45 protein-coding genes and 3 tRNA genes (1 of these 48 running past the window's edge) are annotated in these 57,671 nt (G+C 67.3%); 29 read left to right on the top strand and 19 right to left on the bottom strand.

Going from position 1 to position 57,671, the window contains the following annotated elements; genetic code table 11:
• Window positions 1-394, top strand: the 3' portion of a protein-coding gene (locus tag AC1DIP_RS18085; RefSeq protein WP_477734578.1) for a RecQ family ATP-dependent DNA helicase. It extends 1,811 nt beyond the left edge of the window; only the last 394 of its 2,205 coding nucleotides appear in the window; the start codon falls outside the window, past its left edge; it ends in the stop codon at window positions 392-394.
• Here AC1DIP_RS18085 and AC1DIP_RS18080 read toward each other — a convergent pair.
• The 4 genes from AC1DIP_RS18080 to AC1DIP_RS18065 all read right to left on the bottom strand — a co-directional run bounded on the left by AC1DIP_RS18080 (window position 318) and on the right by AC1DIP_RS18065 (window position 4,900).
• Window positions 318-1,799, bottom strand: a complete 1,482-nt coding sequence (locus AC1DIP_RS18080; RefSeq protein WP_477734577.1) for an MFS transporter — start codon at window positions 1,797-1,799, stop codon at window positions 318-320. The two genes, AC1DIP_RS18085 and AC1DIP_RS18080, sit on opposite strands and share 77 nt — an antisense overlap.
• Window positions 1,800-1,916: 117 nt before the next feature.
• A tRNA-Ser gene (locus AC1DIP_RS18075) sits at window positions 1,917-2,005 on the bottom strand.
• Window positions 2,006-2,111: 106 nt separating this feature from the next.
• Window positions 2,112-2,636: an N-acetyltransferase family protein gene (locus AC1DIP_RS18070; protein ID WP_477734576.1), complete on the bottom strand. Its 525-nt coding sequence runs from the start codon at window positions 2,634-2,636 to the stop codon at window positions 2,112-2,114.
• A gap of 5 nt (window positions 2,637-2,641) precedes the next feature.
• The gene (locus AC1DIP_RS18065; protein ID WP_477734575.1) at window positions 2,642-4,900 is read right to left on the bottom strand and encodes a prolyl oligopeptidase family serine peptidase; all 2,259 of its coding nucleotides are present in this window, start codon (window positions 4,898-4,900) and stop codon (window positions 2,642-2,644) included.
• 84 nt (window positions 4,901-4,984) lie between these two features.
• Here AC1DIP_RS18065 and AC1DIP_RS18060 point away from each other — a divergent pair, with 84 nt between their 5' ends.
• A complete protein-coding gene (locus tag AC1DIP_RS18060; protein WP_477734574.1) occupies window positions 4,985-6,919 on the top strand; it encodes an FAD/NAD(P)-binding protein in 1,935 nt (644 codons plus the stop codon).
• Between the two features lie 86 nt (window positions 6,920-7,005).
• On the opposite strand, the gene AC1DIP_RS18055 is transcribed toward AC1DIP_RS18060, so the two are convergent.
• Both AC1DIP_RS18055 and AC1DIP_RS18050 read right to left on the bottom strand, forming a co-directional pair.
• Window positions 7,006-11,526, bottom strand: coding sequence for an ExeM/NucH family extracellular endonuclease (locus AC1DIP_RS18055; protein WP_477734573.1), 4,521 nt, complete (start codon window positions 11,524-11,526; stop codon window positions 7,006-7,008).
• Window positions 11,527-11,946: 420 nt separating this feature from the next.
• Window positions 11,947-12,034, bottom strand: a tRNA-Ser gene (locus tag AC1DIP_RS18050).
• A gap of 108 nt (window positions 12,035-12,142) precedes the next feature.
• Here AC1DIP_RS18050 and AC1DIP_RS18045 point away from each other — a divergent pair.
• The 9 genes from AC1DIP_RS18045 (at window position 12,143) to AC1DIP_RS18005 (ending at window position 22,209) form a co-directional block, all read left to right on the top strand.
• Window positions 12,143-13,126 (top strand): NAD(P)H-quinone oxidoreductase, encoded by a 984-nt coding sequence (locus tag AC1DIP_RS18045; RefSeq protein WP_477734572.1) that lies wholly within the window; start codon window positions 12,143-12,145, stop codon window positions 13,124-13,126.
• 116 nt (window positions 13,127-13,242) lie between these two features.
• Window positions 13,243-13,848, top strand: coding sequence for a PadR family transcriptional regulator (locus AC1DIP_RS18040; protein WP_477734571.1), 606 nt, complete (start codon window positions 13,243-13,245; stop codon window positions 13,846-13,848).
• Complete coding sequence (locus AC1DIP_RS18035) at window positions 13,845-14,582, top strand: ABC transporter ATP-binding protein (protein ID WP_477734570.1); 738 nt, start codon at window positions 13,845-13,847, stop codon at window positions 14,580-14,582. The genes AC1DIP_RS18040 and AC1DIP_RS18035 overlap by 4 nt, the downstream gene beginning before the upstream one ends.
• Window positions 14,582-17,437: an FtsX-like permease family protein gene (locus AC1DIP_RS18030; protein WP_477734569.1), complete on the top strand. Its 2,856-nt coding sequence runs from the start codon at window positions 14,582-14,584 to the stop codon at window positions 17,435-17,437. The genes AC1DIP_RS18035 and AC1DIP_RS18030 overlap by 1 nt, the downstream gene beginning before the upstream one ends.
• A 145-nt stretch (window positions 17,438-17,582) precedes the next feature.
• Window positions 17,583-19,880: a carbon starvation CstA family protein gene (locus AC1DIP_RS18025; RefSeq protein WP_477734568.1), complete on the top strand. Its 2,298-nt coding sequence runs from the start codon at window positions 17,583-17,585 to the stop codon at window positions 19,878-19,880.
• On the top strand, window positions 19,880-20,083 hold the full coding sequence (locus AC1DIP_RS18020; RefSeq protein ID WP_477734567.1) for a YbdD/YjiX family protein: 204 nt from the start codon (window positions 19,880-19,882) through the stop codon (window positions 20,081-20,083). Before AC1DIP_RS18025 ends, AC1DIP_RS18020 begins: the two co-directional genes overlap by 1 nt.
• A 78-nt stretch (window positions 20,084-20,161) precedes the next feature.
• Window positions 20,162-20,797, top strand: a complete 636-nt coding sequence (locus AC1DIP_RS18015; protein WP_477734566.1) for a bacterial proteasome activator family protein — start codon at window positions 20,162-20,164, stop codon at window positions 20,795-20,797.
• Window positions 20,798-20,804: 7 nt separating this feature from the next.
• Entirely contained in the window at window positions 20,805-21,248 is a 444-nt protein-coding gene (locus tag AC1DIP_RS18010; RefSeq protein ID WP_477734565.1) for a hypothetical protein, read from the top strand.
• A 115-nt stretch (window positions 21,249-21,363) separates the two neighbouring features.
• Window positions 21,364-22,209 (top strand): aldo/keto reductase, encoded by an 846-nt coding sequence (locus AC1DIP_RS18005; RefSeq protein ID WP_477734564.1) that lies wholly within the window; start codon window positions 21,364-21,366, stop codon window positions 22,207-22,209.
• 143 nt (window positions 22,210-22,352) lie between these two features.
• On the opposite strand, the gene AC1DIP_RS18000 is transcribed toward AC1DIP_RS18005, so the two are convergent.
• From AC1DIP_RS18000 to AC1DIP_RS17990, 3 genes are all read right to left on the bottom strand, one after another.
• Window positions 22,353-22,538 (bottom strand): hypothetical protein, encoded by a 186-nt coding sequence (locus AC1DIP_RS18000; RefSeq protein ID WP_476209297.1) that lies wholly within the window; start codon window positions 22,536-22,538, stop codon window positions 22,353-22,355.
• Window positions 22,539-22,631: 93 nt separating this feature from the next.
• On the bottom strand, window positions 22,632-23,582 hold the full coding sequence (locus AC1DIP_RS17995; protein ID WP_477734593.1) for an NmrA family NAD(P)-binding protein: 951 nt from the start codon (window positions 23,580-23,582) through the stop codon (window positions 22,632-22,634).
• 194 nt (window positions 23,583-23,776) lie between these two features.
• Window positions 23,777-24,790 carry a hypothetical protein gene (locus tag AC1DIP_RS17990; RefSeq protein ID WP_477734563.1) on the bottom strand — a complete coding sequence of 338 codons (1,014 nt, stop codon included), beginning with the start codon at window positions 24,788-24,790 and terminating at the stop codon, window positions 23,777-23,779.
• Window positions 24,791-24,907: 117 nt separating this feature from the next.
• On the opposite strand from AC1DIP_RS17990, the gene AC1DIP_RS17985 reads away from it, so the two are divergent.
• Window positions 24,908-26,149 carry an NAD(P)/FAD-dependent oxidoreductase gene (locus AC1DIP_RS17985; protein WP_477734562.1) on the top strand — a complete coding sequence of 414 codons (1,242 nt, stop codon included), beginning with the start codon at window positions 24,908-24,910 and terminating at the stop codon, window positions 26,147-26,149.
• Between the two features lie 15 nt (window positions 26,150-26,164).
• On the opposite strand, the gene AC1DIP_RS17980 is transcribed toward AC1DIP_RS17985, so the two are convergent.
• Complete coding sequence (locus AC1DIP_RS17980) at window positions 26,165-26,806, bottom strand: hypothetical protein (RefSeq protein WP_477734561.1); 642 nt, start codon at window positions 26,804-26,806, stop codon at window positions 26,165-26,167.
• A gap of 140 nt (window positions 26,807-26,946) precedes the next feature.
• Complete coding sequence (locus AC1DIP_RS17975) at window positions 26,947-27,879, bottom strand: polysaccharide deacetylase family protein (protein ID WP_477734560.1); 933 nt, start codon at window positions 27,877-27,879, stop codon at window positions 26,947-26,949.
• Window positions 27,880-28,234: 355 nt separating this feature from the next.
• On the opposite strand from AC1DIP_RS17975, the gene AC1DIP_RS17970 reads away from it, so the two are divergent.
• Window positions 28,235-28,450 carry a hypothetical protein gene (locus AC1DIP_RS17970; RefSeq protein WP_477734559.1) on the top strand — a complete coding sequence of 72 codons (216 nt, stop codon included), beginning with the start codon at window positions 28,235-28,237 and terminating at the stop codon, window positions 28,448-28,450.
• A 75-nt stretch (window positions 28,451-28,525) separates the two neighbouring features.
• Here AC1DIP_RS17970 and AC1DIP_RS17965 read toward each other — a convergent pair.
• From AC1DIP_RS17965 to tmk, 4 genes are all read right to left on the bottom strand, one after another.
• Window positions 28,526-28,598: transfer RNA gene (locus tag AC1DIP_RS17965), tRNA-Thr, on the bottom strand.
• A 106-nt stretch (window positions 28,599-28,704) separates the two neighbouring features.
• A complete protein-coding gene (locus tag AC1DIP_RS17960; RefSeq protein WP_477734558.1) occupies window positions 28,705-30,273 on the bottom strand; it encodes an alpha/beta hydrolase in 1,569 nt (522 codons plus the stop codon).
• Window positions 30,270-31,433, bottom strand: a complete 1,164-nt coding sequence (locus AC1DIP_RS17955; protein WP_477734557.1) for a DNA polymerase III subunit delta' — start codon at window positions 31,431-31,433, stop codon at window positions 30,270-30,272. Before AC1DIP_RS17955 ends, AC1DIP_RS17960 begins: the two co-directional genes overlap by 4 nt.
• Window positions 31,430-32,140, bottom strand: a complete 711-nt coding sequence (gene tmk, locus AC1DIP_RS17950) for a dTMP kinase (protein ID WP_477734556.1) — start codon at window positions 32,138-32,140, stop codon at window positions 31,430-31,432. The genes AC1DIP_RS17955 and tmk overlap by 4 nt, the downstream gene beginning before the upstream one ends.
• Before the next feature lie 133 nt (window positions 32,141-32,273).
• On the opposite strand from tmk, the gene AC1DIP_RS17945 reads away from it, so the two are divergent.
• Together AC1DIP_RS17945 and AC1DIP_RS17940 are read left to right on the top strand one after the other, a co-directional pair.
• Complete coding sequence (locus AC1DIP_RS17945) at window positions 32,274-33,464, top strand: trans-sulfuration enzyme family protein (protein ID WP_477734555.1); 1,191 nt, start codon at window positions 32,274-32,276, stop codon at window positions 33,462-33,464.
• A 9-nt stretch (window positions 33,465-33,473) separates the two neighbouring features.
• Window positions 33,474-33,827, top strand: coding sequence for a DUF2516 family protein (locus tag AC1DIP_RS17940; RefSeq protein ID WP_476209315.1), 354 nt, complete (start codon window positions 33,474-33,476; stop codon window positions 33,825-33,827).
• On the opposite strand, the gene AC1DIP_RS17935 is transcribed toward AC1DIP_RS17940, so the two are convergent.
• Complete coding sequence (locus AC1DIP_RS17935; protein WP_477734554.1) at window positions 33,812-34,666, bottom strand: class I SAM-dependent methyltransferase; 855 nt, start codon at window positions 34,664-34,666, stop codon at window positions 33,812-33,814. The two genes, AC1DIP_RS17940 and AC1DIP_RS17935, sit on opposite strands and share 16 nt — an antisense overlap.
• A 103-nt stretch (window positions 34,667-34,769) precedes the next feature.
• On the opposite strand from AC1DIP_RS17935, the gene AC1DIP_RS17930 reads away from it, so the two are divergent.
• On the top strand, window positions 34,770-35,516 hold the full coding sequence (locus AC1DIP_RS17930) for a phosphoglyceromutase (protein WP_476209319.1): 747 nt from the start codon (window positions 34,770-34,772) through the stop codon (window positions 35,514-35,516).
• A gap of 141 nt (window positions 35,517-35,657) precedes the next feature.
• Here the strand turns inward: AC1DIP_RS17930 and phoU are convergent, their stop codons facing one another.
• Window positions 35,658-36,320: a phosphate signaling complex protein PhoU gene (gene phoU / locus AC1DIP_RS17925; RefSeq protein WP_476209320.1), complete on the bottom strand. Its 663-nt coding sequence runs from the start codon at window positions 36,318-36,320 to the stop codon at window positions 35,658-35,660.
• 205 nt (window positions 36,321-36,525) lie between these two features.
• On the opposite strand from phoU, the gene AC1DIP_RS17920 reads away from it, so the two are divergent.
• A complete protein-coding gene (locus tag AC1DIP_RS17920; protein ID WP_476211837.1) occupies window positions 36,526-37,773 on the top strand; it encodes an ATP-binding protein in 1,248 nt (415 codons plus the stop codon).
• Window positions 37,770-38,450 carry a response regulator transcription factor gene (locus AC1DIP_RS17915; RefSeq protein ID WP_141180782.1) on the top strand — a complete coding sequence of 227 codons (681 nt, stop codon included), beginning with the start codon at window positions 37,770-37,772 and terminating at the stop codon, window positions 38,448-38,450. Before AC1DIP_RS17920 ends, AC1DIP_RS17915 begins: the two co-directional genes overlap by 4 nt.
• A 74-nt stretch (window positions 38,451-38,524) precedes the next feature.
• On the opposite strand, the gene AC1DIP_RS17910 is transcribed toward AC1DIP_RS17915, so the two are convergent.
• Window positions 38,525-39,112 carry a hypothetical protein gene (locus tag AC1DIP_RS17910; RefSeq protein ID WP_476211838.1) on the bottom strand — a complete coding sequence of 196 codons (588 nt, stop codon included), beginning with the start codon at window positions 39,110-39,112 and terminating at the stop codon, window positions 38,525-38,527.
• 271 nt (window positions 39,113-39,383) lie between these two features.
• Here AC1DIP_RS17910 and AC1DIP_RS17905 point away from each other — a divergent pair, with 271 nt between their 5' ends.
• From AC1DIP_RS17905 to AC1DIP_RS17870, 8 genes are all read left to right on the top strand, one after another.
• On the top strand, window positions 39,384-39,866 hold the full coding sequence (locus AC1DIP_RS17905; RefSeq protein ID WP_011690592.1) for a CarD family transcriptional regulator: 483 nt from the start codon (window positions 39,384-39,386) through the stop codon (window positions 39,864-39,866).
• Between the two features lie 107 nt (window positions 39,867-39,973).
• Window positions 39,974-40,756, top strand: a complete 783-nt coding sequence (ispD, locus tag AC1DIP_RS17900; RefSeq protein WP_477734553.1) for a 2-C-methyl-D-erythritol 4-phosphate cytidylyltransferase — start codon at window positions 39,974-39,976, stop codon at window positions 40,754-40,756.
• Window positions 40,753-41,265, top strand: coding sequence for a 2-C-methyl-D-erythritol 2,4-cyclodiphosphate synthase (ispF, locus tag AC1DIP_RS17895; protein WP_477734552.1), 513 nt, complete (start codon window positions 40,753-40,755; stop codon window positions 41,263-41,265). Before ispD ends, ispF begins: the two co-directional genes overlap by 4 nt.
• A 9-nt stretch (window positions 41,266-41,274) precedes the next feature.
• Entirely contained in the window at window positions 41,275-42,741 is a 1,467-nt protein-coding gene (cysS, locus tag AC1DIP_RS17890; protein ID WP_477734551.1) for a cysteine--tRNA ligase, read from the top strand.
• Between the two features lie 79 nt (window positions 42,742-42,820).
• On the top strand, window positions 42,821-43,810 hold the full coding sequence (rlmB, locus tag AC1DIP_RS17885; RefSeq protein WP_477734550.1) for a 23S rRNA (guanosine(2251)-2'-O)-methyltransferase RlmB: 990 nt from the start codon (window positions 42,821-42,823) through the stop codon (window positions 43,808-43,810).
• Window positions 43,811-43,898: 88 nt separating this feature from the next.
• Window positions 43,899-45,998: a glycogen debranching protein GlgX gene (gene glgX, locus AC1DIP_RS17880; protein ID WP_477734549.1), complete on the top strand. Its 2,100-nt coding sequence runs from the start codon at window positions 43,899-43,901 to the stop codon at window positions 45,996-45,998.
• Between the two features lie 30 nt (window positions 45,999-46,028).
• Window positions 46,029-46,517, top strand: a complete 489-nt coding sequence (locus AC1DIP_RS17875; protein WP_477734548.1) for a guanyl-specific ribonuclease — start codon at window positions 46,029-46,031, stop codon at window positions 46,515-46,517.
• Between the two features lie 7 nt (window positions 46,518-46,524).
• A complete protein-coding gene (locus AC1DIP_RS17870) occupies window positions 46,525-46,881 on the top strand; it encodes a barstar family protein (RefSeq protein WP_141158085.1) in 357 nt (118 codons plus the stop codon).
• 75 nt (window positions 46,882-46,956) lie between these two features.
• Here the strand turns inward: AC1DIP_RS17870 and glgP are convergent, their stop codons facing one another.
• Entirely contained in the window at window positions 46,957-49,575 is a 2,619-nt protein-coding gene (gene glgP, locus AC1DIP_RS17865) for an alpha-glucan family phosphorylase (RefSeq protein WP_476209329.1), read from the bottom strand.
• Between the two features lie 191 nt (window positions 49,576-49,766).
• Between glgP and AC1DIP_RS17860 the strand changes: the two genes are divergently transcribed.
• Genes AC1DIP_RS17860 through AC1DIP_RS17850 form a run of 3 tightly spaced genes read left to right on the top strand, consistent with a single transcriptional unit; the run spans window position 49,767 to window position 57,299 of the window.
• Entirely contained in the window at window positions 49,767-51,809 is a 2,043-nt protein-coding gene (locus AC1DIP_RS17860; protein ID WP_477734547.1) for an alpha-1,4-glucan--maltose-1-phosphate maltosyltransferase, read from the top strand.
• Window positions 51,806-53,599 carry a maltose alpha-D-glucosyltransferase gene (gene treS, locus AC1DIP_RS17855; RefSeq protein ID WP_476209332.1) on the top strand — a complete coding sequence of 598 codons (1,794 nt, stop codon included), beginning with the start codon at window positions 51,806-51,808 and terminating at the stop codon, window positions 53,597-53,599. The genes AC1DIP_RS17860 and treS overlap by 4 nt, the downstream gene beginning before the upstream one ends.
• A gap of 1 nt (window position 53,600) precedes the next feature.
• Window positions 53,601-57,299 carry a 1,4-alpha-glucan branching enzyme gene (locus AC1DIP_RS17850; protein ID WP_477734546.1) on the top strand — a complete coding sequence of 1,233 codons (3,699 nt, stop codon included), beginning with the start codon at window positions 53,601-53,603 and terminating at the stop codon, window positions 57,297-57,299.
• Window positions 57,300-57,671: the final 372 nt, after the last annotated feature.

The following is a 57,671-nucleotide window of genomic DNA, read 5'->3' as shown; positions in this document are numbered from 1 at the left end:
GACCGGCGATGGCCGGAACCCGGGGTGGAGCGGGGTGGGCAGGCCGGCCGCGATCGTGGGCGTGCCGTCCCGCGGCAAGCCCCAGCTCGTGGGCTCGCTGGCCCGGGGAATCTCGGAAATCGGGCGCATCCCCTACCTTGGTGAGCTGCAGCTGGCCCACGGCGGGCCCACTGGCGGCCGCGGCGGCAACAGCGCCTACCGGCTGGCGGGGGTATGGGACCGGCTGGTGGTGGGCCCCGAGCTCGAAGCTGCCCTGCAGGCCGTCCAAGGCCAGCCGGTGATGCTGATCGACGACCTCACGGACAGCCGGTGGACCCTCACCGTCGCGGGGCGCGCCCTTCGGCTGGCCGGGGCGGGAGCGGTGCTGCCCCTGGTCCTGGCCCAGGCCGGCTGACTGCTGCCCCGGCGTGCCGGGGGAGCAGGATGCTGTCCACGGTGCTTGCCAGCATCAGGACTGCCATCGCCAGGAACGCGCCGCGGAAAGGGCCGGCCGGATCCTGGGCCGCGGCGCCCAGTCCGTCAAAGGTCCGGATCAGCAGGGCTGCGATCGCAATGCCGGAACCTGTGCCAAGCTGCACCAGCGTGGCGGAAACGGTGTTGGCGGAGGTCAGCTGGGCCGGGGGAATGTCCGCGTACTGGACCGAGGCGTAGGCCGAAAACCCGATGGAGCGGAAGGCGCCGCTGCACACCAGCAGGGGGGCCATCAGAGCCACGGGCGTCTCTGGCGTCATCAGGGCGCAGAGGGCGAAGCTCACGGCTGAGGCCAAGGAGGCGAACACCAGCATCGCCTTGAAGCCGAACTTCCGGATCAACGGAGTGGTGGCCGGCTTGATCCCGATATTCCCGACGAAGACCGCTGCGACGAGGGCGCCGGCGTGCAGCGGCGACCAGCCGAAGCCGGCCTGGAACATCAGCGGCAACAGGAACGGCACCGAACTGATGGTGACCCGGTAGACGAAGCCTCCCGTGGCCATCGCCCGGAACGTCCGGGTGCGGAAGACCTGCAGGTTGAAGAGCGGATGGGGAGCCCTGCGCATCCACAGGACGGCCCCAATCAGTGCCGCGGCTCCAGCCGCGGCACTGATTCCGGCCCAGGGAAGTCCCGGGTGGCTGCTGGCGAGCTCCAGGCCGGTCACCAGGGCACCGACGCCAACCGTTGTCAGGAGCATTCCCGGCCAGTCCAGCCGCCGGCCGGGATCGCCCGGTACCGTCGGAACCAGCCGAAGCGATGCCGCGAAGGCGGCCACGCCAAGCGGCAGGTTCACCAGGAAAATCCAGTGCCACGACAGGTAGGTGGTGAGCGCGCCGCCCACCAGCGGCGCGAGGACCGGAGCCAGGAGCCCGGGCCAAACCAGGAAAGCGGTGGCGCGCAGCAGCTCCGACTTCGGTGTGCCACGCAGCACCACCAGCGTTCCAACCGGGACCATCATGGCGCCCCCGGCACCCTGGGCAATGCGGCTCAGGGTCAGTGTGGCCAGGTCCTGGCTGAGTGCACAGGCCAGGGACGAGAGCGTGAACACCGCGATGGCTGTACAGAAGATCCGCCGGGCCCCAAAGCGTTCCGCGAGCCAGCCGCTGAGGGGAATGCCGATGGCCACCGTCAGCAGGTAGGCGGTCATGGTGATGTTGACGTCGGCGGCGGGGACGGCAAAGTCAGCTGAAATACTGGGAATGGCAGTGGTGAGCACCGTGCCGTCCAGGAATTCCATGAAGAACGCTGCCGCTACCAGGAGGGCGAGGCGCGGATTCCATCCCGTCCGGGCGCCGTCCTGGTGGTCTGGGTTGCTGGGTGCCGCCATGGGCCAATCCTCCCACCGCGGCGGCGCTGGGCGCCTGCGGTGTCCGTTGGCCGGACAGCGCGTTCCAGAAGCCACCGGCAACGCAAAAGGCCCCGGTCCAAGGACCGGGGCCAAACGCGGAGACGGGGGGATTTGAACCCCCGGTCGAGTTTAACCCCGACCCTTCATTAGCAGTGAAGTCCATTCGGCCGCTCTGGCACGTCTCCAGTTGCTATTACTAGCCCACCAAGGATACGCAGATCCGGCCATGCAGTGCAAAACGGTGCCGCGACGGGCTCCAGCCCGGGGAAGAGGGAAGGGGCGGGGCGGCGGTCAGTGCTGTGACGGGCGGACCATCCGGATCTCGGGCAGGTCCTCCCAGTCCGTCAGGACGTCCCTGGCACCGTCGGGTTCGAAGCCGAAATGGCGGTAGAACCCGATGGCCCGGCTGTTGCCGGCCGCGACCCAGAGGCTCGCCGCCCGGGAACCGATGGCCGCCTCCAGCAAAAGGGCGCCCAGCCCGCGGCCCTGGTGCGAGGCCAGCAGGTACAGCCCCCACAGCTCCAGGTCTCCGGAGGCCGGCGGCGGGTGCCCTTCCGGGGAACCGGGGGCAGGCAGCCGGCGGGAACCGGCAAACCCCACCACCGTGCCTCCGTCGCACGCCACCCACGCCTCGGCCGGGTCCGGGCGGTCCAGCAAATGCTGCCAGAGCCGCTGCCGGCCGGCCGGGTCCACGGCAGCGATGAAGGCATCGGACAGCATGCCCCGGTAGGTCTCCTGCCAGCAGCGGACGTGCACCCGGGCCAGTTGCTCGATGTCCGCGGCAGTGGCCCGCCGCACGGCCAACCCGGGTGCCATGGCGGTCAGCCCGCCAGCGCTTTCCACAGGAAGTGCTGGCTGCGCGCCTGCAGTGCAGCGGCCTGCCGGTTGTCGGAGGCGCCGGTGTGGCCACCTTCCAGGGCTTCGTGGAACCACACGTTGGGGATGCCCATGGCCAGCATCCGGGCTGCCATCTTCCTCGCCTGGACGGGGCCGACCCGGTCATCCGAGGTTGCCGTCCAGATGAACGTCTCCGGATACTCCACCGCGTCCCTGAGCAGGTGGTAGGGCGAGAAGGTCCTGATGTACTCCCACTGTTCGGGAACGTCCGGGTCCCCGTACTCGGCAATCCACGAGTGCCCGGCGGAGAGCTTGGTGTAGCGGCGCATGTCCAGCAGGGGCACCCCGCAGGAGACGGCCCGGAACAGTTCCGGGTACCGGGTGAGCATGTTCCCCACCAGGAGGCCGCCGTTGGAGCCGCCCACGCAGCCCAGCCGCCGCGGCGAGGTGACCCCGCGCGAGATCAGGTCGCGGGCCACGGCTGCGAAGTCCTGGTAGGCGCGGTGCCGGTTTTCCTTCAGCGCGGCCCGGTGCCAGGCCGGGCCGTACTCGCCGCCGCCGCGGATGTTCGCCACCACGTACACTCCGCCCCGCGAGTGGGGGGCCTTCCCGTCGCCTCCGTCCGAGAGCGTGGTGCGCCGCTCCAGCCATGCCCTGCCCACGGTGCCGCTGTATGCGGGCGTCCGCGAAACCTCAAACCCGCCGTAGCCGGACAACTGGGTGGGGTTCTGCCCGTCCAAAGCCAGGCCACGCGGAGCTACCTGGAAGTACGGAACGCGGGTGCCGTCGTCGGACACGGCGAAATGCTGCTCCACCTCATAGTCACCGTCGGCAAAGAACGACGGCGAGGTCTTGACCACAGCGTGCCGGCTCACCACGCCGGACGTCCCGGCGCTCCCGGATTCCGCGTTGCCGCGCTCCAGGGTGCCGCGCATCAGGGTGGTGGGAGTGGTGAAGCCGGTAGCGATGAGCCAGAAGTCATCACCGGCCCCGCCGTCGGCTGGTGCCTCGTCCTCGTCGTCCACGGCGTAGGCGTTAACGTCATGCAGCGGCGGGCAGGCGTCCAGGAGGGTGGCCGCCCACCCGCCGTCCCGGTTCCCGGAGGGCCTGGACGGGTCCAGCACCCGGATTTCGGAGGAGACGTCCTTGAGCAGGTTGAGCAGGAGGAAGTTCCCGGTCCAGCTCCAGGACTGCAGGGAGGTGTGGGCATCGGGGGTGAACAGGACGGTGAGGTCCCGGCGGCCGGCGAGGTAGTCCTCGAAGTTGGCGGCGAGCAGCGCGCCGGAAGGGTAGGTGGTGCCGTCCATGGCCCAGTCCTGCTGCGGGCGGAAGAGCAGCCAGTCCCGGTGGGCGCTGACGTTAACGTCGGTGGGCACGTCGATCTGCACCCAGCTTCCGTCCCGCTGCACGAAGTTGGTGCGGTTGAAGAAGTCGATGTAGTCCACGGCGAAGGTCCGTTCGAAGCCGGGCGTGGAGTCATGGGCGGCCATGGCCATCATGTGGTCTTCGGGCACCTCGAAGAGGCGTGGGGCCGCTGCCAGGGACTCCCCGCGCTTGAGCGTCACTGCCGTCCGGGCGTAGGAGGATGCTGTCTTGGGCAGCCCGTCAGCGGTGGAGGCAACCAGCAGGGTGCCGCCGTCGAGCCAGGACACGTTGCCTTTCGCCGTCGGGAGGTCAAATCCGCCACGGGCGGGGTCCACGAAGCCCCGCGCCTCGACGTCGAACTCGCGGTACCGGTTGGCGTCGCCACCGTCGGGGGAGAGGGCAAGCAGCGCCAGGCGGTAGGGCTCCCCGGCCGCGGGCCGCAGGAACGTGGCGCCGTGGAACACCCACTCTTCGCCTTCGGCACGGGACAGCTCGTCAACATCCAGCAGGACATCCCACTCCGGGGAGTCGGTGCAGTAGCTCTCCCAGGTGGTCCGCCGCCACAGGCCTTTGGGGTTCTCCTGGTCGCGCCAGAAGTTGTAGTACCAGTCTCCGCGCTTGCCCACCATGGCGATACGGTCCGTGGAATCCAGGACCTCCAGGATGCCGGCCTCCAGTTCCGGGTAGCCGTCGCCCTCCAGCAGGTCCTCGGTTCGGGAGTTTTGCTCCTTGACCCAGGCCAGCTGCTCCTCGCCGTAGATGTCCTCCAGCCACACATTCTCGTCGACGGGTTCCGGCGCGGTTTCGCGGGAGTTGGTGCCGGTGGTGTCCCGGCCGGGGCCGGGAACGGACGCTTGATCAGCTGCTGTGGTGGTCATGCGCCCCATCCAAACAACATCCCCCATGGCTGGCAAGTCAAGCGTCCGGCGCACGCTCCGCTTCCAGCCCGTACGCTGGATGGCGTGGAAATATCGCAGAGCAACCGGGCCGTCATCATCGGTGGCGGCCCCCGCGGCACCAGCGTGCTGGAGCGGCTGCTCGCCCACACCGCCACCGCAGGCAACCCGAAAGCGCCCCTGCACATCGACGTCGTGGATCCCTATCCGGCAGGCCCGGGACATGTGTGGCAGCCCGGTCAATCGCGGCTGTTCCTCATGAATACCCAGTCGTTCTATCCCACCCTGGTCCCCGAGGATCCGGCCCTTCCCGCCCCTGTTGCCGGCACCACCTTCGACCAGTGGCGGGCCATCCAGCAGCGGGACCCCCTGCCGTCCCTCACCGCGGAGGAACGGGCGGAGCTGGCAGTGCTGGGATCGAATGATTTCCCCAGCCGTGCCATCTACGGCCGCTACCTCCGCTGCACCGTGGAAGAGCTGCTCGGCAAGGCATCCGACGGCGTCACGGTGGAATTCCACGAAACGGCGGCAACATCGGTGCGTCCCGCGGGGGACGGAACGTTCGACGTCGGCCTGGCCAACGGTGCCGCCATCCGCGCCAATTCCGTGGTGCTGGCACTGGGGCACATCCCCTCCCGGCTGAACCCGGAACAGCGCGAGCTCCAGGCCGCCGCCGGGCAACTGGGCCTGCAGTACTTTCCTCCGGCCGTTCCCGCGGACGTGGACTGGTCCCGGATCCCTGCCGGGGAACCGGTCCTGGTCCGCGGCATGGGCCTGAACTTCTTCGACACCATGGGCCAGCTCACCGAGGGACGCGGCGGCAAGTTCGTGCCCAACGGCACCGGCCTGGTGTATGAACCGTCCGGCCAGGAACCCCGGATCATTGCGGCCTCGCGGCGCGGAACCCCGTACCGTGCCAAGGCGGCGCTGGACGGCTACTACGCCTCCTCCATCACGCTCCGGTACCTCACCGAGGCCGCCATCGGGCGGCTGGAGAAGGCCGGGATCCGCCCGTCGTTCGACCATGACCTGTGGCCGCTCCTGCACCGGGACGCCCTGTGGGCCTACTACTCAACGCTGGTGCGCTCGCAGCCCGGCGCGGTGCCCGATCCGCCCGCCTTCCTCGCGGCCCTGGAGGAAGCGCTGCAGCCGCACGCGCACAGCGCCGCGAACTGGGAGGACAGTGTTGAGAGCGTCCTGGCGGTCCACGTCGGTCCCCGCCACCGCCTCGACCTGCCGGGGCTCGCGGCTCCGCTGGCAGGGCGTTCCTTCGAGTCCCGCAGCGCGCATGACGCCGCCGTCGTGGAGTTCCTGCTTGACGATGCGCGCCGGTCCGCCCTGGGCGAGGACGATCCGGTCAAGATGGCCATCGGCGCGCTGCACCACGGGCGCGCCGTCCTCAAGACGGCGGTGGCCGACGGCGGCATCACCGATGCGTCGTGGGTCGCCGGCCTGCGGGGTTGGTTTGAATCGTTTGTGGAGGGCCTGGCGAGCGGACCGCCCGCACTGCGGTCCGAGCAGCTCGCGGCCCTGGCACGGTCCGGGGTGGTCAGCTTCGTGGGGCCGGACCCGAAATTCGGCGTGGACCGGAAATCGGCGCTATTCACCGCTTCTTCGCCGTGGGTGGCGGGGGCGCCGGCCACGGCCCGGACCATGGTGGAAGCGCTGGCCCCCGGCAACCGGGTCTCGGCCAACGATTCACCGCTCCTGGCCCAACTGCTGGCCGACGGGCTGGTGCGGCCCAAGCTCATGATGACTGCCGAGGGTGCCCCCATCGAGTCCACCGGCCTGGACGTGGAGCCGCATCCGTACCGCCCGGTGGCGGCCAACGGGTCGGTCACCGACGGCCTCTTCGTGCTGGGGCTGCAGTTGTCCTCGGCCCAGTGGGGCACCGCCATCGCCGCAGAGGCTGTCCAGCCCGGCGGGCCAGCGTACCGCAGCGGCCAGCGCACGCTCCGCGACGCGGACGAGATTGCCGCCGCCATCCTCCGCAGGGCGTAACCCCAGGCCTTAAATGGCGATGCGCCATCACTTATGGTCGCTGAACCGGCGGAACAGGGACCACAGGTGATGGCGCATCCGGGGTTTTAGCCCCGCAGGCAGGCCCGGTACGCTGCCATGGCCTGGCCGTAGTTCGCCTGGCCCCTGACGTCAGCGGGACGGCTGGGCTTGACCGGCGGAACACAGGCCGGCTGTGCCGGCGTATCGGCTCCCACCAGGACGGCCACCTTCACCACGGTGCCGGACTCGACGGCGGTGAGCACCAGTGTTGCCGCGCCCTCGGCCGCACCGGCCGGGACGGCCAGGTCCACAGAGGCCGTCCCGGCGGCCACCGGTACGGTGCCCAGTGTGGTGACCGTGCCGGCGGCGTCGGTGAACGAAGCTGCCATGGCCGTGTTCACCGGGCTGCCCAGGGAGGTCAGGTCAAGTTTGGAGACCGTCAAAGTGATGGACTCTCCCGGCTTGACTCCGTCGGCGGTGGTGTTGGCGACTGCCACGGAGCGGCGGGCAAAGTCGGGCGACACCGGACTGCTCTTCTGCAGGTACCCAATCCACGCGTCCCGGTCCACCAGCCCGGAATCCCGGGTATTGGTGCCCTCGGTGAAGACCCGGAAGTTGTCCCCGCCGGTGGCCAGGAAGCTGAACGTGCCCACCCGGTAGGACTTGGCCGGGTCCAGCAGTTCACCGTTGACCCGCACCGCGGTGATCCGGTCGCCCGCGGCACGGGCGGCGTCGTAGGTGTAGTTCACGTTCTTGGACAGGCCCAGCTGCAGGTAGGCACGGCTGGGAACAGTGCCGTCCGGGTTGGTCTGCCACTGCTGCTCCAGCAGGGTCTTGACCTGCGCCCCCGTCAGGGACGTGGTCCACAGGTTGTTCACGAACGGCAGCACCGCATTCGCCTCGGCGTAGGTGATGGTGCCGTCCGGGGCGTAGTACAGCTCGTTGCGCAGGCCGCCAGCGTTGACGACGCCGATCTCCGCACCGCCGAGGTCGGCGGACTTCAGCGAATCAAGAAGGGAATCGGCCACCAGGTTGCCAAGGGTGGATTCGCTGCCGCGGTCATCCCGCTTGGCGCCGCCGGTGGCATCCGTGGTGAACGCAGTGGTGATGTCCTTGGTTACCGAACCGACGGGCTGGTTCCCCACCTCGGCGGCGTCCGCCAGGGCTTTCTTGACGATGGCGTCGACGGCGGCCACGCGCGGGTAGGCGGCCACCAGGCCGGCGGCGGCGTCAGTGGTGCGCTTGACGTTCCCGGCCTTGTAAGCGGTCACCTGCCTGGTGGTGGTGTCCACGGTCAGCTGGATCTGGCCCACGTTCTCACCGTAGTTGCCGGTCTGCACGATGGGCCGGGTCTTGCCTGCCACGCCGGGAACGGGTGCGTCCCAGGCGTATTCCTTGTGGGTGTGGCCGGTGAAGATGGCATCGACGTCGGCGGACGTCTCGGTGACCAACCTGGCGAAAGGCCCGCCGGCTGCCACTTCCTGCTCCAGCGTGGCACCTTCCACCACGCCCGAGCCGGAGCCGTCGTGGTCTTCCACGATGATGACGTCGGCGGCCTTGTCCGCGGTGATCTTCGCGGCCACCCGGTTAATGGCGTCCACCGGGTCCCCGAAGTCGAGGTCGGCGATGCCTGCCGGTGTCACCAGGGACGGGACCTCCTGGGTGACGGTGCCGATCACTGCCACCTTGATGCCGTTCAGGTCCAGCACCGTGTATTCCGGAAGTGCGGGTTCAGTGGTGCCCTTCCTGTAGACGTTGGCGCCCAGGTAGGGGAACTTCGCATTGGTGCCGCCGGCGATGACGCGGTCGCGCAGGTCAGCCCAGCCGCCGTCGAACTCGTGGTTGCCCACCGCGGCTGCCTTCAGTTCCAGCGCGTTGAGCACGTCGATGGTCGGCTGGTCCTTGGCAACGGCCGAGGCGAACAGCGAGGCGCCGATGTTGTCACCCGCGGACAGGAATGCCGTGGCCCCCGGGGCGGCTGCGGCGCGCAGCTTCTCGATGGTGCCGGCCACCTGGACGGTGTTGGTATCAATCCTGCCGTGGAAATCGTTGATGTTCAGGAGGTTGAGGTCGACGCTGGCTGGTGCCGCCGGGAGGTCCAGGCCCACCACCACCGGGTCGTGGTCGCTGGCGCGGAACTGGTTGGGGGCGTAGTAGTCGGTGACGTTGTTGTTATAGCGGCTGTATTCCAGCGCCACGGATTCGACGGAGTTGATGTTCCAGATGTCCGCGCCCGTGACCACGCCGTTGGCGGCGGGGGAGGCCAGGATGTGGTCAAGGGAGCCCACCAGGCCGCCAAAGAGGTAGGAGTGCTTCGCGGAGCCATCGGCGTTCTTCGCCTTGTCGTCCTGGTTGACATACCCCGCGCCGGTGAGGACGTTGATGGGGTCTTCCTTGCCGTAGGAGTTGAAGTCGCCGATGAGGAAGACCTTGTCGGTGCCCTTGTCCTGCTGCAGGGAGGTGGCGAAGTCCAGGAGGGACTTTGCCTGCGCGGTGCGGGCGAGGTTGGAGTTGCCCTGGCCCTTGTCGGTATCGTCCGGCGTTGCGGCCGAGCCCTTGGATTTGAAGTGGTTGGCAATGGCGATGAACTTCTTGTCATCGGAGCCGCCCACGGGCTTGAACACCTGCGCCAGCGGTTTACGGGCGTTGGCGAAGGCGACGGTGTCGTTGTGGATGATGGATTCGCCCACCGGTTCTGCGGCGGCCTTCTTGTAGATGAAGGCTGTGCGGATCATGTCCTCGTCGGCCAGCGGGGGTGCGTTCGCGGGGGTGCGGACGTAGTCCCAGGCGCCGGGTGTGGGGATGTTCAGTGCCTCGACCAGCCTGGCCAGGGCGTCGTCGCGGTTCTTGCCGAACTGGGCGGAGTTCTCGATTTCCATGAGGGTCACGACGTCGGCGCCGGTCTTGGTGATGGCGGAGACGATCTTGTCCTGCTGGCGCTTGAAGTTCTCGGCGTTGGCGGCGCCGCGGGCATCGCACCCGCCGCGGACCGTGATCGGGTTGCCGTCCCGGTCCTCGTAGAACGTGCATCCGGAGAGGGTGTCGCCGGTGGTGGGGAAGTAGTTCAGGACGTTGAACGAGGCGATCTTGACGTTGCCGCCCACGGCTGCCGGAGCCTCCGTGCGGGTGGCGCCAAACCCGGCAGGCTGGACCGTGGCCTTGTTGGCCCCGGTCAGGTGGGTCAGTGGCTGGAGCTTCCAGGAGTTGTTGGCGTAGCCCAGCACCACGTTGGTGTTGAAGGTGACCGGGGATCCCACGCGGACGGGGTCCGTGGTGGTCAGGTACGGCAGGACCTCGGCCTTGGTGGCGGCGTCTTTCAGGAAGTTGGTGCTGGACCCGTCGTCGAGCTTGATGCCGCGGGCTGCGTTGTCAGCCACGACGGCGGAGTACTCGGCGGAGCCGTAGGGCGCGACGGCGGTGGGCTGGACCAGCGGAGTGGTGCCGCCGGCGAGGCCGATCTCACCGTACTGGTTCAGGCTGTAGTTGTCGCTCACCGTCAGGGGGCCCTGGGGTGCCAGCAGCATTCCTTCCAGCGCTTCGCGGAACGTTTCCGTGGCGGGGAGGGTGAAGGTGGTGGGTTTGACCTCGGGGGCGGCCTCGGTGAGCTTGGTGAGGCCGTCCGCCGCGGTGACGTTGAGTTGGGTCATGCCGTAGTACTCGGCCACGGCGCCGGTGACCTGCACGTAGTCGCCGGCCTGCACCGACCCGACAGTGGCCGGGGAGTAGACGAAGATGCCGTCGGATGCGGCGTGGTTGGTGGCCGTCAGGTCACCGCCCGTGCCGGGGGTCTGGAGGTAGTACCCGTTGAGGCCGCCGGTGGGGAAGGCTGCGGTGACTTTGCCCTTGGTGGTGACGGTGGCCCCGGCCAGCGGGCTTGCCGTCCCGGTGCCCTGGATCTCAGCGATGGTCCGGGCGACGGGATCCGGCGATGGTGTGGGGTCGGGAGCCGGAGCTGCGCCGCCCGACGCTGTTGGCGTGACGGTGCCAAGGAGTGTGAAGTCTGCGGCGTTGTTGTTGCTGTCCGCCCCGGCGGCCCGGTTGAGGCTCTTCACATCGGTGTTCCCGGCGGGTGCCGCGGCAGCCTGGGTTTCAAAGGTGTTGGACGTGCCGTATCCCAGGAGGTCCGCCACGCCGGCGGTTTCCACTGCAGAACCGGTGGGAAGTGCGACGGCGGTGGGCTGCTTGGCGAGCACGATGGTTCCCGTTGTGCCGCTCGGGTTCAGGGTGGTGGCAAGGTCAGGCGCGGGGAGGTCGGCGCCATTGGTTCCGTTGCTGCTGCCCTGCACCAGGTAGTAGCCCTTGGCCGGGATGGAACCGGACAGCGGCGCCAAGCCGGAGGGTGCACCCGTGCCGGTGGCCGAGCGGTACTGGATGGACCAGCCGTCCAGGGATACGGGGGTGTCGGAGGTGTTGTAGAGCTCCACGAATTTGTTCTTGAAGGCGGCCCCGCTGCTGCCGCCGCTCAGGTAGGCCTCGTTGATCACAACGGGGGAGGTGCCGGCCGCGGCTGAGACCTCCGCGGCCGCCGGGACAGCTGCCAGCGGGGCTGCGATGAGCCCCGCGGACAACGCTGTGCCCAGCGTTAACTTCCATGTATTCAGATGCATCCGCTCTTACTTTCATTGAGGTGTCCCGGGTGGGTGGCCCGGTGGAGTGCGCCAGGGGCAGGATCCGGGCGTGGGTCCGGATCCTGCTCCTGGTCAAGTGGTGTCAGGCATATGACAACAGCACTGAATGAACGCAAAGTGGCTGCAGCGTGCATTCGGCGGGACGTTCCCCAGCGGAGCGGCCCACACTGGCGGCGCCGGGCTTTCCCTGCCCGGGCCGAGGTGCTGTCGACGGGAGTGATGCTGCCGGAACACGGACGTGTGCCGGCAATCACAGACGATACCGGCCGGTAGCTTTCGAATCCGGGTCCGGCAGGGGTTTAATCCAGAGAATTTACGTGCATGCAACACGGCGGGCGGCGGCTGTTTAAACAAAAAACCCCTGGCGGCCGGTGGTGCCGGCTGCCAGGGGTTCCCTTGCGGAAGGTAAGAGATTCGAACTCTTGGTACGGGGTTACCGCACACTGGTTTTCAAGACCAGCTCCTTCGGCCGCTCGGACAACCTTCCTCAGCTAGTAGTGTTTCATAGGCACTTGCCTGCAACAAAACAGGCCCGGGGAAGCCCCCGGTGCACACTGGATGCAGCCAGGATTGAAGTCACGAACGGGAGAGGTCCATGAAAGCCGTCTATATATCTGAACCGGGCGGCCCGGAAGTGCTGGAAGTGCGGGACGTGGATGCCCCGGTTCCCGGCCAGGGCGAAGTGCTGATCGACGTGGTGGCTGCGGGCCTGAACCGGGCCGATGTCCAGCAGCGCCGGGGGTTCTACCCGCCGCCGCCCGGCGCCTCCGAGGTTCCGGGACTGGAAGTGTCAGGCCGGATTGCCGGCTTCGGGCCGGGTGTCAGCAGGCCGTTTTCGCTGGGGGACAAGGTAGTGGCCCTGCTGGCGGGCGGTGGCTACGCGCAGCAGGTGGCAGTACCGGCCGAGCAGGTGCTGCGCGTCCCCGAAAGCGTGGACCTGGTCACCGCCGCGTCGCTGCCGGAAGTGGCGGCAACGGTCTACTCCAACCTCATCATGACGGCGCAGCTGCAGCCGGGCGAGACGGTCCTGATCCACGGGGCCACGGGCGGGATCGGCACCATGGCCATCCAGCTGGCCAAGGCGTTCGGTGCCAGGGTGGCCACCACGGCCGGAAGCGATGAGAAGGTCAGCACCGCCAAAGCCTTCCTCGGTGCGGACATTGCCATCAACTACAAAGAGGAAGACTTTCCGGAGAGCCTTCGGCGGCAGAACGGCGGCAAGGGGGCGGACGTCATCCTTGACGTGGTGGGGGCCAAATACCTCCCGCAGAACGTGGATGCCCTGGCCGACTATGGGCGCCTGGTGGTGATCGGCCTCCAGGGTGGCACCAAGGGCGAGTTGGACCTGGGCCTGCTGTTGAAGAAGCGGGCGGCCGTGGTGGCCACCGCGCTTCGACCCAGGCCAGTGGCGGAAAAGGGCGCCATCATGACCGCCGTCCGCGACGCCGTGTGGCCGCTGGTGGCCGACGGCAGGATCCGCCCGCTGGTTGCCAAGACGTTCCCCCTGGACCAGGTGGCTGCCGCCCACCGCTACTTCGACAGCGGTGACCACGTGGGCAAGGTCCTCCTGGTCCTCTAGGGCATACATACCCGGTATTGCGTGCAGGGGTAATCCGGCTTAGGGTTGGTATACGCGGTATGCACGGGTCTTGGGGGCCTGTGCATACCGGCAATGACTAAGCCCGGGGGAGCACCATGTCGATACGCCACAGCCTCCTCGCCCTGCTGCAGGACCAGCCGCGTTACGGCTACCAGCTGCGGGTCGAGTTCGAGAACCGCACCGGAGCCACGTGGCCCCTGAACATCGGGCAGGTGTACACCACCCTGGACCGGCTGGAACGCGATGCCCTGGTGGCCAAGGAGGGCGACGACGGCGAGGGCCACGTTGTGTACAGCATCACCGCCGCCGGCAAAGCGGAGGTGCAGAGCTGGTTCGCCGCCCCCGTGGAACGGAACAATCCGCCCCGCAATGAGCTCGCCATCAAGCTGGCGCTCGCCGTCACCCTGCCCGGGGTTGATGTGCAGGCCATCATCCAGGCCCAGCGCGTGGCGTCCATCAGGGCACTGCAGGACTACACCAAAGCCCGGCGTGACACGGCCGCGAACCAGCGGGCCACGGATACCGCCTGGCTCCTGGTCCTGGACTCGCTGATCTTCCAGACCGAAGCGGAAGTCCGCTGGCTGGACCTCTGTGAGGCAAGGATGGTCCAGCAGGCGCAGGCCGCAGCCGCGGGGTCAGCCCGGAAAACGTCCAACGGGGTCACGGAAGACGCCCCGCTCAACGCGGACAGCCGCCGGTGAGCGTGCAGGGGCCGCAGCAGGTCCTGGAACTTGCCCAGGTTGGCCGGACCTTTGGGGAAGGCGCGACGGCCGTGGCAGCCCTCCGCGGCGTTGACCTCACCATCTGCGCGGGGGAGTTCGTCGCAGTGATGGGTCCGTCGGGCTCAGGAAAGTCCTCCCTCCTCGCCGTTGCCGGCGGACTGGACCGGCCGACGTCGGGCGCTGTTTTTGTTGAATCCACGCCCCTGGCCGGCCTGGGCCTGAACGAACTGGCCCGGCTGCGCCGCCGGGCCGTTGGCTACGTGTTCCAGGACTTCAACCTGGTCCCCACGCTGACGGCCGCCGAAAACGTGGCGCTGCCCCTGGAACTGGACGGAACATCGGCCCGGAAGGCGCACCGGCAGGCCGCCGACGCGCTCCGGCAGGTGGGCATCCCGGAGCTTGCGGACCGGTTCATGGACCAGATGTCCGGCGGCCAGCAGCAGCGGGTCGCCATCGCCCGGGCCATCGTGGGCCAGCGCCGGCTGATCCTCGCCGACGAACCTACCGGTGCGCTGGATTCGACAACGGGCCAGGGGGTCATGGAGGTGCTGCGCGCCAGGGCCGACGCCGGAGCCGCGGTCATGCTCGTCACCCACGAGGCCAGGCACGCCGCCTGGGCGGACCGGGTGGTCTTCCTGCGGGATGGACGCATCATTGACCAGGCGGCAGCCATGCACGACCCCACGATGCTCCTGACGCAGGCCGGACTCTGATGCCGCTTGACCTCGCTCCCGCGCCGCAGGGCCGCCGGAGCGGCCGCCGGGTTGCCTTGCGCCTGGCCCGCCGCGATATCGTCCGCCATAAGGGGCGCTCGCTCCTGGTCATCCTGCTGATCATGCTGCCGGTGGCGGGCATGACCGGCGCCGCCACCCTCTACCAGAGCTCCCAGCGCACGCCCGGGGAGATTGTCCGGTACGAACTGGGCAACACCCAGGCGAGGTTCAGCGTCCTGCCGGTTCCCAGCGCTGACTCCCTGCAGGACCCACTCAATGACGGTGTCGTCGCTTCCAGCTCCGGCCGCTACGACCCGGACTTCCAGCGGACAAACCCTGCCGACGCCATCCCTGCGGGCTACGAGGTCCTTCCGCAGCGGACACTCACGCTGACCGCCGGCGTGGGCGCGGCCCTGGTTTCCTTGCCGGGCCGCGAGGTTGACGCGCTCAATCCGGCCTTTGACGGCAAGTACAGCCTGCTGGCCGGCCGCGCACCGCGCGGCGGGACGGAGGTGCTCGCCTCGCCCGGGCTGACGACGCGGTTCCACCTCGCCTTCGGCCAGGAATTTACGACGTCGGCAGGAACCTTTGTCCCGGTGGGTACCATCCGTGACGCTTCCGCCGCGGACAGCAACAGCATCCTGTACCTTAAGGCCGGCCAGGCGCCCGCGGACCTGGCGCCGGGCCCTTCGACCCGCCAGTCCGTGTCCTATTACCTGGTGGGTCCCGAGCCGGTCACCTGGCAACAGATCAGGGAGGCCAACAGCGAAGGCGTGGGCGTGCTCTCCCGCAGTGTGGTGCTGGACCCGCCGCCCGCCGGCCAGCGCAGGGTTCCCGGCTCCCAGCTGCACGACAACACCCCTGTGCTGGTGACCGTCTATGCCACTTTCGGCCTGGTCGGTGCGCTCGCACTGCTCGAAGTAGGCCTGCTGGCCGGTGCCGCTTTCGCCGTCGGTGCCAAGCGCCAGGTACGTGAGCTGGCACTGCTGGCCTCCTCCGGAGCGGACACTGCCACCGTCGGAGCCGTCGTCACTGCCGGTGGACTGTGGCTTGGCAGCCTGGCCGTGGCCGCCGGCGCTGCGGTGGGGCTGGGGGCCGCTGCCGTCGTCGTCCACGTGGTCCGTTCCACCGGCTCCGCCCGGCTGGCCGGCCTGCACCCGGACCTCCTCCTGACGGCCGTGGCCATGGCCATGGGATTGGGCGCCTGCCTGCTGGCCGCATTGGTCCCGGCGCGGCAGGTGTCACGGCAGGCCGTGCTGGGTGCCCTCAAATCCGGGCGGGCGCCAGCGCCCACGGGGCGCCGCGCCACGGTGGCCGGCGTCGTCGCGCTGGCACTTGCCTCAGGGCTGCTGGTGGGCGGCTGGCTACTCAGCAATTCCACGAACGATCCCGACCAGCGGGCGGAGCAACTGCCCGTGGTGGCCACCATGCTGATCGCCGGGGCGGTGGCCGCAGTTGCGGGCCTGGTAATGCTGACCGGATGGCTGATCGTCCGGCTGACGTCCCGGACGCGCTGGCTGTCCCTCTCCCTCCGGATGGCGGCGCGTGATTCGGCAAGGAACCGTGGCCGGAGCGTCCCCGCCGTGGCGGCCGTACTCGCCGCCGCCACCCTGGCAAGCGCTGCCCTGGTGCTGTCAGCCAGCCAGCAGGCCGGGCTGCGGGACTCGCATTACTGGGGCGCCCTGGAAAACCAGGCGTACCTGCCGCTCACGGTGGACCAGCCACTCGCCGCCGATGGCAGCATGCGGCCGCCCGTGCACGTTGACGCCGGCGTGCTCTCCGCAGCGGTGGATGGTGCCCTGGGGACGGTTCAATCGACCCGGGTCATCACCGCCCCCGCAAGCCTGCGGAACTGCCCGGAGGGCCCCGCCGATCCTGGCCTGCCGGCGCTGACGGACACCTCGAATTGCCTGTTGTTTTCGCTTGCCAGGCCGCAGGCCAATACGTGCCCGACGACACCCGTAGGACGGGTAGTGGACCCGGGGGACTGGCGGTGCCGCGGGTCCATGGTCAATGAACAGCCCTCCGGCCGGGCCATCCTGGTGGGCGGCGCGGACGACATCCGGGCAGTGTTGGGCCGCGACCCCTCTGCGGAGTCCCTGGCGGTGCTGGAGGCCGGGGGGATGGTGGTGACCAACTCCGTCTTCGTCCGTGACGGATCTGTCCTGCTGCAGGCGCAGGATGTGCGGACCCAAGGGCCGGCGCCGTCAGGGCCGGGCACGGTGCCCTCAGCGGTGAGGAGTACTTTCCTGGCCGCAGCGGTGCTTGAGCCGGTGGTCCCGGTCCCATACTTCGGCGTTGTCTCGCCGGAAACCGCAGCACGCCTGGAGCTCCGCGCTGAACCCGCCGGGCTGCTTATTCAGCTGGCGAAGTATCCGTCGGAGGCCGAGGCGGATGCAGCCTCCGCTGCCATCGCGGCCGTCTACCGGCAACCCGGCATGGCCTTCCGGGCTGAGCCGGGCATTTCCCAGGGCAGCCAGTGGATGACATGGTCCATTGTGGCCGCGGCGGCCCTCATCACGTTCAGCGCAGCGGGCATCACCACCGGCCTCTCCCTGACCGATGCCCGGACGGACCATGCCACCCTTGCCGGGGTGGGAGCCTCACCGCGGCTGCGTAAGGCCCTGGCAGGATCGCAGGCCCTTTTCACCAGTGGCGTGGGCGCCCTGCTGGGAGTGCTGGCAGGGGTGGTACCCGCGCTCCTGCTTGTCCTGTCGACGGACATGCGGACGGCAGTGGACGTTCCCTGGCTGCACTTGCTGGCCCTCGTGATGGCGGTACCGGTGACGGGCGCGGTGCTTGCCTGGACCTTTACCCCTTCCGGCCTGCCCTTGTCCCGGCGCAGCCTGGCCTGACCGGGGGCGTTCGCGCCTCGTTCGTCGCCGCGGCGCCGCCGCTCACCGCACAGCCAGGCGCCGCACCGCCGTCGGCCGCTGAAGCGGCCACCCGCGTTGGTAGGGTGCCCAGTAGGAAAAGTGGGATAACTCTCAAGGAGGAGACATGGCCGGAGTGCCTGACCAACGGAACAGCGGATCCCAGGCGGAGGGCGGACTGGCCACAGACCCAAATCTTCCTCCGCCCGCCGTCGACGAGGCACGGCTCGAAGCCGAGGACCGGAAATGGACCCCGGCGAAGATCGCGCTCTGGGCGGCGATTGCCCTGCTGGGCGGCGTTGCATGGTTCATGCTGGCCATCGTGCGCGGCGAGACCGTCAACGCCATCTGGTTCGTCTTTGCCTCCGTGTGCACCTACCTGATCGGGTACCGCTTCTACTCCAAGGTAATCGAACGCTACATCACCAAGCCTGACGACCGGCGCGCCACCCCGGCCGAGTACAAGGCCGACGGCAAGGACTATGTCCGCACTGACCGGAACGTGCTCTTCGGCCACCACTTCGCCGCCATCGCAGGGGCCGGCCCGCTGGTGGGCCCGGTCATCGCCGCCCAGATGGGCTACCTTCCCGGCACCATCTGGATCATCGTCGGCGTGGTCCTCGCCGGCGCCGTCCAGGACTACCTGGTGATGTTCTTCTCCATGCGCCGCGGCGGCCGCTCCCTGGGCCAGATGGCCCGCGAGGAACTCGGCGTCATCGGCGGCACGGCAGCCCTCGTTGCCACCTTGCTCATCATGGTGATCATCGTGGCCATCCTGGCCCTCGTCGTCGTCAACGCCCTGGGTGAAAGCCCGTGGGGCGTGTTCTCCGTGGGCATGACCATCCCCATCGCGCTCTTCATGGGCGTCTACCTCCGCTACCTGCGGCCCGGCAAGGTCATGGAAGTCTCCATCATCGGCTTCGTCCTGCTGATGGCCGCCATCATCGGCGGCGGCCTGGTGGCGCAGACCGAATGGGGCGCAGCCGTGTTCCACCTGGACAAGGTGACCATCGCCTGGGGCCTGATCATCTACGGCTTCATCGCCGCCATCCTGCCGGTGTGGCTGCTGCTCGCCCCGCGCGACTACCTCTCCACCTTCATGAAGATCGGCGTGATCGTGATGTTGGCGCTGGCCATCATCGTGGTCCGGCCCGAAGTCACCGTTCCCGCGTTCAGCGAATTCGCCAGCCGGGAAAACGGGCCCGTGTTCTCCGGGGCCCTGTTCCCTTTCCTGTTCGTCACCATCGCCTGCGGCGCGCTGTCCGGCTTCCACGCCCTCATCTCGTCCGGCACCACCCCCAAACTGGTGGAGAAGGAACGGCAGACCCGCTACATCGGCTACGGCGGCATGCTGATGGAATCCTTCGTGGCCATCATGGCCCTGGTGGCAGCCATCTCGATTGACCGCGGCTTGTACTTCGCCATGAACGCCCCCGCAGCCCTCACCGGCGGAACCGTGGAAACGGCAGCCACCTGGGTCAACAGCCTGGGCCTGGCCGGCGTGAACATCAGCCCGGACCTGCTGTCCGAGACGGCCCGGAACGTGGGCGAGCAAAGCATCGTGTCCCGGACCGGCGGCGCCCCCACGCTGGCCGTGGGCCTGGCGCACATCATGCACCAGTTCGTCGGCGGCACCGCCCTCATGGGCTTCTGGTACCACTTCGCCATCATGTTCGAGGCGCTCTTCATCCTCACCGCCGTCGACGCCGGCACCCGCGTTGCCCGCTTCATGCTGCAGGACTCCATCGGCAACTTTGTCCCCAAGTTCAAGGAAGCCTCCTGGCGGCCCGGTGCCTGGCTCTGCACCGCCATCATGGTGGCCGCCTGGGGCGCGGTGCTGCTGATGGGCGTCACCGATCCGCTGGGCGGCATCAACACCCTGTTCCCGCTGTTCGGCATCGCCAACCAGCTGCTCGCCGCCATCGCGCTGGCCGTGGTCCTGGCCATCGTCGCCAAGCGCGGAACTTTCAAGTACCTGTGGATCGTGGCCCTGCCGCTGGCCTTCGCCGCCGTGGTGACCATCGCCGCGAGCTACCAGAAGATCTTCTCCTCCACCCCTGCCGTGGGCTACTTCGCCAACAACGCAGCCTTCAGCAAGGCGCTGGCCGACGGCAAGACCTCCTTCGGCACCGCCAAGACGACGGCGGCCATGGAAGCGGTGGTCCGCAACACGATGATCCAGGGCTGGCTGTCCGTGATCTTCGTGGTGCTCAGCATCATCGTGATCGCCACGGCGCTGATCGCCACCGCCAAGGCGTTCCGGGACCGGTCGGCAGGAGCGGCCATCACCGACAACGAGGACCCGGCTGTTCCGTCGCGCGTCTTCGCCCCGGCCGGGCTGGTACCAACAACTGCCGAACGTGAACTGGCTGCCGAATGGGAGAAGGTGCCCGCCGAGGCCCGGCTCGAACGGACCGGTCACTGATGAGCGCCGGTATTGCCATGGTCGCCAACGGGTTCCGCGGGTTTGCCCGCTACCTGGGCGGCGTCATGGGCGCGGATGCCTACGCCAAGTACCTCGAACACCACCGGGCGGCCGGGCACGCAGAAGCACCCCTGACCGAACGCGAGTTCTGGCGGGACCGCACCGACCGCCAGGACAGCAACCCGCAGGGCCGGTGCTGCTGATTGAGCCCGCAGCGGACAAGCGTGCCGCAGGCCTTCACAGGTGGACCGTGGGCGGACGGGCCGTGAGAGTATGAACCCATGAGCGATCCTAATGACACTCAGGCAGCTGAGGACCTTCCGGTAGAGGGTACTCCCGTGGACGACACCGAGGACGCTGTTCAGGTTCCCTCCGGTACGGACGGAAGGCCCAGGGGGAGCAGCTTGCAGGATCTGGTGGACGAGCCTGCCAAGGTGATGCGGATCGGCACCATGATCCGTCAGCTGCTTGAAGAGGTGAAGTCTGCCCCGCTGGACGACGCCGCGCGCGGCAGGCTGGCTGCCATTCATGCCCGCTCCATCAAGGAGTTGGAGGACGGCCTCGCGCCCGAGCTGGTGGCAGAACTGGACAGGATCAACCTGCCGTTCTCCGGTGATGCCACACCATCCGACGCAGAGCTCCGAATTGCCCAGGCCCAGCTGGTGGGCTGGCTGGAGGGCCTGTTCCACGGGATCCAGACAGCCATCGCCGCTCAGAACGCGGCCCGGGAACACGCAGCCGCACAGCTGCAGCTGCGCCAACTGCCACCGGGCACCATGATTGCGCCCGGCGTCGTGATCGGGGAAAACGGCGAGCCCCAGCGAGCCCCGGCCGGCGCCCGGCCGGGGCAGCCCGGACAGACGCCGCGGGCCGGCCAGCACGAGGACCCGGACCACGGCCCGGGCCAGTACCTGTAGGTTCCGCTTGGGCTTTTTCAGCGCCGCCAGGCAGGGGCGCAAGGATGACTCGGAACTGGGCAAGGGGCTGTGGCGCCGTGCGCACGACCGCTTCCACCGGGGACTGGACCGCTTCCACCAGGTACTCGAGGGCGTGGAGGACGACCAGCTGTACGGCGAGCTGGTGGAGATTGCCAACCAGCTCGCTGCGCTGCTGCCGCGCGTCCGGGCAGTCTGCATGGAAGCGCAGCGGCGAGCTCCCAGCGACGGCCTGGACATTCCCGCCGCACTGTCCAATGTCCACAGGTCCCTGTCAAAGGCAGGAAATTCACTGGCAACCACGGCGGAAGCGGCAGCAATGCTGCGGCTCGCCGTGGGGCCGGTGCCGGTGGGCGCCGCGTCCGTCCACCGCCGCGCCGAGGCCGTCTTCCAGCAGGTGGACGACGCCGAGAGGCAGCTTCACGGGGAATAGGCCGGGGGTTGCGCAGGAATATTCCCGATTTGGAAGCCTACTTTCCAGTTAAGCGTCTGGCTGACAGAGCCGGATTTCGCAGCGTTGGGCTCCCGGGTTTTGGCAGGATAAAACCATGACTCTTTCACCTACCTTGACTTTCAACGACGGCAACACGATCCCCCAGCTCGGCTACGGTGTGTGGCAGGTTGAGGACGACGTGGCTGAAAAGGTTGTGCGCCAGGCGTTCGAAGCCGGCTTCCGCCACATTGACACCGCAAAGATCTACGGAAACGAGGCCGGCGTGGGCCGTGCCATCGCCAGCTCCGGACTCTCACCCGAACAGATCTTCATCACCACCAAGCTGTGGAACGCCGACCAGGGCTACGAGTCGACGCTCGCTGCTTTCGAGGAATCCATGGACCGGCTTGGCCTGGAAACGCTGGATCTCTACCTCATCCACTGGATGCAGCCCAAGCAGGACAAGTACGTTGACACCTGGAAAGCCCTGATCGAGCTGCAGAAGCGCGGACGGGTCAAGTCCATCGGCGTCTCGAACTTCACGGTCGAGGGCCTCCAGCGCATTATCGACGAAACCGGCGTGGTTCCGGCCATCCACCAGGTTGAGCTGCACCCTTACTTCAGCCAGCGCGAACTGCGTGAGTTTGGTGCTTCCAAGGGCATCCTGACCCAGGCATGGTCCCCCCTGGGGCAGGGCGGCGAGTTGCTCAAGGACCAGGCCATCGCGTCCATCGCCGCCAAGCACCAGGCAACCCCGGCCCAGGTGGTCATCGCCTGGCACCTCGCGATCGGCAACGTGGTGATCCCCAAGTCCGTGACCGAGTCGCGCATCAAGGAGAACTTCGCAGCTTTGGAGGTCTCCCTGGACGCCGAGGACATTGAAGCCATCAACAACCTGGACAGGACCGCAGGCGGCGAAGGCCGCATCGGAGCCGACCCGGCGGTTTCCGACTTCGCGTAGTCCCTAAGGCAGCGGTTCCCGGCGCCACGTACGGGTGGCCGTCCGCCAACCCAGCGTCAGCCCGTGCTGCCGGCAAACGCCGCGCCGCACGGGCTGACGCCGTTAACCCGGCCAATGCCCGGATGGAGCCATTCGCGGACCGGTCAGGCGGCGATCCGGACGCGTTCCACGGCCACGGCGTCCACCACTGCCCAGCTGTCCTCATCGTGGCAGTGCCGGCAGGCGAAGCGTTCGGCGTCTTCCAAGGTGTCAAAGACCTCGGAACGGGCCCGGCCGGAGTCGGCGTCGAAGTACGTAACGTGAAATTCCTGCACTGCTTGGTTTTCCATAAATCCAGTCTGCAACCAGGGTCTGACATTCCAGGGAACCGACTCAGCGTGTTGATAAGGACGCAAGGCGGACGAACCGGGAACTGCCGGCCATCAGTGCCCGGCAAGAGCGATCGCCCGTTGTCTCCCGTCGCCGGTTGTCTCCTTCAGGTGCGCTTCGAGGACATCGCGGACCGAGGTCCACCCGTGCCGGCCATAGCGGTCGTTGTTGACATGCTGAAGTTCCGCCTCGCCGCTGAACATGCTGACGAAGTACTGCATGCCCTGCCATGCGGGGAAGGCCTTGTCATTGTCCTTCGACAGTTGCCGCCCAATCCTGCTCATGGCAGCCAACATACCGGTGGTGCCGGCCCATTGCAGGGAGAAAGGCGTCGCTGTGAGTTCGGTCATTGTCCGGGCTATGCTGCGCGCCGTAACGCGGTCGCCGGCTATCTCGACCACGCGGGGCGCGTCCTCATCCAGGGCGGCATGTGCGACGACGTGTGCGACGTCGTCCTTGGTGGTGAAGTCGAGCACCTGGTCCGGTGAGGACCAGAACAGGACCCGGCGGCGCTTAAAGAGGATCATGGGCGCTTGCCCGGTGAGCATGTCGGCAAAGGCCCCGTTCAGCACTGAAGTTACGCGTATGGGTGCGGCGTCGAGTTCGGCGGCGAACTCGCGGCGGAGCTCGAAGTTGCGGTTGCTGCCGGGGGTGACCCGGCGGTAATCCGCGGAGTAGTCCGACGGGATGAACCGTGCCACACCTGCGTCGACGGCGGCCGCGAGGAGCGCCCGCTGCGCGTCGACGATGACCGGACGCGCACCGCTGACGGCGGAAATGACGGTATCCACGCCGGACAATGCCGAGGCGAGACCGGCCCGGTCCCTGTAGGCAGCCTCGTGGATCTCCACACGATCCTCCCCGCCGTAGAGGCCATGGGCCGTTCCGCTCCCGGGGCGTGTCAGGACCCGGACCTCGGTGTTGCGGCGGAGGAGTTCGCGTACGATGCGTTGGCCGAGGTCACCGGTGGCTCCGGCGACGAGGACGGTGATGGTAGTGATGATCTGCTCTTCTCGGTAGGTGTCGGTGCGGCGCCGGCGGGAGAGTCGGTGCGAGGGCCACGGGTTGCTGGAAGACAAGTGATGTTCGGCGCAGGGACGCCGGCAGCCGCCCGGCGGTCCGAAGCCCGGGTCGTTTGGGTTTGGCCCCCATGCAGAAATAGTACTTGGCGACGGAGCGAGGGCTGGCTGTGAAGCAGTCAGCGATCGCCCAGCCGGAGGACCCGTTCCTGCGCCAGCATGGACGTCCGGCTGGCCTTGTCTGCGGCCCGTGCGGCCTGTTTCGCTTCCGCTGCGGTGGCCGCAAGGTTTTTACGGGCGCGGTCCAGGCTTTCCTCGGCAGCCTTGAGCCGGCGCCTGAGGTCAGCCGTTTCCTGCTGAAGGTCCGCTATTTCCGCGCGGGCCGCTTCTTCCTGCTCCTGGAGCTCACCGGCCAGCCGGGCAGCTGCCTGCTCAGCGTCCCGCGCCTCCGCGAGGGCGCTCTTGGCCCGTTCCAGCGCCGGTGGCGAGGCCGGCCGGGGAGCCTGCCGGACAGCCTCAAGCCGGGGCCTGCCGGGCGCTTGCGAGGAGCCGCCAGACGCCGTCGTGCGGGTCTTTGGAGCCGGTGGCTTGGCCCCGGCGGCCTTCGGGGCCGTTGGTGCCGGTGTCCGCGGTGCGGCCGGGGGAGTCCCGGTGGACCGCGCAGGCGGCGTGGCCGGGAGCAAGCCGGGGAGGGCCACCGCGCCGTCGAGGTCCACGTCGTTGACGCCGTCCGCGGAGAGGACTTTGAGCAGGCGCCCGCTGGCCACGGCGTTGGCTGCCCCCGCGTCGGCCGTCAGCGCCCGGAGGGTCTCCTCGACGTCCGATGCCAGGGCGTCGCTGATGGAGCGGCCCTGTCCCCGGGCAATTGACCGCGCAGTTTCGACGGCGTCGGCGAGCAGGGTGCGCCGCTCACGGCCCAGCTCGCGGAGGGCGGCGGCGTCCAGCGAGTCCTGGGCTGCCCGCATCCGCGCCCCCAGCTCGCCCAGCCGGGCAGGCACCTCCGGCCGGTGGCGGGCAAGCATATTGAGCGCCCACGCAGCGACGGAAGGTTTCGGCAGGCCCCGGACGGCTGCCGCCAGGCCCTTGTCCAGGCCCGAAGCCTCCTTGGCCGCGGCGGCGCGGGCTGCAACGAAGTCCTCCAGCGGTCCCGCGTACAGCCGGTTGGCAATGTCCGCCAGGGCTTCGTCTTCCATGCCGCCATCTTAGGTCTCCTGAATGCCGCGGCAGATCCGGCGCAGGATGGCGCGGCGCAACGGCAGTTGCGGGAAGGCACCCTGTTACTCGTCCGCCGGGAGGGGTAAGTTGCACGAATGGACGATTCATATCAGGTCATCGTGGTGGGCGGCGGATTTGCCGGGAAGGCTGCGGCTGAGGAGTTGGGCCGCAAAGGTGTCCGTGTGCTGTTGCTTGACGCCAACAGCTACCAACAGTTCCAGCCGCTCCTCTACCAGGTGGCTGCATCGCAGATCGGCGTGTCGACGGTGACGCGGCCGCTGAGGGCCGAGTTCCGCGGAATCAACAGCGTCCGGGTCCTGACGGCGACGGTCACTGCCATCGACGCGCCGAACAGGACCGTTACCACGGCCGACGGGTCCACATACCGGGCCCAGGCCCTGGTGATCGCCACCGGGGCAGTGCCGAACTTCTTCAACACCCCCGGCGCGGATGAGCATGCCTATCCGCTGTACTCCGTGGCGGATGCCACCAGGCTCAGCGCGGCCATCACCGCCGTCCTGGACCAGGCCGACCGTGAGCCGGGAGCAGGTGCTGACGTCATCGTGGTGGGCGGCGGCCCCACTGGCGTCGAGACGGCCGGCGCGCTCGCTGAAAACGTCAAGTACCTGGTGCCAAAGTACTTCTCGCCGGAGCTGGCAGATCGGTGCCACGTCCACCTCGTGGATATGGTTCCAAACGTCCTCGCCGCGTTTTCGGAGAAGTCGCAGGCGTACGCGCGGGACCGCCTGACGGAGCTCGGCGTGCAGCTGCATATGGGCCAGCCCGTGGCCGAAGTCCGGCCGGACGGCGTGACCCTCAAGGGCGGGACCGTCATCCCTGCCCGGATCGTGGTCTGGGCCGGTGGGCTGCAGGCCGGGAAAATCATTACCGAGTCCGGCCTGGAGCAGGGGAGGGGCGGCCGGGTTGACGTCCGGCCCGATCTGACCGCGCCGGGCGCCGAGGGCGTTTACGTACTGGGTGACTCCGCCAACATCACCGACGCCGGCGGGAACAAGCTGCCGCAGCTGGGGTCGGTGGCCCAGCAATCGGGCAAGTGGGCTGCGCGCAATATCTACGCGGACCTTACCGGCGGCGTGCGCGAGCCTTTCCGCTACTGGGACAAGGGGTACATGGCCATGGTTGGCCGCGGCGCGGCGGTGGCCGAGCTGGGCCGCAAGCGGCTGCAGTTGCAGGGGCCGCTGGCCTTCGTGTCGTGGTTGGCGGTGCACCTGGCCCTGTTGCCCGGCTTCCAGCAGAAAGTCAGGGCGCTGTTTTCCTGGGCCAACGGGTACGTGACCCACAGCCCTTCCCAGGTGGTGGTGGGCAGGCCGGACTAGGGCCTGTCGCCGTCGTCAGTCCCTTTCGAAACTGACCAGCCGGCCCGCGGCGGTCCAGCCGGCCGATTCGTAACGGGCGGCTGCCTCCGGCTCCACCACCATGTGCAGGTACTCGGCGCCGTGCAGGAACGCCTCCTCCGCCATGGCGGCGAACAGGCCCTGTTCGAAGTTCTCCTTCTCCGGCCCCTGCGGCAGTTCGGTGACGGCCACCGCCGCGAAATCGTCCCGGACTTGTATGCGTCCCTTGGCGACGGGGTGGTCGAATACGGTTATTTCGACGGCGTCAAAGGTATCCATGGGTGCCAAAGCGACCTGGGAGTTCTCAGGCAGCTCCACCGTCCCGTTCAACTCGGCCGTCGGCGCCATGAGCAGTACCCGTTCGGCCACAGGGGCAAGGCCCCCTGGAACCTGGCCCTTTACAGCAGCGGCGTCGGCGGAAAGCAGCGTGAGGCGCACTCCGTCCCCGGCAGCGGCCTTGCCTGCAAGCTCCCCGGCGCCGGGTCCCGGCCAGCTGGCCACATACTCCTGGCCTTGCGGATCCTGCCCGGCGCCCGCCCCCAGGACGAATCCTCCTTCAACCGGGGCTGCACTGCGTTCCTGCAGGTCCGCCCACGCAGGAACCCATCCGATGGCGGGCAGGTCGTGGTCTTCCGGCATGGCGACTTCCTAACGTTCAGCACCGGTGTGGCAGCGTCCGGTGCGGCTGGGCACGGCTTCCCTGTCAACGTATCCGATCGGCACGCGGGCTGCCAGCACTGCCGGAGGGGCTTGCTCCCGGCTTCGCCGCGGCGGACGGCCTACGGCAGGTGGGCGAAGGACATCCCTGCCGAGAGCAGCTTGTCCAAGGCCTGCCTGACGCCTTCCGCTGTACCCCCATTGGGGTGGTTGCCGTGGCAGATGACTACGTCCCCCGCCCGCGCTCTTGCCACCTCTTTGGCTACGACTGCGGCAGGAAAGGTCGCGCCGCCGTCGCCATTGATGCTGAAGCCCACCGGCTTCACCCCCAACGCACCCAGGATGTCCGTGGCGACGTCGTCCAGGTAGGCGGTGCCGGGGCGGAAGTACTTGGGACGCTTGCCGGTGATGTTTGCCAGGGCCTCGTCGTTCGGCATGACCTCGTCATAGACTTCCCCCGCGTTCCTGGTACCGGGAATGCCGTAGGCCGTGTTGCCGGTGGTGGACAGCGGCTTGTGGGACGTTCCGTGGTTGGCGATCTCGAAGAGCGGGTCTGCTGCCAGCTGCCGGGTGGTGGCGGGGTTGGCTGCGATCCACCGCGAGTTCAGGAAGAGCGTGGCCGGGATGTGGCGCTGCCGCAGCGTGTCAAGAAGGGCCTGGTCGCAGCCGCTGCCGCCGGGGCCGCCGCAAAAGTCCAAGGTCAGTGCGATGCCTTGCCCTGGAGGCATCCGGGTCAGGACGCCGGGAGCCTCCAGGCCCCAGTACCGGGCCTGGTGCTTTCCGTAGGTGTCGACAACCTGGGCGCGTGACAGCACGGGCGCGGCCGGCGGGGTGGGTGCGGGTTCGTCGCCGTCCGGACCGGAGTGCAGGACCGTCGAGTTGACGTCCCCGGGGCCGCCGTCGGCGGGCTGGTCAGAGGTGGTCGCATCCTGCTTCCGGTTCGGCTGCAGGTCAGGCACCGCGGCGGACATTGTCAGCACCGCGGCCAGCAAAACGACCCTGCGGCCGGGACCCTTTCCGTCCTGGCTGAGGTGCCGCGGGACATGTGGCTCCACTGCTAGTTCCCGTTCCCTAACTGTCCTGCGGGCCGCGTCCGGTCCCACCGGCTTGGACATGCGGAAGTGGCAGGTGCGTGCTGGCTGCACCCTGCGGAAATGGCAGCATCGAAGGCCGCGGCGCGCGCAACAGCAGCCTGGAAGCGGGGGGTCATACCGGGAGGATACCTTGCCTGGCTTGCCGTTTCCTGAACTCCGCCCGGCGTCGGAGCGGCGGCCGTCATAATGGGCCCGGGGAGGGGGACTTTGGCCCCTGCCCCGTCCATCACGGCCGGCGTCTAATGGAGGTTTGGCGTGGGCGTACCGCCCGCGGCAGAGGCAGTTTGTCGTGCGAGCATGGAGGCAGCAGTCAGCAATGAACCTCAAAGACCGTTGGGGCCACCTGGACCACGCCACGCGGAAGTGGCTCATCGACAACCCCGGGTGCCAGATACTTCCCCGGACCATCACCGCGGTGATCGCCAAGCAAAGCGGCGAGAGCCTTCCCACGGGGCCGCACGGCGAAGCGGCCGTGTCCCGCGAGGACCAGGCATTCATCCGCTCGCAACTCAACGGGATTCCAAAGACCTGACCGGCCGAATTGCCGCTTAACCAGCGAAAAACCCCGGAAACCCCTAAAACAAGGGGCTGTCCGGGGTTTATCCCGAGCTTCCTATCAGAATCGAACTGATGACCTTTTCATTACGAGTGAAACGCTCTACCGACTGAGCTAAGGAAGCACCGCATGAAAATCCCCGGCGGAACCGGGCGCTTCATGCAAGAGTCAACTGTAATAGAGTCCCCGCGCCCCGGTCAAAATGGGGCGGACGGAAGCTGCGGGAGCAGTCAGCAGACGGTGTTGTCGGCGGGCAGCTTGCCGCCCACCAGGTAGTTGTCCACCGAGTCCTCAAGGCAGCTGTTGGCCCGGCCGTAGGCGGTGTGGCCTTCACCGCGCCAGGTCAGCAGCGAGGCGTTCCCCAACTGCTTGCGCAATGACGCGGCCCAGTCAACGGGGGTGGCGGGATCGCCGGTGGTTCCGATGACCACGATGAGGGAGGCGCCGCTGTATTCCACCGGCGCAGGCGTACGGACATTCTTGTAGGGCCAGTCCGCGCAGGTGGTCCCGCCGTAGGCGAAGAAGTAGCCCAGGGTGGGGGAGTCCTGTTCGAGGCGCTTCTCTTCCGCGCGCATGCCCGCGGCATCCGAAACCATGGGGTAGTCGAGGCAGTTGATGGCGTTGAAGGCGAAGGTGGAATTGGACGTGTACGAACCGTCGGAGGCACGGTCGGCGCCGAGGTCGGCAAGCCGGAGCATGAGGCTTACATCGCCGGACATGGCCGCCTCAAGGGCCTGGGTGAGGGCGGGCCAGCTTTGGTCGTTGTACAGCGGGGTGATCAGGCCGCTGACAAAGGTGGTTGCATTGACCAGCCGCCCGTCCTTTGCTGTGCGGGGTGTCTGCTGGATGGAGTTGATCAGGTCCCGGATCTGCTGCACGCCGGAGTCGGCGTCGCCGCTGAGCGGGCACTTCCCTTGCTTCTGGCAGCTCGCCACGTAGGTGTGGAGCGCCTTTTCGAAAGCCTTGGCCTGGCCGCTGGTGAGGTCTTCGTTGCTGATGGAGGGGTCAAGGGCTCCATCGAGGACCATGCGGCCCACGTTGTCCGGGAACAGTGAGGCGTAGGTGGATCCCAGGAAGGTGCCGTAGGAGTATCCCAGGTAGTTCAGCTTGGTGTCGTTCACGATGGCCCGCAGGACGTCCATGTCCTTGGCGGCGCTGACGGTGTCGATATGGGCCATGACCGGGCCCGTCTGCGCGGCACACTGCGCGGCGATGGCCTTATTGTCCGCCAGGGCCGCCTGGAGTCCGGAATCGGTCTCAAGGGCGTAGACCTTGGCCCGGGAGGCATCGCGTTCGGCGTCCGACATGCAGGTGACCGGGGCGGAGCGCTTCACGCCGCGCGGATCGAAACCGACGAGGTCGTAGGCGTTGCGGACTGCAGCCGAAAAGTGGGTTCCGGCGGCGTCTTTGACGAAGTCGTAGCCGGACGCGCCAGGGCCGCCCGGGTTGACCAGCAGGCTGCCGGTCTTCTTGCCCGTGCTCGGCGCCCGCAAAGCGGCCAACTGGATCGTGTCGCCGCCAGGATTGGCGTAATCCACGGGCACGGTCACTTTGGCGCACTGGAATTCACCTTCGCACGGCTGCCAAACGACTTCCTGCGAGTAGAACTTCTCGAGCCCGGCGGGCGCGGACGCCACGATGGACGGATCAGCCTTGGCGGTGGCCGCCTCCGGCGGGTTCCTGTCCCCGCCGTTGAGGAGGCTGCACGAGGCCAGGACCATGGCCAGGGCCATGGCACCCGCAGCGCGGACGGCGACCGCCAGGGACCTGTGGCGTGCGGGCAGGGGGCGGGCAGTCATCGGGTCTCCTTGGAAGGCTGGATCAGGCTGGCCGCCATGGACTCTATGGTCAGCAGCGGGGCCACATTGGTGGTGGTGATGCGTTCGCGGGCTTTGTTGATGGCGTCCATGCGGGCCAGTGTGGCTTCCGGGGTGGTGTGGGTTGCGAACTCCTCCAGCTCACCCCTCAGCTCAACGTTGACCAGTTCCACGGCGTTCCCCAGCTGGATGACCAGCACATCCCGGTAGAAGGACAGCAGATCGGTAAGCGTCCGGTCCAGGGAGTCGGTGATGGACCTCTTGGCGCGGCGTTTCTGGTCGTCTTCGAGTTGCTTCACCTGGCTGCGCATTGCCGGCGGCAGGGTGCCGGACTCCGGTGCTCCAAGCGTAGCAAGCAGGCTGGCCTTCTCCGCGGCGTCACGCTCCTCATTGGAGCTGTTCGCCTCTGCCGTGGCAATCTTGACCAGCTTGTCCGCCATCATGACGGCGGCCGTTACCCCGCGCAGTCCCAGCGGGAAACGGACGGTTTCCAGGCGGCGTTCCCTTGCGGCCGGATCCCTGGCCAGCCGGCGGGCGATGCCCACGTGGCTTTGCGCCGTACGGGCTGCCTGTTCCGCGAGGGCGGGGTCTACGCCGTCGCGCCGGACCAGCAGCGCTGCGACGTCCGAGGCCGGCGGCAAGCGGAGGGCCACGCTGCGGCAACGCGAGCGGATAGTGACCAGGACGTCGGCAGGCGAGGGTGCGCACAGCATCCACACGGTGCGCGGCGTCGGCTCTTCGATGGCCTTGAGCAGCACGTTGGTGGTCCGTTCGGCCATGCGGTCGGCATCCTCCACCACGATGATCCGCCAGCGGCCCGACGACGGCCGGTTGCCCGCCGTCGCCACGAGCTCACGGGCCTCGTCAATGGTGATGGTGACTTTTTCGGTGCGCACAAAGGTCACATCGGAATGGGTTTCGCCCAGAATCGTGTGGCACGCCTGGCACTGTCCGCATCCTCGAAGGCCCACGTCCTCCTGGTCGCAGTTCAACGCGGCAGCGAACGCCTTGGCGGCGTTGGAACGGCCGGACCCCGGCGGCCCGGTGAACAGCCAGGCGTGGGTCAGGCCCTCGCCGCCCGCGGCCTGGCGCAGTTGTTCGACGACGGCGGGCTGGCCTTGGAGGTCATCCCAAACGGTCATGAGCCACCGCCGTCGGAGGCTGCTCCCGGCGCAGGCACCGGTACTTCCTCCTGCGCCGCCAGCCCCGCTGCTGCATCCAGCAGGGTGTCGACCCGGGCGAGGATCCGCCCGGCCAACTCGTCAGCCGGGAGCTGGGCGGGGAGGATCAGGTAGGACGCGGGCCGGACGGCTGCCAGGTCGAGGAACGCGTCCCGGATGCGGGTGTGGAACTCGTCGGCTTCGGATTCCAGCCGGTCCTCGGCTGCCTGGCCCGCAGTCCGGCGGTGGCGCCCCAGTTCCGGGTCGACGTCCAGCAGGACAGTCAGGTCCGGCTGGAGTCCCGAGGTGGCCCACTCGTTGAGGGTACGCACGGCGTCCTGGCCCAGGTTTCGGCCTGCCCCCTGGTAAGCCACGGAGGAGTCGATGTAGCGGTCGGTCAGCACAATCCCGCCGCGGGCAAGGGCCGGGCGGATCACCTGGGTGGCGTGGGCGGCACGGGAAGCCGCAAAGATCAGGGCCTCTGTATGGGCGTCGATCTCGCCATTGCCGTGGTCAAGCACCAGCGAGCGGAGCTTTTCGCCGACGGGGGTGCCCCCGGGTTCGCGGGTACGGAGCACGGTGTAGCCGCGGGATTCCAGTGCCTCCGCCAGCCGGGCCGCCTGGGTGGACTTCCCGGCGCCATCGCCGCCTTCGAATGCGATGAATACGCCGGCCCTCTGTTTGTTCACTACTCAAGCCTACCGAGGCATGGCGGGATTCCCGGCTTCCGGATACCGCCTGTGCAGGAGCAGTGGACGGGCCGGCGTCCACAAAACGACACCGCTTTCCGGCCCGATTGGCTGGAACAGTACCCTTTTGACCATGAGTCTTTCCGAGCACCAGGCCGCGTCCCTTACACCCGAGACCGTGGTGGTGGCGGCCGGACGCCCGCCCAGGGAAAGGGACCAGCCGGTCAATCCCCCTATTACCCTCTCCTCCACCTACTTCGGGACCGGCCCGCTCGGTGATGGCGACCGGGGCTACGGCCGGTACTCCAACCCCACCTGGGACCCCTTCGAGGAGGCACTTAGCCAGCTTGAGGGAGCGGCGCTGCCCGGGCTTCTCTATGCATCCGGACTGGCCGCGGTCAGCTCTGCGCTGTCCCTGATTCCGGCCGGCGGGGTGCTGGTCATGCCCAACCACAGTTACTCAGGCTCGCTGGTGATGGCCTCCGAACTCGCCCAAAAAGGTTTCATCGAACTCCGGACCGTGGACATTGCCGATACCGGCGCGGTCAAGGACGCCCTTGCGCCCACGGGTCCGGCTGCGAAGGCCGCCTCCATGCTGTGGCTGGAGAGCCCCACCAACCCCATGCTGGGAATCGCGGACATGGCCGCCGTCGCTGAAGCCGCCCATGCCGCCGGGGCGATCGTGGTCACCGACAACACCTTCTCCACGCCCCTGGTGCAACAGCCCCTGCTGCTCGGGTCCGACGTCGTCCTCCACTCGGTAACCAAGTACCTCGCCGGGCATTCCGACGTCGTCCTTGGCGCACTGGTCACGTCCAACCCGGACCTCCGCGCTGAACTGCTGCACCACCGCATCATCCACGGCGGCATCGCCGGTCCCTTCGAGGCGTGGCTCGCCCTCCGCGGCCTGCGGACGCTCGCCCTGCGCGTTGAGCGCTCGCAGGAATCAGCCATGGTCCTCGCGGGCCGCCTCGCAGCGCACCCTGCCGTCGAGGCCATCCGGTTCCCCGGGCTCGAAACCGACCCGGGGCACGTCCGCGCGAAGGCGCAAATGAAGGGGTTTGGGTCCATTATCTGCATCCAGGTGGCCCCCGCAGCCGGCCTCAGCGGCGCCGACGCCGCGGACAAACTGGTGCGGGCCCTGAACCTCTGGCTGCCCGCCACGTCCCTGGGCGGCGTCGAGTCCCTCATTGAACGCCGTCGCCGGCACTCAGCCGAACCCGCCAGCGTCCCGGAGAACCTGGTACGGCTGAGCGTCGGGGTGGAGGGCGTCGAGGACCTCTGGGCCGACCTGGAGCAGGCGCTGGACTCGCTGGGCGGCTAGGCTGGGTCTGTGGACGGTCGACTAATCATCAGTTACGTAGAGCAGGCAGTGTTCTTCATCCTTGGTCTGGTGGCTTTGGGTCTTGAGCTGTGGGCGTTCGTGGACTGTGCCCGGCACCGGCCCAACGCCTTCGAAGCCACCGGCAAACGGACCAAGACCTTTTGGCTGGCCTTGACCGGCGGCTCGGCCCTGGTCGGCGTGATTTCGTTGTTCGGGTCCGGCGGAGGCATCTTCAGCACCCTGGGCCTGTTCGGCCTGGCCGCGGTGGTCGCCGCCTCCGTCTACCTCGCGGATGTCCGCCCTGCCGTGAAGGACGCCGGCCGCGGCGGCAGCCGCAACATGGGCCCCTACGGCCCCTGGTGACCAGGCGCCACAGCATCCCATTCCACCGTTAGTTCCCCCAGGCGCCATCTGCCGGGCCCGTCCTGGACCGGCCACCCGGCGTCGCGCAAACTCCGGCACATGCCCACCCAGCGCTGCCTGTTGCCAAACGATGCAAGCGGCGCGCTTCCGAGCCATGCCTTGTCCATGGCCTGCATAAAGGCATGAACACGTTCACCGGGGACATTACGGTGGATCAGGGCCTTGGGCAGCCGCTCCGCCACTTCTGAGGGCAGTTCGAACCTGCCGAACCGGACCGAGATGCTAAGGGACAGGGGGCGCTCCCGGTCCAGCGCCACCCACGTGACGCGCCGCCCGATCTCGTCGCACGTGCCGTCCACGAACACGCCGCCGGGGGACAACCGGTCCTGCACCAGGCGCCAGATGCCCTGTACATCGGCCTCCTCGTACTGCCGCAGGACATTGAAGGCGCGGACCAGCACGGGGCGCCCCGGGACGGGCAGTTCGAAGCCGCCCACCTGGAAGGTGAGGCCGGGACGCTGCAGCGGAAGCGCCGCCCGGACGCGCTCGGGCTCAATTTCGATCCCGCAGACCCGCACGTCCGGCCGGATGACAGCGAGCCGTTCGTAAAGTTCGACGGCGGTGGCAGGCGTTGCGCCGTACCCCAGGTCGACCACCAGCGGGTCCGCCGCGGACCGGAGGCGCCAGGCCTGCGGTCCCGTCAGCCACCGGTCAACCCGGCGCATCCGGTTGGGGTTGGTGGTGCCGCGGGTCACGTTGCCCACGGGGCGGCCCTTCCGGGCCGCGGACGTCCGTCCGGAAAGTTGGGGGGCGTCCACCCGCTCAGCCTTTTGAACCACCGCCCAACCCTATCGCCCGGCGCCGGTGTCCCGCCCACCCCGGGCCGGCGGGCTGCGTGTAACGCTGGGCGGGCGGCAACACCGCTCGGCTAGGATGAAAATCATGACTTACAAGCTGATCCTGCTGCGCCACGGCCACAGCGAATGGAACGCCAAGAACCTGTTCACCGGCTGGGTGGACGTTGACCTGAACGACCAGGGCCGCGCGGAAGCAGCGCGTGGCGGCGAACTGCTGGTGGAAAACAACATCCTTCCGGATGTTCTCTACACCTCCCTGCTGAAGCGGGCCATCAACACCGCAAACATTGCACTGGACAAGGCGGACCGCGGCTGGATTCCGGTCAAGCGCGACTGGCGCCTGAACGAACGCCACTACGGTGCGCTCCAGGGCAAGGACAAGGCCCAGACGCTGGCCGAATACGGCGAAGCGCAGTTCATGGAATGGCGCCGCTCCTACGACACCCCGCCGCCGCCCCTGGATGACGACAGCGAATTCAGCCAAGCACACGACCCCCGGTATGCGGACCTGGGCGACGCCCTCCCGCGCACCGAGTGCCTGAAAGACGTCCTGGTCCGGCTCCTGCCCTACTGGGAATCGGACATCAAGGAAGACCTCAAGGCCGGCAAGACCGTCCTGGTCACCGCCCACGGCAACTCGCTCCGCGCGCTGGTCAAGCACCTGGACGGCATCAGCGATGAAGCCATTGCCGGCCTGAACATCCCCACGGGCATCCCGCTGGTGTACGACCTTGACGAGGATTTCCAGCCGGTCAAGCCCGGCGGCACCTACCTCGACCCCGAGGCGGCCGAGCAGGCCATCCTGGCAGTAGCCAACCAGGGCAAGAAGTAAGACTTCGCGGTTCTTCGCCGGGTGCTCGGTCGTTCCTCCCTTAGACGCACTCCGGCCGAAGAACGCGCTGCGTCAAAGGTGAAACGACGACGGCGGGCTGGTCACCTCAGGTGACCAGCCCGCCGTCGTTATCAGCAGTGTCTAGCTGTGCTCGGTGGCGTTCGGCTGCCACGCTCCGGTCACGAGGTAGGTGACTTTCTGGGCTACGGAGACGCCGTGGTCCGCGAAGCGTTCGAAGTAGCGGCTGGCGAGTGCAACGTCCACCGTGGTGGCGGGGGACTCGGTCCACTCGGGAGCAGCGATGGCCTTGAAGACGCTCAGGTGCAGGTCGTTAATGGCAGTGTTCGCCTTGAGGATGTCCCTGGCCACCTCGAGGTCGCGGCTCTCCAGCAGGACCGTCAGCTTGTCGGCGATCTCCTGGTCCAGTTCGGCCATCCGGTTGAAGGTCTCCGTCATGGACGCGGGAATCACCGTGGAGGGGTAGCGGAGGCGGGCCAGCTGTGCGATATGCCGGGCCAGGTCACCCATCCGCTCCAGGGATGCGCTCATCCGGAGGGAACCTACGATCATGCGCAGGTCGCTGGCGACAGGACCCTGCAGCGCCAGGATGTCGATGGCCCGCTCATCCAGGCTGTTCTGCAGGAAGTCAATGCGTGCATCTGCAGCGATGACGTCCTGGGCGAGGTCCACGTCCGCCACCTGGAATGAGGTAGTGGCCTTGTCCATCGCTTCGCTGACCAGGCGGGAGATCTCCACCAGCTGGTCACCAACCTGGGTGAGCTCTTCCTGAAAAACCTTACGCACGTGGGCGTCCTTTCCTTGGAACTCCCGCCGGCCGTTCCAGGGCAGCAGGAATCGTGTCGCCAATGGGCGCTCTAACCACTAACTTTGTCATCGCCCGGTAAACGATTATGCCCACACAGATGAACGTTAGTTGAACCGTTCCCCCTAAGTGCCCGGAGTCGGTGGGAGGCGCCATCCATGAGCATAAAGTGGAGCTGTGGATCCTATGCTCATTGGCCTGGTTGCCGGCCTTATCGGCCTGGCGCTTGGCACGTTCGGCGTGCTTGCCTACCGGGTCAGCGAGAAGCAGCGCGAACTGCTGGACGTCGACGCCGGGGAGATTGCCCTGCCGTCCGGAGCAGCGGAGGTGCTCGCCGTCGTCGGACGGGCCTTCGTGGTGCTGGACGACCTCGACGGCGTGGTCCGCGCCAGCCCCGCGGCCTACGCGTACGGCCTGGTCCGCGGGCACACCGTGGTGCACAAGGAACTCCTGGACATGACCGCAGGGGTCCGGCGGGACGGCGTCATCCTGGAAAAGCAGCTCGAGCTTCCGCGCGGGCCGCTGGGGCAGGGAACCATCATCGTCCAGGTGCGGGCAGCCATGCTGGGTGAGGAATACATCCTGCTCCTTGCCGATGACCGGACCGAGATCACGCGGACCGAAGAGATCCGCAACGACTTCGTGGCCAACGTCTCGCACGAACTGAAGACCCCGGTGGGTGCCATCTCCCTGCTGGCGGAAGCGCTGGAATCCTCTGCCGATGACGAGGAAGCGGTGCGCCGCTTCGCCAAGCGCATGCATAAGGAGTCCGCCCGCCTGGCCGCACTGGTCCAGGACATCATTGAACTTTCCCGGCTCCAGGGCGCCAGCGTGACGCAGCAGGGCGGTCCCGTTGACATCAACGCGGTGATCGCAGAGGCCGTGGACCGGTCGCAGCTTCCTGCCGAAAGCAAGAACATCAGCATCGTGGTGGGCGGCCGGACAGAGGGGAAGGTGTTCGGGGACCAGGACCTCCTGGTCACGGCGCTGCGGAACCTCATCGACAATGCCATCCGCTATTCCCCGCCCAACACCCGCGTTGGCATCGGTGTCCGCTCCAGGGACGGCCTGGTATCGATTTCCGTCACAGACCAGGGGGACGGGTTGTCGCCGGAGGACCAGGAGCGCGTCTTCGAGCGCTTCTACCGGGTTGACGCCGCCCGTTCCCGCCAGACGGGCGGCACCGGCCTTGGCCTGAGCATCGTCAAGCACGTGGCGTCGAACCACGGCGGCGAAGTGACGCTGTGGTCACAGCCAGGCCAGGGGTCGACTTTCACCCTTCGGCTGCCCGAAATGGAAGGGCAGGACGGCGACGCCGGGCCGTCCAGTTCCGTGGAGCCGGCTCTGCCGCCCGCCCAGGGGACGCCGGAACAGCCCACTCTTACCCAAGTACCACGCGCCGCCGGCGCAACAGAACGAGGAGCTAGCGCTTGAGCAGGATTTTGATTGTTGAGGACGAGGAGTCGTTCAGCGATCCCTTGTCCTATTTGCTGGGCAAAGAAGGATTCGAGGTTGAGGTGGTGGACAACGGGCTGGACGCCATCACCGAATTCGACCGCAACGGCGCCGACTTGGTGCTGCTGGACCTGCAGCTCCCCGGGCTTTCCGGTACGGAGGTGTGCCGCCAGCTCCGCCAGCGCTCCACCGTTCCCGTGATCATGCTGACCGCCAAGGACTCGGAAATCGACAAAGTGGTGGGCCTGGAGCTCGGCGCGGACGACTACGTCACCAAGCCTTACTCCTCCCGGGAGCTGGTGGCCCGTGTCCGGGCCGTCCTGCGCCGCCAGGGCGAGCCGGAGGAACTGATTTCCGCCACCGTCCAGGCCGGGCCTGTCCGGATGGACATCGAACGGCATGTTGTGAGCGTGGACGGCGAACAGGTCCTGCTTCCCTTGAAGGAGTTCGAACTGCTCGAGATGCTCCTCCGCAACTCCGGCCGGGTGCTCACCCGTGGCCAGTTGATCGACCGGGTGTGGGGCTCCGACTACGTTGGCGACACCAAGACCCTGGACGTCCACGTGAAGCGCCTCCGCGGAAAGATCGAACCGGATCCTTCCGCACCGCGCTACCTGGTGACCGTCCGCGGCCTCGGATACAAGTTCGAGCCGTAGGCCGGAAAATACCGCAAAAAAGGGAGGAGCCCCGGGCTCCTCCCTTTTTGTGTCTGTTTCTTCCAGCGTCCGCCTTAGCGGCTGGTGGCAGTCGCCGTTGCCGTGGCGCTGGAGGTCGCGGAGGCGGAGGAGGTTGCGCCCGCACTGGCCGGCGAAGAGGACGACGGCGTGGACGTCGCCGAAGGGCTGGGAGTGGGGACGTAGTCCTTGTACTCCTGCAGGGTGGCGTCCAGGACGGGAACCTTGACCGTGCTGGTGACGTTGGTACCGTTCTCGCTGATCTTGACGTCCACCAGGGAGCCCGGCTTGCCGCCGGTGGTGCTCAGGATGGCCGCGTCCGTTTTGTCGGTCAGCATGGTGGAGGAGTTGGCCTTTACCGGAATCTCGGTCTGGGAGCCTTTTGCGCCGTTGACGGTGAGCTTCACATCCTTGGAGGAGGAGTTGTAAACGGCACCGATCAGGCGGCCGGGCTCGTCTTCGCCGGTGGAAACGATAAGGATGTTCCGAAGCTGCAGCGGACCGAGGTCAGCGCGGATGCCGTCCGAGGCTGAGTACTGATGGCTGGTCTGCTGGGGCGTGATGTAGCCGCAGCCTGCGGTCAGCAGGCTGGCGCCAAGGGCAGCAGCCGTCAGTGCCAGTTTGCCGCGCTGGGCCCGGTTCATCGCAGTGGAACGCACGTCACGTACTCCTCAAGAAATTTGAAGTCTTTTTCAGCCATAGCCTATCCGCAAAGAGGGGCAAACGAGGATTCGGCGGTGTCACATCCCCCGTGGGAGCGCTCACCACATGCACTAATCCGCGCATCCGTCAAGAGGGTGGAGGGGGTCGATTGGGCCCTTTTCCCGCGTATTTTCGCGGTTGGGAGCCCTTTCTCCGGCCGGTCATATGCCTGAATCGTGATAAACTGGTCTGCGGGAAAGGGGAAATGTCCACATGGTATTTGAGGTCGGCGAGACAGTAGTTTACCCTCACCACGGTGCTGCGAAGATTGAAGAAATCAAGATGCGCACCATCAAGGGCGAAGAGAAGATGTATCTCAAGCTCAAGGTGGCTCAGGGTGATCTGACCATTGAAGTTCCAGCAGAGAACGTTGACCTCGTTGGGGTCCGGGACGTAGTGGGCAAGGAAGGCCTGGAGCACGTGTTCGATGTGCTTCGTGCCGAGTTCACCGAGGAGCCCACCAACTGGTCACGCAGGTACAAGGCAAATCTGGAGAAGCTTGCTTCCGGTGACGTCATCAAGGTGGCAGAGGTTGTTCGCGACCTGTGGCGCCGGGATCACGACCGGGGCCTTTCCGCAGGCGAGAAGCGAATGCTGGCCAAGGCCCGCCAGATTCTGATTTCAGAATTGGCGCTGGCTGAAAAGACCGACGAGGAGAAGGCAGCAAGCGTTCTCGACGAGGTCCTGGCTTCCTAAGAATTTAGCCCCGGCTGCACGCACGTGCCGCCGGGGCTTTTTTTGGGCCCACCCCCGGTGGTGTCCCGGGCACCCAAGCGATGGTGCGGCGTCGTAGGCTAGTCCGCATGAGTGAATCACCCATGCGCCCGGTCACAGCAGTCATCGTGGTTGCCGCAGGTTCCGGGCAACGCCTTGGCTACGGCATGCCCAAGGCAGCAGTGCCGCTTGGCGGAGAGCCGATCCTGATGCATGCCCTGCGGGGCATTGTTGCTTCCGGCGTGGCCAGCCAGGTATGCGTGGCCTTGCCTCCCGGCGACGAAGGCCTGCGCCGGCTGTGCGATGACTTCCGGGAGGAACTTGCCGACGGCGGACCCCTCCTGACTGTCGTTGACGGCGGATCCACCAGGGCCGAGTCCGTCCGCGCCGGAATCGCAGCGCTGATGGAAGGCATCGAGGCCGTCCTCGTCCACGACGCCGCCCGTGCCCTGACGCCCGAATCCGTTTTCCACCGGGTCTGCGATTCCCTGGTCGCCGGCGCCGCGGCGGTTATTCCGGTGCTCCCGGTCGTGGACACGGTCAAGACAGTGGCGGCTACCTCTGGCGGTGACGCTGCGGTTGCCCCCGAAGTTGTCACGGGGACTGCCCGCCGCGAGGAACTGCGGGCTGTGCAGACACCGCAAGGCTTCACCCTCGGCACGCTGCTGCGGGCGCACCAGGCAGCACAGGAACTGGACCAGCAGCAGGCAGCGGCTGTCACTGACGACGCCATGCTCGTGGAAATGCTGGGCACCGCGGTGCACGCCGTCCGCGGGTCAACGCAGTCCCTAAAGATCACCACGCCCCTTGACCTCATCTTCGCCGAAGGGCTCCTTGAGGGTCCGCTCGGTGCCCGGTGGGTGGAGGGATGAGCCCGGACCCCGTCCTGCCCCGCACCGGCGTGGGTATCGACGTCCACGCCTATGCCCCCGAGGATTCTCCGCGCCCGCTGTGGCTCGGTGGTTTGCTCTGGCCAGGCGAACGCGGCCTCGCCGGGCATTCGGACGGCGACGCTGTGGCCCACGCAGCAGCGGACGCCCTGTTTTCGGCTGCCGGCATCGGCGACCTTGGCACCCACTTCGGGACGGACCGCCCGGAATTTGCCGGTGCGTCCGGTGCCACGCTCCTCGCCGAGGCCGCACGGATCGTCCGGGCCGCCGGATTCGAAATCGGCAACGTCGCCGTGCAGTTTGTTGCCAACCGGCCCAAATTCGGCCCGCGTCGGGAAGAATCGCAAAGGGTCCTGAGCGAGGCGGCAGGCGCACACATTGGCGTCACGGCAACCACCAGTGACGGCCTGGGATTCACCGGGCGCGGCGAGGGAATCTCCGCCGTGGCCACCGCCTTGGTGTACCCGCAGCCCCCTGCACCCATCAGCTAGTCTGGAGCGGTGACCCTGCGCTTCTATGACACCGCCTCCGCTGACGTCCGGAATTTCGTCCCCCTCGTCGAGGGCAAGGTCAGCCTCTACTACTGCGGTGCGACCGTCCAGGGGATGCCGCACGTAGGCCATATCCGTTCCGCCATCGCTTTCGACCAGCTCACCCGCTGGCTGCAGTACCGGGGCCTGCGCGTCACGGTTGTCCGCAACGTGACGGACATCGACGACAAGATCCTCGCCAAGTCCGAAGCCTCCTTTGCGCCGGACTTCAGCCCCGAGCCGGGCGAGGTTGCCCGCGAGGAATGGTGGGCCCTGGCCTACCGCTACGAGCAGGAATTCCTGAAGGCCTATGACGCCCTGGGCGTCTCCCGCCCCACGTACGAGCCCCGCGCCACCGGACACATCCCCGAAATGCATGCCCTGATCCAGCAGCTCATCGACCGCGGCCACGCCTACCCGGCGCTGGACGACTCAGGGGACGTGTACTTCGACGTCCGCTCCTGGGACAACTACGGCGCCCTGACCCGGCAGAACATCGATGATATGCAGGCAGCGCCCGACGCCGATCCCCGCGGCAAGAAGGACCCCCGCGACTTTGCGCTGTGGAAGGGTTCCAAGGAAGGGGAGCCGGCCACCGCCAGCTGGTCCTCGCCCTGGGGTGCCGGGCGGCCGGGCTGGCACCTCGAGTGCTCCGCCATGGTGACCAAGTACCTCGGTGCCGCATTCGACATCCACGGCGGGGGCCTGGACCTCCGATTCCCGCACCACGAAAACGAGATGGCCCAGTCGCAGGCAGCCGGACATCCCTTCGCCAACTTCTGGATGCACAACGGCATGGTGACGTACCAGGGCGAAAAGATGTCCAAGTCCATCGGCAACACCATCAGCCCGGCCGAAATGCTCGAACTCGCCCCACCGCGGGTGGTGCGCTACTACCTCGGCCAGGCGCACTACCGGTCCATCCTTGACTACCGTCCCACGTCCCTGCAGGAGGCAGCGGCGGCCGTGGAACGCATCGACGGATTCCTGGCCAAGGCCGCGGCACGCTTCGGCGGGGACGCGGGCCCCATCGACGGCAGCCACGGTTCCTCATCCGCAAATGTCCAGGCATTCCAGGAGGCCATGGACGACGACCTTAACGTCCCGCGCGCCCTGGCGGCACTGCATGAGACGGTTCGGGCGGGCAACACGGCCCTCGCCGACGGGGACGACGACGGCGCCCGGAGTGCCATGCACGCCGTGGTCCTGATGACCGGCGTCCTGGGACTCAACGCCGTCGCAGGCTCCGAAAAAGCCAGCACGCGTGAGGCCGAAGCGCTCGACGTCCTGGTCGAGGCGCAGCTCTCGGCCCGGGCGGCTGCCCGCGCCGACAAGGACTGGGCGAAGTCGGACGCCATCCGGGACACCCTCAACCAGGCAGGCGTCCTGGTGGAGGACGGCCCGGACGGTGCCACCTGGAGCCTCAAGCGGGACTGAACAGGCCGCTGTCCCCGATTTTTTTCGGGTCAGTAGACTGGTATGCAGATTCAGTCAGCACAATCAAGGGTGGAACAACATGGCCAACAATGGTCGCCGATCGGTTAAAGCGAAGAAGGGCCCAACCGTCGGAACCGGTGGCCATGGCCGCAAGGCCCTCGAGGGCAAGGGACCCACGCCCAAGGCCGAGGACCGTGTGTACCACAAAGCGCACAAGGCCAAGCAGCTCTCTGAACGCTCCGCAGCCAAGCGGGGGACCGGTGCCCGCAGCGCCGGTGCCGCCAAATCCGGCCCCAAGGGTCGCGCCACCGAGGAAGTCGTCACCGGGCGCAACTCCGTGGTCGAGGCGCTCCGCGCCGGCATCCCGGCGAAGGCCCTCCACGTTGCCATCCGCATCGAAATGGACGACCGGGTCAAGGAATCCCTGAAGCTCGCCGCCGAACGCGGCATCCCGCTGCTGGAAACGGGCAAGCCTGAACTTGACCGGATGACGGACGACGCCGTCCACCAGGGCCTGGTCCTTCAGATCCCGCCCTACGAGTACCTGGACGCCTATGAGCTCGCCGAGGAAACCGTGGACAAGTGGAAGAAGGGGCACATCTCCAACGCGCCGCTCTTCGTTGCCCTTGACGGCATTACCGACCCCCGGAACCTGGGTGCAATCATCCGCTCCGTCTCCGCCTTCAGCGGCCACGGCGTCATCGTGCCCGAGCGCCGTTCCGTGGGCGTGACCGCCTCGGCATGGAAGACCAGCGCCGGTGCCGCCGTCCGTGTGCCCGTAGCCCGCGCCTCCAACCTGAACAACGCACTGAAGCAGTTCAAGAACATGGGCATCTATGTCCTGGGGCTCGACGGCGACGGCGATGTTTCGCTGCCTGACCTCACGCTGGCCACCGAACCGGTGTGCATCGTGGTGGGCTCCGAAGGGAAGGGCTTGAGCCGGCTCGTCCGGGAAAACTGCGACCAGATCGTCTCCATCCCCATCGATTCCGCCATGGAGTCCCTGAACGCCTCGATGGCCGTGGGCATCTCGCTGTACGAGGTCTCCCGCCAGCGCTCCGCAGGATAACTTCGCCGCCCGTAACCTGCGTGCGGATTCCCGGCGCCGCAGGGGCGTACGGGCAGGTCAAGTGCCGCTGGCCGCTATTATTTAGGTGATGGTCATGCCGCTTTTCGACACCGCTTCCACCATGGACGCCTCCTCGGCTGTTCCCCTCGGTGTCAGCGTCCCGCGCGCTGACTCCGGCGGTACCCGCCACCACACCGGCGGACGTGCCAACGTTGCCTGCTTCGCCCCCGGCGTCGCCAGCCTGGACATCGCCTACTGCCCTCCCGGCGGCCGGTGGCGCATCCAAACCCTGCCCAACGTGACCAAGGGAGTCCACCACGGCATCGTGGAAGACCTGCCGTACGGATCGCGCTACGGCTTCCGCCCGACGTCGGACGGCCAGCCTCTGCCCCCGGTGCTTCCGGCAAGCAATGGCTCCGCCCGCCAGCCCCTGCTGCTGGACCCGTACGGCCGGGGAGTGGACCAGGGGGACGGCTTCCTCACCAGCGTCCGCACCGCCGCCGACTTCGACTGGGAAGCTGACGAACGGCTGCGCCTTCCCTGGCGCAACACCATCGTCTATGAGGCGCATGTCCGCGGCCAGAGCATGCTCCATCCCGACGTGCCCGAGGCTCTGAGGGGCACCTATGCCGGCCTGGCCCACCCCGCCGTCATAGAGCACCTCACCGGCCTGGGCATTACGTCCGTCCAGCTCCTGCCCGTCCACTTCCACATCGATGAGCCACACCTGCAGGATCTGGGCCTCAGCAACTACTGGGGGTACAACACCGCCGCCTTCTTCGCCCCGCACCCCGGCTACGCCACCCGCGCGGCCCAGGAAGCGGGCCCGCAGGCGGTCCAGGACGAGTTCAAGGCCATGGTGAAGGCACTTCACGCCGCCGGGCTGGAAGTCATCCTCGATGTCGTTTACAACCACACGGCCGAAGGCACGGCGGACGGCCCTGTCCTAAGCTTCCGCGGCCTCGGTGAAGACACGTACTACCGCGTGGACGGCAGCGGCAAGTACATCGACACCACCGGCTGCGGCAACACGCTCAATTTCGGGGACCAGCACGTGGTCCAGCTGGTGACAGACTCCCTCCGCTACTGGGTGGACGAATTCCACATCGACGGCTTCCGGTTCGACCTCGCCGTCACGCTCTGCCGCAACGCCGCCAACGAATTCGACCCCCACCACCCCTTCCTCACGGCCGTCGCCGCCGATCCCGTCCTGGCCGAAGTCAAGCTGATCGCCGAGCCCTGGGATATTGGCTACGGCGGCTGGCAGACCGGCCGGTTCCCGCGCGGGTGGGTGGACTGGAACGACCACTTCCGCGACGCCGTCCGGACGTTCTGGCTGGCCGACCGGGCAGCCATCGATTCCGGCGGGCACGGCGGCACGATGGCAAAGCTCGCCGATGCCCTGTCCGGTTCCGCGGGCCTTTTCCAGGCCTCGGGCCGTTCGCGCCTGGCGTCGGTCAACTTCGTCACCGCCCATGACGGCTTCACCATGAATGACCTCGTGTCCTTCGACCGGAAGCACAACGAGGCCAACGGCGAAGAAAACAGGGACGGCCACGGGGACAACCGCAGCTACAACCACGGCGTTGAGGGCCCCACCGAGAACAGCGCAATCCTGGCTCAGCGCGCCCAGTCGCGGCGCAACCTGATGGTGTCGCTGATGGTCTCGCTCGGCGTCCCGATGATCACTGCCGGGGACGAGCTGGCACGGACCCAGCACGGCAACAACAACGCCTACTGCCAGGACAACGCCATTACCTGGCTCGACTGGACGCTGACGCCGGAGGCACACGAGATGCTGCGGAGCACCAAACGGTACATCCGGCTGCGCAAGGAGTTCCTGGCCGCCCAGCCCCACGACTTCCCGATCCGCGACGAACAGTCCTACCTCTACTGGTTCGACCAGCACGGCCACCCGATGTCCGCCGAGCGCTGGAATGATCCGCAGCACCGCGTCCTGCAACTCCTGCTCCGCGACGACGGCGGCGACCTTGCCGGGCTGGTGGTGGTCAACGGGGGTGCCCATGACGTCGAGGTCACCCTGCCGGATGCCGGGAAGCCGGCTCCGAGCCTGTTCGAGCTGCGGCTCACCACCTCGCCCCGCCACAAGGAGCGGCAGGGCATCCAGGTGGCAGCGGGGGAGATCGACCTTGCTGAGGCCAACTCCATCAGCATCTACCGCACGTAGACTCTCCATCCACCCGTCAGGCAGACCCGCATGCGCAACCGCTCCATTCTCCCGCTGATCCTTACCACCCTGGTGGTGCTGGCCGTGGTGGCGTTCGGCGGCGCCGGGCTGCTGGGCCAACAGACGGACGGCACGACGCCGGGAGCCGCCTCCAGCGCTGCGGGCACCCAGCGCGGGACGGCCACATCCCCGGCGGCGAAGCAGCCGGGGCCCCACCGCGGAGCCAACCCATCGAGCCTGCCGGAGATCCGGGAATCCGCGCTGCCCGTGGAGGGCCGCCGGGTGCTGGCGCTGATCCGGGCGGGCGGCCCGTTCCAGTACGGCCAGGATGACCAGGTGTTCGGCAACTTCGAACGGGTCCTCCCCACCCGGGACCGCGGGTATTACCGCGAGTACACCGTTCCCACGCCCGGTGAACCGGACCGGGGTGCCCGGCGCATCGTGGCCGGCAACGACGGCGAGAAGTATTACACCGGGGACCACTACGCAACGTTCAAGTACATAGCGGAAGGCAGCTAGCACAACCATGAGAATCTTCTCCGGCGACACCTGGACCCTCGAAGAGCTGCAGGAACAGGTCGCCGACGCCGGGCGCCGCAGCGTGGTGGTCCCTCCGGCGGACAGTAAACGCACCGTCCTGGAGACTTTTGGCGAGGTGCTGGACTTTCCCGAGCATTACGGCGTGAACCTCGACGCGCTGAACGACTCGCTCCATGACTTCGCGGACAGCATCAGCGGGAACGGCAACCCTCCCGTCACGCTGCTGTGGCAGGTGGCGGCGCCGTTCCGCGCTGACCGGTCTTTCGGGATCATCTGCGAGATCCTGCAGGACGCAGAACGTTACGCGGGCAAGGACCTGGCCGTCACCGCGGTGCTTCTTTAAGTGACCGCGGTGCTTCCTTAAACGGACCGGCAGGCCTGCCAGGAAGCAGGCCTGCCGGTCCTTGTCCGCAATGGGCTAAGCGTTCACGATCAGCCCGAGTTCGGCCTTCGAGGCCAGAGCGTCATGCCGGGGCAGGACGCGGACCGTGTAACCGAACGGCCCGGAGCGGTCGATCACCAGGGAGCTGCTGAACAGGTGGCGCCCGTTGCCCAGGTCCTCCTTCACCTGGAGCTCCATCATGGTGATGTCGGCCAGGGTGTCGTTCTCCTCAGCCCGGCCATAGGCCACCTCGACGCAGACGTCCTCCGGGGTGAGGGCGTTCAGGGCCACGTAGGCGTTGACCTGGAGCGTGTCGCCGATCTGCGGGTCCTCGGACACGCCCACCGAATCCACGTGCTCAACATGGACCTGCGGCCAGGCGCCGCGCACCTTGGCCGACCATGAAGCCAACGCGCGGGCCTGGGCGTACGAGTTGGCGGTGGCGCTGCGGCCCGCTTCCGCTGCCGGGCGGTAGAGGATGTTCACGTAGTCGCGGAGCATGCGCTCAGCGGAGACCGCCGGACCCAGGTGCGAGAGGGTGTGCTTGATCATGGACACCCAGTGGGTTGGCACCTTCTCCCTCGGTGTCGTCGAGGGGCCGGCAGCGCCTGCAGCCTCGGACACCGTGCTGCCGTAGAAGCGTGGTGCCACCTGTGTTTCCAGCAGCTCATACAGCGCCGCCGCTTCGATGTCGTCCCGCTCCTCGGGGGAAGCGTCGTTGTTGGCCGTGGGAATCGCCCAGCCGTTCTCGCCGTCGTACATCTCATCCCACCAGCCGTCCAGGACGGAAAGGTTCAGCGAGCCGTTCAGGGCCGCCTTCATGCCCGACGTGCCGCAGGCCTCCAGCGGACGCAGCGGGTTGTTCAGCCAGACGTCGCAGCCCGGAAATAGGGTCCTGGCCATGGCGATGTCGTAGTTGGGCAGAAACGCGATGCGGTGCCGTACCTCGGGGTCATCCGTGAACCGCACCAGGTCCTGGATCATTTTCTTCCCGGCGTCATCGGCAGGATGCGACTTGCCGGCGATCACCAGCTGGATCGGGTGGTCCTTGTGCAGGAGCAGCGCCTTCAACCGCGCCGGTTCGCGCAGCATCAGGGTCAGCCGCTTGTAGGTGGGCACGCGGCGGGCGAAGCCGATGGTGAGGATGTCCGGGTCCAGGACGTTGTCCGTCCAGCCCAGCTCTGCGTCGGCCGCGCCGCGCTTCTTCCAGGCCGCCCGCAGCCTGCGGCGGACGTCCTCCACCAGGGCAGCGCGCATCTCGCGTCGCAGCGCCCAGACGTCGGCATCGCTGACGTTGTAGGCCAGGTCCCACTTGCCCAGCGCTTCGGCCTCGCTGCCAAACTGGTCGCGGGCGAGCTTGGAGATGCGGCTGTCCACCCAGGTGGGCACGTGCACGCCGTTGGTGACCGAGGTGATGGGCACCTCGGAGTGGTCGAATCCCGGCCAGAGGGCGGAGAACATGCCACGGGACACCTCGCCGTGGAGCTTGGCTACGCCGTTGGCGCGCTGGGCCAGGCGCAGGCCCATGACCGCCATGTTGAAGACGGCAGGGTTACCGTCCGCGTAGTTCTCCCGTCCCAATTCCAGGACGCGGTCCACGGGCACGTCCGGAGCCAGTCCGGCCTGGAAGAAATGGCTGATCTGGTTGATCTCGAACCTGTCGATGCCGGCCGGGACCGGGGTGTGGGTGGTAAACACGGTGGAGGCGCGGCCCGCGGCGAGGGCTTCGTCGAAAGTCAGGGCCTCTTCCCCGGACATCAGTTCCTGGATGCGTTCGATCCCCAGGAACCCCGCGTGCCCTTCGTTGGTGTGGAACACCTCCGGCGCGGCGCTGCCCGTCAGCTTCTGGAAGGCGCGCAGGGCCTTGACCCCGCCCATTCCCAGCAGGAGCTCCTGCTGCAGCCGGTGGTCGCCGCCGCCGCCGTACAACCGGTCGGTGATGCTGCGGGCGGCGTCGTCATTGCCCGGAACGTTGGAGTCCAGGAGGAGCAGGGGAACACGGCCGACGTCGGCCCGCCAGATATGTGCCAGGAGCCGGCGCCCGTTGGGAAGGGGCAGGGACACCTCCAGGGCCTTGCCGTTGCCGTCGGGAGAAGGTTCCCGGAGCAGCGTCAGCGGCAGGCCGTCCGGATCCAGGACAGGGTAGGTTTCCTGCTGCCATGCATCGCGGGACAGTGACTGCTTGAAGTAGCCCGCCTGGTACAGCAGGCCCACCCCGATTAGGGGGACGCCGAGGTCCGAGGCTGCCTTCAGGTGGTCGCCGGCGAGGATACCCAGGCCGCCCGAGTATTGGGGGAGGACCTCGGTGATGCCGAACTCGGGAGAGAAGTAGGCGATGGAGGCGGGTGCATCCGGGCCCAGGCCCTGGTACCAGCGCGGTTCCTGGAGGTACCGGTCAAGGTCCTGCTCGGCGGCGCGAACCCTCTCCACCACGGACTGGTTTGCGGCGAGCTGCTGGAATTCCTCGCGGCTGACCATGCCCAGGAATCCGATGGGGTCCTGCCCGCTCTCCTCCCAGAGGCGCGGGTTCAGCCCTGCGAAAAGTTCCCGGGTGGGGCGGTGCCAGGACCACCGCAAATTGCTGGCCAGCCTGGCCAGGGGCCGAATGGGTTCGGGGAGGACTGTACGGACCGTAAACCTGCGGATTGCCTTCACCTGCGTCACACTAACCGACAACATGCGCGGCTGGAACCAGCTTTGGGTTTCTTTTGGGTAAATGACAGGGGCATGAAGAAATTCGGCCGCGGCACACCGTTTTTAGTGAGCAGGCTTAGCAATCCCGGGCATTTCTCGCTAACGTCGAGCCTGTGACGACTAACTCAGGAACCAGTGCAGCATCCACCAAAATGCCCCAGCGCAGTATCACCGAGGACCTGCGGTTCGGGCGTTTTCCGATTACCGCAGTACAACCCGTCGTCGAGGGCGGCAAATTCCCGGCCAAGGCCCTGCCCGGCGAAGCCATCGTGGTGGGCGCCACCTGCTTCCGCGAAGGGCATGACCAGCTCGGCGTCAGTGCCGTGCTCCTTGACCCTTCCGGTGCCGAGCGCCAGCGCGTGCGCCTTGCCCCGCCCCGCGGGGAACGGGGCATGGGTACTGACCGCTGGGAAGGCGTGCTCACGCCGTCGGAAGCGGGGAACTGGTCCTTTGCCATCGAAGCCTGGCACGACCGCTACGGCACCTGGCACCATAACGCCGAGGTGAAGATCGGCGCCGGGATCGACGTCGACCTCATGCTCGCCGAAGGTGCCAAACTGCTGGGCGAAGCGTCCGCGGAGGACTTCCGGGACGACGTGGACCGGGCTGCCCTGCGGCACGCCTCGGAGGCCCTGGGTGACCAGTCCCGCAGCACGGAGGAACGGCTTGGTGCCGGGTTCAGCCAGGAAATCGCTGACATCGTTGCCCGCCAGCCCATCCGGGAACTCGTCACCGTCTCCGAGAAGTACCCCCTGCTGGTGGAGCGGGACCGGGCCGGGCGGGGCGCCTGGTACGAGTTCTTCCCCCGGTCCGAAGGCGCCGTCAAGGACCACAACACCGGCGCCTGGACCTCAGGCAACTTCCGGACCGCGGCCCAGCGGCTGGACGCCGTCGCCGCCATGGGGTTCGACGTCCTCTACATGCCGCCGATCCACCCCATCGGCGTGCAGTTCCGGAAGGGGCCCAACAACACGCTTGTTGCCGGCCCCCACGATCCCGGTTCACCGTGGGCCATCGGAGCCAAGGAAGGCGGCCACGACGCCATCCACCCCGACCTCGGATCCTTCGAGGACTTCGATGCCTTCGTGGCACGTGCCAACGAGCTGGGACTGGAAGTAGCACTGGACCTGGCGCTCCAGGCTGCCCCGGACCACCCCTGGGTGCAGTCCCATCCGGAATGGTTCACCACCAGGGTCGACGGCAGCATTGCCTACGCGGAAAACCCGCCCAAGAAGTACCAGGACATTTACCCGCTCAATTTCGATAACGATCCCGAAGGCCTTTCCCGCGAAATCCTGCGGATTGTGCTGCTGTGGGTCAGCCACGGCGTCAAGATATTCCGGGTCGACAACCCGCACACCAAGCCCGTGTGGTTCTGGGAATGGCTCATTGCTGAAGTGGACAAAGCGGTGCCAGGCGTCGTGTTCCTTGCCGAGGCCTTTACCCGCCCCGCGATGATGCACGCGCTGGGCAGGGCAGGCTTCCAGCAGTCGTACACCTACTTCACGTGGCGGAACACCAAGAAGGAAATCGAGACCTACTTCGAGGAAGTAAGCCACGAGTCCCCGGCGTTCTTCCGCCCGAATTTCTTTGTCAACACCCCGGACATCCTCACGGAATACCTGCAGTACGGCGGCCCGGCCGCGTTCCGCATCAGGGCGGTGTTGGCCTCCACGGGCAGCCCGCTCTGGGGTGTGTACGCCGGCTACGAACTGTACGAGCACGTGGCCCGCCCCGGTGCCGAGGAATATATCGACAACGAGAAGTTCGAGTACAAGGCACGCGACTGGGACGCGGCCGCAGAGTCCGGACGCTCGCTGGCGCCGTACATCACGCGGCTGAACCACATCCGGCGGGACCACCCCGCGCTGCTGGACCTGCAGAACCTGACGGTCCACAACAGCACCGACGACTCAACCGTGGTCTACTCCAAGCACAAGACCCTTCCCGACGGATCCAAGGACACCATCATCGTGGTGGTCAACGTGGACCCGCACGTGACCAAGGAATGCAGCGTGGCCCTGGACCTGGCAGCCTTGGAACTGGACCCGCAGGACATCACGCCCGGCGGCGGCTTCTACGTGGACGACCTCCTCTCCGGCCAAAGCTGGGAGTGGGGCGAGTTCAACTACGTGCGGCTTGATCCGCACGTGGAGCCCGCCCACATCCTGAGCGTGAGGAGAACGCATCAGTGACCTTCAATCCGCAAGGTTCCGGCCACTTCACCCCTAAGAGCACCTTCGAGCTAAATGCGCCTGGCCTCCAGCATGACCCTCTGTGGTACCGCAAGGCAGTGTTCTATGAAGTGCTTGTCAGGGCCTTTTCGGATGCCAACGGCGATGGGTCCGGGGATTTCTCCGGACTCATCGACCGGCTGGACTACCTGCAGTGGCTCGGCGTTGACTGCCTCTGGCTGCCCCCGTTTTTCCAGTCTCCGCTGCGTGACGGCGGTTATGACATCTCCGACTACAACTCGGTCCTGGACGAGTTCGGCACCATCAGCGACTTCAAAAGGCTGGTGGCGGAAGCACATGCCCGCGGCGTCCGGGTGATCATCGACCTTCCACTGAACCACACCTCCGACCAGCACCCCTGGTTCCAGGAGTCCCGGAAGGACCCGGATGGACCGTTCGGGGACTTCTACGTCTGGAGCGACACCGACGAAAAATACCAGGATGCCCGCATCATCTTCGTCGACACGGAGGAATCGAACTGGACGTTCGATCCCATCCGCCGCCAGTTCTTCTGGCACCGGTTCTTCAGCCACCAGCCGGACCTGAACTTCGAAAACCCCAAGGTGATCGACGCCGTCTTCGATGTGGTCCGGTTCTGGCTGGACCAGGGAATCGACGGTTTCCGGGCGGATGCCATCCCGTACCTTTTCGAGGAGGAGGGGACCAACTGCGAAAACCTGCCGGCCACCCACGAGTTCCTCCGCCGCCTCCGGGAAATGGTGGATGAAAGCTACCCCGGGCGTGTGATCATCGCCGAAGCGAACCAGCCGCCCACTGAAGTGGTGGAGTACTTCGGCACCGTTGAGGAACCCGAATGCCACATGGCGTTCCACTTTCCCATCATGCCCCGCCTCTACTACGCGCTGCGCGACCAAAAGGCCGCACCCATCATCGAGACCATGCGCGACACCCCGGACATTCCCGAGGGCGCACAGTGGGGCACCTTCCTCCGCAACCACGATGAACTGACCCTGGAGATGGTCACCGCCGACGAGCGCGCCGCCATGCTGGGCTGGTACGCGCCGGACCCGCGCATGCGGGCCAACATCGGCATCCGCCGCCGGCTGGCGCCCCTGCTCGACAACTCCCGGGCCGAGATCGAGCTGATCAACGCGCTCCTGCTCTCGCTGCCGGGCAGCCCTTTCCTCTACTACGGCGACGAGATCGGCATGGGGGACAACATCTGGCTCGAGGACCGCGACGCAGTCCGTACGCCCATGCAGTGGAACCCCGACCGGAACGCAGGCTTCTCCCATGCGGACCCCGGCAAGCTGTACCTCCCGCCCATCCAGTCCCTGGTGTACAACTACGCCATGGCCAACGTGGAGGCTGAGGCGGCGCACTCCGGCTCCCTGCTGCGCTGGACCCGGCAGATCCTGAGCGTCCGCAAGAACCACCCGGCGTTCGGGCTGGGCGGCTTCAAGCACGTGGAAGCAGACCACGACGCCGTCCTGGCCTACCTGCGCGAGCTCCCGGACAACAACCCCGCAGGGGCCGACGCCGAGACCATCCTGTGCGCCTTCAACCTGTCCCAGCACCCGGTCGCTGCCACGCTGCGGATTCCCGAGTACGCCGGCAGGGGCCTCCGCGATGTGTTTGGCGGCCAGGTCTTTCCCGGTATCGGCGACGACGGCACCCTCACCCTGACCATCGGAAGCCACGATTTCTTCTGGCTCCGGATGCGGTCGGCGGGGTCAAGTCCCTCGTCGCCCTACACCCAGGCCATGCCCATCCTGTCGATAGAGAACTGAGATGAACCAGCCAATCCTCACTCCCGCCCTCACCGCGCTGCTCAAGGAATGGCTGCCGCAGCAGCGTTGGTTCCCCGTCAAAACCCCCGATTTCGCCATCTCCCAAGCGGGCAGCCTGGGCCTGGCGGACGCCAGCGGGCACGCGGCCCTGGCCGTGTTCCTCCTCAACGTCACCACCCAGGCGCCCGACGGCGGCCAGCGCACCTCCGTGGTGCAGGTTCCCTTGAGCTTCCGGCCGGCACCGGCCGGGGGCATGGAGCGGGCACTGGTAGGTGAAGCAGCCGGAATGGATCCCACCCGCCCGTGGGTCTACGACGCCGTCCACGACCCCGACTTCGTGGGGGCCTGGCTGGAGCTCATCCGGCAGGAAGGGAAAGCGGACAGCGGCACCGCGACCGGTTTCCGCGTGCAAGGTTCCTACCGCCTGCCCACGGCGAAGGGCGTCGTGAAGGTTCTCTCCGGCGAGCAGTCCAACAGTTCCGTCATCGTGGACGACGGCGAGTCGGCGGCGATGGTGAAATTCTTCCGGGTCCTTTCGGATGGAACCAACCCGGAAATCGAAGTGGGCGCCGCCCTGACCAAGGCCGGGACCTCCGAAGTCCCTGCCACCCTCGGCTGGGTCAGGGGGGAGTGGCTGGCGAACGGCAACCACGCCTCCAGCGGCACCGGCCAGGGAACCCGGTACGTCCAGGGCGAGCTCGCGGTGGCCCACGAATTCCTCGCCGGGGGCCGCGATGCCTGGCGGCTGGCCGTCGACGCTGCCCGCTCCGGCACTGATTTCACCGCGGAGGCCAAGGCCCTTGGCGCGGCAACGGCCACCGTGCACAAGCGCCTGGCAGAGGCCCTGGGGCAGTCAACCGGGCCGGGGGCCGGAAAGGGGGCAGGACCGGCTGTTGCACAGCGTGTCCGGACCGCCTGGGCCGAAGCGCGTGCCGCCGTCGGACCTTACGACGATGCCCTGGACGCCCTGCTGGCGAACCTGGACAAGACCCCCACCGGGCCACTGCAGCGCATCCACGGCGACCTCCACCTGGGCCAGATCCTGCAGGTCACCGGCCAGTCGGGGGACGGGTCCCGCTGGGCAATCCTTGACTTCGAAGGCGAACCCCTCCGGCCCATCGCCGAGCGCAACGTTCCGGATGTGCCGCTGCGCGACGTCGTAGGGATGCTGCGGTCGTTCGACTACGCCGCGGGGGCAGCCCAACGCGAGCAGGAAGGTGCACAGGTGCCGGACAGCTGGGTTGACGACTGCGCCGACGCCTTCCTCGCCGGGTACGCCGCCGTCATTCCCGGAACGGTGGACCGGACCTCACCGCTGTTTGTGGCATTGTGGCTGGACAAGGCACTGTACGAAGTTGTTTATGAAATGCGTAACAGGCCCGACTGGGTGGCGATTCCAGTAAACGCCTCCAGGCGGATCCTGGGCAGTAACGGTGCCGGCGACTCCGCCGGCGCAGCATCGGAAGGTAACGAAATGACAGGCTCAGCACGAACTGACCGCCCGGGGGTGCCCCTGCCCGTGGATGAAGGCACCCTGGGCAGGATCGCGAACGGCGAACACCACGCCCCCCACTCCGTCCTGGGCGCGCACCTGGACGACTTTGGGCATGTCACCATCCGGACCGTGAAGCACCTGGCCGAGGCAGTCACCGTGGTCACGCAGGCCGGCGAAATTCCCATGGAACACGAGGCCCACGGTGTATGGGTTGCGCTCCTGGAACCACTGGAACAGGGGCATGTTCCCGACTACCGGCTCTCGGTCACCTACCCGGGCAAGGACCCCGTGACCGTCGATGAGTCCTACCGCTACCTGCCCACGGTGGGCGAAGTGGACCTGCACCTCATCGGCGAAGGCCGGCACGAAAAACTGTGGCAGGTGCTTGGCGCCCATGTCCGGCACTACAAGTCCGGGCTGGGGGATGTCAACGGTGTCTCCTTCGCCGTATGGGCCCCCAACGCGCAGGCCGTCCGCGTCAAGGGCGACTTCAACGCCTGGGACGGACGCGAGCACTCGATGCGCTCCCTGGGTTCCTCCGGCGTCTGGGAAGTGTTCATCCCCGGCGTCGCGGCGGGGGCCTGCTACAAGTACGAAATCCTGACGCGGGGCGGCTACTGGGTTGAAAAGGCCGATCCGCTCGCCTTCGGCACCGAGGTCCCGCCCCTGACCGCCTCCAGGGTGGTGGAACCGTCCTACGCCTTCAAGGACGACGAATGGATGGAGGCACGGGCCAAGCGTGACCCCCACAACTCCGCCATGAGCGTCTACGAGGTCCACCTCGGGTCCTGGCGCCTGGGCCTTGGCTACCGCGAACTCGCCCAGGACCTGGTGGAGTACGTCAAGTGGCTCGGTTTCACGCATGTGGAGTTCATGCCGGTCGCAGAGCACCCGTTCGGCGGTTCCTGGGGTTACCAGGTCACGTCCTACTTCGCGCCCACCTCCCGGTTCGGACACCCCGATGAGTTCCGCTACCTGGTGGACGCCCTCCACCAGGCCGGGATCGGCGTCCTGCTGGACTGGGTTCCCGCGCACTTCCCGAAGGACGCCTGGGCGCTGGCAAAGTTCGACGGCGAGGCCCTCTACGAGCACTCCGACCCGGCGCTTGGCGAACACCCGGACTGGGGCACCTTGATCTTCGACTTCGGCCGCACCGAGGTCCGCAACTTCCTGGTGGCCAACGCGCTCTACTGGCTGGAGGAGTTCCACATCGACGGCCTGCGCGTGGACGCGGTAGCTTCCATGCTCTACCTCGACTACTCACGCCAGGAGGGCCAGTGGCGGCCCAACCGCTTCGGCGGCAGGGAGAACCTTGAGGCCATCTCCTTCCTGCAGGAAGTCAACGCCACGGTCTACAAGACCCACCCGGGCGCCGTCATGATCGCCGAGGAATCCACGGCCTTCCCCGGGGTCACCGCCCCCACCAGCCACGGCGGCCTGGGCTTCGGCCTGAAGTGGAATATGGGCTGGATGCACGATTCACTCAAGTACATCTCCGAGGACCCCTACAACCGCAGGTGGCACCACGGGACGGTGACGTTCTCCCTGGTGTACGCGTTCACGGAGAACTTCCTGCTGCCCATCAGCCATGACGAGGTTGTCCACGGCAAGGGCTCCATGCTCCGCAAGATGCCCGGTGACCGCTGGCAACAGCTGGCGAACCTCCGCGCCTTCTTTGCTTACCAGTGGGCGCATCCGGGTAAGCAGCTCATCTTCATGGGCACCGAGTTCGGCCAGGAAGCGGAGTGGTCCGAGCAGCACGGCCTTGACTGGTGGCTTGCAGACATCCCGGCCCACCGGGGTCTGCAGCTGCTGACCAAGGACCTCAACGAGCTCTACGCATCCACCCCCGCCCTGTACACCCAAGACAACGTTCCGGCCGGCTTCCAGTGGATCAACGGGGGAGACTCGGACCGCAACGTCCTGTCCTTCATCAGGTGGGACGCCGACGGTAACCCGCTGGTTTGTGCGATCAACTTCTCCGGCGCACCGCATGTCGGCTACACGCTTGGGGTTCCGACGGCCGGGGCCTGGACAGAGGTGCTCAACACGGACCACAGCACCTACGGCGGATCCGGCGTGCTGAACGAGGGGGAGCTCAAGGCAACAGACGACGGACAGGATGGCCAGCCGGTCACCCTGACCGTTACGCTTCCCCCGCTGGGTGCGGCGTACTTCAAGCCGGGAACATCAACGGCTGGCTGATCCGTCCGGCCGGTGAACTACGAAAGGCCCGAAATCCGCGTGATTCCGGGCCTTTCGGCTGCCTGTGGCGACCCCAAATGGGGCCGACTGGCGAAGCGGGAAGAGTGGTGGTACAGTTTATTTCCGCGCTGCTCCACGGAGTCAGACGGAAAACCGATCCCCCAAGCATTCGCTTTGGATGGTCGCGGACGCCGGTTTGACACGCGGAACGTCAGCGGGTAACTTTGAAAAGTTGCTCCGGAGCGATCCTGAACGTTGGTTTGGGTGGTGCCGGGTGTGTCTGTTGTTTGAGAACTCAATAGTGTGCCAAGTTTGTTGATACCGATTATGTATGTAATTGGTTGATTGTGCCGAATCGTGCCGCCCCTGTGG

This window comes from Pseudarthrobacter sp. 05T312, assembly GCF_056396685.1.
This window is presented reverse-complemented; position numbering and strand designations above follow the sequence as displayed.

Excerpts from the sequence above, each read along its gene's own strand:
- AC1DIP_RS18080 (WP_477734577.1), bottom strand. The coding sequence starts at position 1,799 with ATGGCGGCACCCAGCAACCCAGACCACCAGGACGGCGCCCGGACGGGA.
- AC1DIP_RS18070 (WP_477734576.1), bottom strand. The coding sequence starts at position 2,636 with ATGGCACCCGGGTTGGCCGTGCGGCGGGCCACTGCCGCGGACATCGAG.
- AC1DIP_RS18065 (WP_477734575.1), bottom strand. The coding sequence starts at position 4,900 with ATGACCACCACAGCAGCTGATCAAGCGTCCGTTCCCGGCCCCGGCCGG.
- AC1DIP_RS18055 (WP_477734573.1), bottom strand. The coding sequence starts at position 11,526 with ATGCATCTGAATACATGGAAGTTAACGCTGGGCACAGCGTTGTCCGCG.
- AC1DIP_RS18045 (WP_477734572.1), top strand. The coding sequence starts at position 12,143 with ATGAAAGCCGTCTATATATCTGAACCGGGCGGCCCGGAAGTGCTGGAA.
- AC1DIP_RS18040 (WP_477734571.1), top strand. The coding sequence starts at position 13,243 with ATGTCGATACGCCACAGCCTCCTCGCCCTGCTGCAGGACCAGCCGCGT.
- AC1DIP_RS18030 (WP_477734569.1), top strand. The coding sequence starts at position 14,582 with ATGCCGCTTGACCTCGCTCCCGCGCCGCAGGGCCGCCGGAGCGGCCGC.
- AC1DIP_RS18025 (WP_477734568.1), top strand. The coding sequence starts at position 17,583 with ATGGCCGGAGTGCCTGACCAACGGAACAGCGGATCCCAGGCGGAGGGC.
- AC1DIP_RS18020 (WP_477734567.1), top strand. The coding sequence starts at position 19,880 with ATGAGCGCCGGTATTGCCATGGTCGCCAACGGGTTCCGCGGGTTTGCC.
- AC1DIP_RS18015 (WP_477734566.1), top strand. The coding sequence starts at position 20,162 with ATGAGCGATCCTAATGACACTCAGGCAGCTGAGGACCTTCCGGTAGAG.
- AC1DIP_RS18005 (WP_477734564.1), top strand. The coding sequence starts at position 21,364 with ATGACTCTTTCACCTACCTTGACTTTCAACGACGGCAACACGATCCCC.
- AC1DIP_RS18000 (WP_476209297.1), bottom strand. The coding sequence starts at position 22,538 with ATGGAAAACCAAGCAGTGCAGGAATTTCACGTTACGTACTTCGACGCC.
- AC1DIP_RS17990 (WP_477734563.1), bottom strand. The coding sequence starts at position 24,790 with ATGGAAGACGAAGCCCTGGCGGACATTGCCAACCGGCTGTACGCGGGA.
- AC1DIP_RS17985 (WP_477734562.1), top strand. The coding sequence starts at position 24,908 with ATGGACGATTCATATCAGGTCATCGTGGTGGGCGGCGGATTTGCCGGG.
- AC1DIP_RS17980 (WP_477734561.1), bottom strand. The coding sequence starts at position 26,806 with ATGCCGGAAGACCACGACCTGCCCGCCATCGGATGGGTTCCTGCGTGG.
- AC1DIP_RS17970 (WP_477734559.1), top strand. The coding sequence starts at position 28,235 with ATGAACCTCAAAGACCGTTGGGGCCACCTGGACCACGCCACGCGGAAG.
- AC1DIP_RS17960 (WP_477734558.1), bottom strand. The coding sequence starts at position 30,273 with ATGACTGCCCGCCCCCTGCCCGCACGCCACAGGTCCCTGGCGGTCGCC.
- AC1DIP_RS17955 (WP_477734557.1), bottom strand. The coding sequence starts at position 31,433 with ATGACCGTTTGGGATGACCTCCAAGGCCAGCCCGCCGTCGTCGAACAA.
- AC1DIP_RS17945 (WP_477734555.1), top strand. The coding sequence starts at position 32,274 with ATGAGTCTTTCCGAGCACCAGGCCGCGTCCCTTACACCCGAGACCGTG.
- AC1DIP_RS17930 (WP_476209319.1), top strand. The coding sequence starts at position 34,770 with ATGACTTACAAGCTGATCCTGCTGCGCCACGGCCACAGCGAATGGAAC.
- AC1DIP_RS17920 (WP_476211837.1), top strand. The coding sequence starts at position 36,526 with ATGCTCATTGGCCTGGTTGCCGGCCTTATCGGCCTGGCGCTTGGCACG.
- AC1DIP_RS17910 (WP_476211838.1), bottom strand. The coding sequence starts at position 39,112 with ATGAACCGGGCCCAGCGCGGCAAACTGGCACTGACGGCTGCTGCCCTT.
- AC1DIP_RS17905 (WP_011690592.1), top strand. The coding sequence starts at position 39,384 with ATGGTATTTGAGGTCGGCGAGACAGTAGTTTACCCTCACCACGGTGCT.
- ispD (WP_477734553.1), top strand. The coding sequence starts at position 39,974 with ATGAGTGAATCACCCATGCGCCCGGTCACAGCAGTCATCGTGGTTGCC.
- ispF (WP_477734552.1), top strand. The coding sequence starts at position 40,753 with ATGAGCCCGGACCCCGTCCTGCCCCGCACCGGCGTGGGTATCGACGTC.
- rlmB (WP_477734550.1), top strand. The coding sequence starts at position 42,821 with ATGGCCAACAATGGTCGCCGATCGGTTAAAGCGAAGAAGGGCCCAACC.
- glgX (WP_477734549.1), top strand. The coding sequence starts at position 43,899 with ATGGTCATGCCGCTTTTCGACACCGCTTCCACCATGGACGCCTCCTCG.
- AC1DIP_RS17875 (WP_477734548.1), top strand. The coding sequence starts at position 46,029 with ATGCGCAACCGCTCCATTCTCCCGCTGATCCTTACCACCCTGGTGGTG.
- AC1DIP_RS17870 (WP_141158085.1), top strand. The coding sequence starts at position 46,525 with ATGAGAATCTTCTCCGGCGACACCTGGACCCTCGAAGAGCTGCAGGAA.
- AC1DIP_RS17860 (WP_477734547.1), top strand. The coding sequence starts at position 49,767 with ATGCCCCAGCGCAGTATCACCGAGGACCTGCGGTTCGGGCGTTTTCCG.
- AC1DIP_RS17850 (WP_477734546.1), top strand. The coding sequence starts at position 53,601 with ATGAACCAGCCAATCCTCACTCCCGCCCTCACCGCGCTGCTCAAGGAA.